General features: G+C 37.2%; 49 protein-coding genes and 1 pseudogene (1 of these 50 cut by a window edge). 13 read left to right on the plus strand and 37 right to left on the minus strand.

The window, feature by feature from the left end:
• The 6 genes from pilB to yacG form a co-directional block, all read left to right on the plus strand.
• On the plus strand, window positions 1-1,550 hold the 3' portion of the coding sequence (pilB, locus tag IE155_RS12890) for a type IV-A pilus assembly ATPase PilB (RefSeq protein ID WP_189378653.1). 157 nt of this gene lie to the left of the window's left edge; 1,550 of the gene's 1,707 nt are visible here — the last part of the coding sequence; the start codon falls outside the window, past its left edge; its stop codon occupies window positions 1,548-1,550.
• A 246-nt stretch (window positions 1,551-1,796) separates the two neighbouring features.
• On the plus strand, window positions 1,797-3,041 hold the full coding sequence (locus IE155_RS12895; RefSeq protein ID WP_189378654.1) for a type II secretion system F family protein: 1,245 nt from the start codon (window positions 1,797-1,799) through the stop codon (window positions 3,039-3,041).
• A gap of 137 nt (window positions 3,042-3,178) precedes the next feature.
• Window positions 3,179-4,063: a prepilin peptidase gene (locus IE155_RS12900; protein WP_189378655.1), complete on the plus strand. Its 885-nt coding sequence runs from the start codon at window positions 3,179-3,181 to the stop codon at window positions 4,061-4,063.
• Between the two features lie 16 nt (window positions 4,064-4,079).
• Window positions 4,080-4,694: a dephospho-CoA kinase gene (gene coaE / locus IE155_RS12905; protein WP_189378656.1), complete on the plus strand. Its 615-nt coding sequence runs from the start codon at window positions 4,080-4,082 to the stop codon at window positions 4,692-4,694.
• Between the two features lie 96 nt (window positions 4,695-4,790).
• A complete protein-coding gene (gene zapD / locus IE155_RS12910) occupies window positions 4,791-5,537 on the plus strand; it encodes a cell division protein ZapD (RefSeq protein ID WP_189378657.1) in 747 nt (248 codons plus the stop codon).
• A gap of 81 nt (window positions 5,538-5,618) precedes the next feature.
• The gene (gene yacG / locus IE155_RS12915) at window positions 5,619-5,855 is read left to right on the plus strand and encodes a DNA gyrase inhibitor YacG (RefSeq protein WP_189378658.1); all 237 of its coding nucleotides are present in this window, start codon (window positions 5,619-5,621) and stop codon (window positions 5,853-5,855) included.
• Window positions 5,856-6,021: 166 nt separating this feature from the next.
• On the opposite strand, the gene mutT is transcribed toward yacG, so the two are convergent.
• The 3 genes from mutT to IE155_RS12930 form a co-directional block, all read right to left on the minus strand.
• Window positions 6,022-6,420, minus strand: a complete 399-nt coding sequence (gene mutT / locus IE155_RS12920; RefSeq protein ID WP_189378659.1) for an 8-oxo-dGTP diphosphatase MutT — start codon at window positions 6,418-6,420, stop codon at window positions 6,022-6,024.
• Between the two features lie 74 nt (window positions 6,421-6,494).
• Window positions 6,495-9,176, minus strand: a complete 2,682-nt coding sequence (secA, locus tag IE155_RS12925) for a preprotein translocase subunit SecA (protein ID WP_189378660.1) — start codon at window positions 9,174-9,176, stop codon at window positions 6,495-6,497.
• A gap of 104 nt (window positions 9,177-9,280) precedes the next feature.
• Window positions 9,281-10,138 (minus strand): M23 family metallopeptidase, encoded by an 858-nt coding sequence (locus tag IE155_RS12930; protein ID WP_229817291.1) that lies wholly within the window; start codon window positions 10,136-10,138, stop codon window positions 9,281-9,283.
• An 85-nt stretch (window positions 10,139-10,223) separates the two neighbouring features.
• Here IE155_RS12930 and IE155_RS12935 point away from each other — a divergent pair, with 85 nt between their 5' ends.
• Window positions 10,224-10,697, plus strand: a complete 474-nt coding sequence (locus tag IE155_RS12935; protein ID WP_189378662.1) for a DciA family protein — start codon at window positions 10,224-10,226, stop codon at window positions 10,695-10,697.
• 59 nt (window positions 10,698-10,756) lie between these two features.
• On the opposite strand, the gene lpxC is transcribed toward IE155_RS12935, so the two are convergent.
• The 25 genes from lpxC to IE155_RS13060 all read right to left on the minus strand — a co-directional run bounded on the left by lpxC (window position 10,757) and on the right by IE155_RS13060 (window position 38,629).
• Window positions 10,757-11,674 carry a UDP-3-O-acyl-N-acetylglucosamine deacetylase gene (lpxC, locus tag IE155_RS12940; protein WP_189378663.1) on the minus strand — a complete coding sequence of 306 codons (918 nt, stop codon included), beginning with the start codon at window positions 11,672-11,674 and terminating at the stop codon, window positions 10,757-10,759.
• A gap of 147 nt (window positions 11,675-11,821) precedes the next feature.
• Window positions 11,822-12,979, minus strand: coding sequence for a cell division protein FtsZ (gene ftsZ, locus IE155_RS12945; RefSeq protein WP_189378664.1), 1,158 nt, complete (start codon window positions 12,977-12,979; stop codon window positions 11,822-11,824).
• A gap of 83 nt (window positions 12,980-13,062) precedes the next feature.
• Window positions 13,063-14,298, minus strand: a complete 1,236-nt coding sequence (gene ftsA, locus IE155_RS12950) for a cell division protein FtsA (protein ID WP_189378665.1) — start codon at window positions 14,296-14,298, stop codon at window positions 13,063-13,065.
• Between the two features lie 5 nt (window positions 14,299-14,303).
• Window positions 14,304-15,092, minus strand: coding sequence for a cell division protein FtsQ/DivIB (locus IE155_RS12955; protein ID WP_189378666.1), 789 nt, complete (start codon window positions 15,090-15,092; stop codon window positions 14,304-14,306).
• A gap of 2 nt (window positions 15,093-15,094) precedes the next feature.
• Window positions 15,095-16,066: a D-alanine--D-alanine ligase gene (locus IE155_RS12960; RefSeq protein ID WP_189378667.1), complete on the minus strand. Its 972-nt coding sequence runs from the start codon at window positions 16,064-16,066 to the stop codon at window positions 15,095-15,097.
• A complete protein-coding gene (murC, locus tag IE155_RS12965) occupies window positions 16,059-17,531 on the minus strand; it encodes a UDP-N-acetylmuramate--L-alanine ligase (RefSeq protein WP_189378668.1) in 1,473 nt (490 codons plus the stop codon). Before murC ends, IE155_RS12960 begins: the two co-directional genes overlap by 8 nt.
• Window positions 17,531-18,631 carry an undecaprenyldiphospho-muramoylpentapeptide beta-N-acetylglucosaminyltransferase gene (murG, locus tag IE155_RS12970; protein WP_189378669.1) on the minus strand — a complete coding sequence of 367 codons (1,101 nt, stop codon included), beginning with the start codon at window positions 18,629-18,631 and terminating at the stop codon, window positions 17,531-17,533. Before murG ends, murC begins: the two co-directional genes overlap by 1 nt.
• Entirely contained in the window at window positions 18,624-19,853 is a 1,230-nt protein-coding gene (gene ftsW / locus IE155_RS12975) for a cell division protein FtsW (protein WP_189378670.1), read from the minus strand. The genes murG and ftsW overlap by 8 nt, the downstream gene beginning before the upstream one ends.
• Window positions 19,853-21,229, minus strand: coding sequence for a UDP-N-acetylmuramoyl-L-alanine--D-glutamate ligase (murD, locus tag IE155_RS12980; RefSeq protein ID WP_229817293.1), 1,377 nt, complete (start codon window positions 21,227-21,229; stop codon window positions 19,853-19,855). The genes ftsW and murD overlap by 1 nt, the downstream gene beginning before the upstream one ends.
• A gap of 5 nt (window positions 21,230-21,234) precedes the next feature.
• Window positions 21,235-22,317 carry a phospho-N-acetylmuramoyl-pentapeptide-transferase gene (mraY, locus tag IE155_RS12985; RefSeq protein ID WP_189378671.1) on the minus strand — a complete coding sequence of 361 codons (1,083 nt, stop codon included), beginning with the start codon at window positions 22,315-22,317 and terminating at the stop codon, window positions 21,235-21,237.
• A complete protein-coding gene (gene murF, locus IE155_RS12990) occupies window positions 22,317-23,714 on the minus strand; it encodes a UDP-N-acetylmuramoyl-tripeptide--D-alanyl-D-alanine ligase (protein ID WP_189378672.1) in 1,398 nt (465 codons plus the stop codon). The genes mraY and murF overlap by 1 nt, the downstream gene beginning before the upstream one ends.
• Window positions 23,711-25,237 carry a UDP-N-acetylmuramoyl-L-alanyl-D-glutamate--2,6-diaminopimelate ligase gene (locus IE155_RS12995; RefSeq protein WP_189378673.1) on the minus strand — a complete coding sequence of 509 codons (1,527 nt, stop codon included), beginning with the start codon at window positions 25,235-25,237 and terminating at the stop codon, window positions 23,711-23,713. Before IE155_RS12995 ends, murF begins: the two co-directional genes overlap by 4 nt.
• A complete protein-coding gene (locus IE155_RS13000) occupies window positions 25,230-26,987 on the minus strand; it encodes a peptidoglycan D,D-transpeptidase FtsI family protein (RefSeq protein ID WP_229817295.1) in 1,758 nt (585 codons plus the stop codon). The genes IE155_RS12995 and IE155_RS13000 overlap by 8 nt, the downstream gene beginning before the upstream one ends.
• A gap of 8 nt (window positions 26,988-26,995) precedes the next feature.
• The gene (gene ftsL, locus IE155_RS13005) at window positions 26,996-27,310 is read right to left on the minus strand and encodes a cell division protein FtsL (RefSeq protein ID WP_189378674.1); all 315 of its coding nucleotides are present in this window, start codon (window positions 27,308-27,310) and stop codon (window positions 26,996-26,998) included.
• A 3-nt stretch (window positions 27,311-27,313) separates the two neighbouring features.
• Entirely contained in the window at window positions 27,314-28,255 is a 942-nt protein-coding gene (gene rsmH, locus IE155_RS13010; protein ID WP_189378675.1) for a 16S rRNA (cytosine(1402)-N(4))-methyltransferase RsmH, read from the minus strand.
• Window positions 28,256-28,289: 34 nt separating this feature from the next.
• Window positions 28,290-28,748 carry a division/cell wall cluster transcriptional repressor MraZ gene (gene mraZ / locus IE155_RS13015; RefSeq protein WP_189378676.1) on the minus strand — a complete coding sequence of 153 codons (459 nt, stop codon included), beginning with the start codon at window positions 28,746-28,748 and terminating at the stop codon, window positions 28,290-28,292.
• 223 nt (window positions 28,749-28,971) lie between these two features.
• Window positions 28,972-30,036: an ABC transporter ATP-binding protein gene (locus IE155_RS13020; RefSeq protein WP_189378677.1), complete on the minus strand. Its 1,065-nt coding sequence runs from the start codon at window positions 30,034-30,036 to the stop codon at window positions 28,972-28,974.
• Window positions 30,033-31,598, minus strand: a complete 1,566-nt coding sequence (locus tag IE155_RS13025) for an ABC transporter permease (RefSeq protein WP_189378678.1) — start codon at window positions 31,596-31,598, stop codon at window positions 30,033-30,035. The genes IE155_RS13020 and IE155_RS13025 overlap by 4 nt, the downstream gene beginning before the upstream one ends.
• Window positions 31,599-31,657: 59 nt before the next feature.
• On the minus strand, window positions 31,658-32,671 hold the full coding sequence (locus tag IE155_RS13030; protein ID WP_189378679.1) for a Fe(3+) ABC transporter substrate-binding protein: 1,014 nt from the start codon (window positions 32,669-32,671) through the stop codon (window positions 31,658-31,660).
• A 156-nt stretch (window positions 32,672-32,827) separates the two neighbouring features.
• On the minus strand, window positions 32,828-33,313 hold the full coding sequence (locus tag IE155_RS13035; RefSeq protein WP_189378680.1) for a YcxB family protein: 486 nt from the start codon (window positions 33,311-33,313) through the stop codon (window positions 32,828-32,830).
• Window positions 33,313-34,341 (minus strand): ferrochelatase, encoded by a 1,029-nt coding sequence (gene hemH / locus IE155_RS13040; RefSeq protein WP_189378681.1) that lies wholly within the window; start codon window positions 34,339-34,341, stop codon window positions 33,313-33,315. The genes IE155_RS13035 and hemH overlap by 1 nt, the downstream gene beginning before the upstream one ends.
• Before the next feature lie 42 nt (window positions 34,342-34,383).
• Window positions 34,384-35,634: a c-type cytochrome biogenesis protein CcmI gene (ccmI, locus tag IE155_RS13045; RefSeq protein WP_189378682.1), complete on the minus strand. Its 1,251-nt coding sequence runs from the start codon at window positions 35,632-35,634 to the stop codon at window positions 34,384-34,386.
• 3 nt (window positions 35,635-35,637) lie between these two features.
• Window positions 35,638-36,090 (minus strand): cytochrome c-type biogenesis protein, encoded by a 453-nt coding sequence (locus tag IE155_RS13050; protein ID WP_189378683.1) that lies wholly within the window; start codon window positions 36,088-36,090, stop codon window positions 35,638-35,640.
• A complete protein-coding gene (locus tag IE155_RS13055) occupies window positions 36,090-36,641 on the minus strand; it encodes a DsbE family thiol:disulfide interchange protein (RefSeq protein WP_189378684.1) in 552 nt (183 codons plus the stop codon). The genes IE155_RS13050 and IE155_RS13055 overlap by 1 nt, the downstream gene beginning before the upstream one ends.
• A complete protein-coding gene (locus IE155_RS13060; protein ID WP_189378685.1) occupies window positions 36,641-38,629 on the minus strand; it encodes a heme lyase CcmF/NrfE family subunit in 1,989 nt (662 codons plus the stop codon). The genes IE155_RS13055 and IE155_RS13060 overlap by 1 nt, the downstream gene beginning before the upstream one ends.
• A 600-nt stretch (window positions 38,630-39,229) precedes the next feature.
• Here IE155_RS13060 and ccmA point away from each other — a divergent pair.
• Genes ccmA through ccmE form a run of 5 tightly spaced genes read left to right on the plus strand, consistent with a single transcriptional unit; the run spans window position 39,230 to window position 42,092 of the window.
• A complete protein-coding gene (ccmA, locus tag IE155_RS13065; protein WP_189378686.1) occupies window positions 39,230-39,871 on the plus strand; it encodes a cytochrome c biogenesis heme-transporting ATPase CcmA in 642 nt (213 codons plus the stop codon).
• 23 nt (window positions 39,872-39,894) lie between these two features.
• Window positions 39,895-40,623: a heme exporter protein CcmB gene (ccmB, locus tag IE155_RS13070; protein ID WP_189378687.1), complete on the plus strand. Its 729-nt coding sequence runs from the start codon at window positions 39,895-39,897 to the stop codon at window positions 40,621-40,623.
• Between the two features lies 1 nt (window position 40,624).
• Window positions 40,625-41,371, plus strand: a complete 747-nt coding sequence (locus tag IE155_RS13075) for a heme ABC transporter permease (RefSeq protein ID WP_189378688.1) — start codon at window positions 40,625-40,627, stop codon at window positions 41,369-41,371.
• Complete coding sequence (ccmD, locus tag IE155_RS13080) at window positions 41,371-41,610, plus strand: heme exporter protein CcmD (RefSeq protein ID WP_189378689.1); 240 nt, start codon at window positions 41,371-41,373, stop codon at window positions 41,608-41,610. Before IE155_RS13075 ends, ccmD begins: the two co-directional genes overlap by 1 nt.
• Window positions 41,607-42,092 carry a cytochrome c maturation protein CcmE gene (gene ccmE, locus IE155_RS13085; protein WP_189378690.1) on the plus strand — a complete coding sequence of 162 codons (486 nt, stop codon included), beginning with the start codon at window positions 41,607-41,609 and terminating at the stop codon, window positions 42,090-42,092. Before ccmD ends, ccmE begins: the two co-directional genes overlap by 4 nt.
• Before the next feature lie 692 nt (window positions 42,093-42,784).
• On the opposite strand, the gene nagP is transcribed toward ccmE, so the two are convergent.
• The 5 genes from nagP to IE155_RS13110 form a co-directional block, all read right to left on the minus strand.
• A complete protein-coding gene (nagP, locus tag IE155_RS13090) occupies window positions 42,785-44,077 on the minus strand; it encodes an N-acetylglucosamine MFS transporter NagP (RefSeq protein WP_189378691.1) in 1,293 nt (430 codons plus the stop codon).
• Window positions 44,078-44,145: 68 nt separating this feature from the next.
• The gene (gene nagA, locus IE155_RS13095; protein ID WP_189378692.1) at window positions 44,146-45,282 is read right to left on the minus strand and encodes an N-acetylglucosamine-6-phosphate deacetylase; all 1,137 of its coding nucleotides are present in this window, start codon (window positions 45,280-45,282) and stop codon (window positions 44,146-44,148) included.
• Window positions 45,282-46,280, minus strand: coding sequence for a glucosamine-6-phosphate deaminase NagB-II (gene nagB-II, locus IE155_RS13100; RefSeq protein WP_189378693.1), 999 nt, complete (start codon window positions 46,278-46,280; stop codon window positions 45,282-45,284). Before nagB-II ends, nagA begins: the two co-directional genes overlap by 1 nt.
• 31 nt (window positions 46,281-46,311) lie before the next feature.
• Entirely contained in the window at window positions 46,312-47,205 is an 894-nt protein-coding gene (gene nagK / locus IE155_RS13105) for an N-acetylglucosamine kinase (protein ID WP_189378694.1), read from the minus strand.
• A 209-nt stretch (window positions 47,206-47,414) separates the two neighbouring features.
• A complete protein-coding gene (locus tag IE155_RS13110; RefSeq protein WP_189378695.1) occupies window positions 47,415-50,081 on the minus strand; it encodes a beta-N-acetylhexosaminidase in 2,667 nt (888 codons plus the stop codon).
• Between the two features lie 223 nt (window positions 50,082-50,304).
• Here IE155_RS13110 and IE155_RS13115 point away from each other — a divergent pair, with 223 nt between their 5' ends.
• The gene (locus IE155_RS13115) at window positions 50,305-51,405 is read left to right on the plus strand and encodes a sulfotransferase family 2 domain-containing protein (RefSeq protein WP_189378696.1); all 1,101 of its coding nucleotides are present in this window, start codon (window positions 50,305-50,307) and stop codon (window positions 51,403-51,405) included.
• Window positions 51,406-51,436: 31 nt separating this feature from the next.
• Here the strand turns inward: IE155_RS13115 and IE155_RS13120 are convergent.
• From IE155_RS13120 to IE155_RS13135, 4 genes and pseudogenes are all read right to left on the minus strand, one after another.
• Window positions 51,437-52,996, minus strand: a pseudogene (locus tag IE155_RS13120) (tryptophan halogenase family protein).
• 33 nt (window positions 52,997-53,029) lie between these two features.
• The gene (locus IE155_RS13125; protein ID WP_189378697.1) at window positions 53,030-54,049 is read right to left on the minus strand and encodes a cupin-like domain-containing protein; all 1,020 of its coding nucleotides are present in this window, start codon (window positions 54,047-54,049) and stop codon (window positions 53,030-53,032) included.
• 11 nt (window positions 54,050-54,060) lie between these two features.
• On the minus strand, window positions 54,061-54,780 hold the full coding sequence (locus IE155_RS13130) for a SapC family protein (protein WP_189378698.1): 720 nt from the start codon (window positions 54,778-54,780) through the stop codon (window positions 54,061-54,063).
• A gap of 147 nt (window positions 54,781-54,927) precedes the next feature.
• The gene (locus tag IE155_RS13135; RefSeq protein ID WP_189378699.1) at window positions 54,928-57,582 is read right to left on the minus strand and encodes a TonB-dependent receptor; all 2,655 of its coding nucleotides are present in this window, start codon (window positions 57,580-57,582) and stop codon (window positions 54,928-54,930) included.
• Window positions 57,583-57,671: the final 89 nt, after the last annotated feature.

Consider the following 57,671-nt stretch of genomic DNA (forward strand, 5'->3'; position numbering starts at 1 on the left):
GTATTGCCGCTATATTATCAAAAAGTTTTGGCTACCCTGTTATTGATCTCACCGAGTTTGACACCAGCTTAGTACCTGAAGGTATTCGTAACGAAAAGTTAGTACGTAAACACGGTGCTCTCCCCTTATTTTTACGTGGCAAAGTACTATTTGTTGCCATGTCAGACCCCACTAATTTAGATGCCTTAGAAGAAATACAATTTAATACCGGCTATACCACTGAATTAATACTGGCCAGTGAGCAAGAACTGCATAAGTGTATTGATAAAGTTTTAGAAGATGAAAGCAGTGCCCTTGACATTAGTGATATTGACACTGATGAGTTATCTGACATGGATGTACAAGAGGACACCACAGACGATAATGTAGGCGCCACAGGTGATAAAGACGACGCTCCAATTGTTGTTTACATTAATAAAATATTACTTGATGCCATTAAAAAAGGCGCCTCTGATTTACATTTTGAACCCTATGAAAAATCCTACCGCATTCGTTTTCGCGTAGATGGCATATTGGCTGAAGTGGCAAAACCCCCTATTGCATTAGCTTCAAGAATGGCGGCGCGCTTAAAGGTAATGTCGAAACTTGATATTGCCGAACGTCGCGTTCCCCAAGATGGCCGGATAAAACTCGCGTTATCGCGTAAAAAATCTATCGACTTTCGTGTTAGTACGCTACCCACCATGTGGGGCGAAAAAATTGTAATGCGGATATTAGATTCTTCTAGCGCTATGCTAGGGATCGATATGCTCGGTTATGAGCCAGAGCAAAAGAAAATTTACATGGACGCCCTTGCTCAACCCCAAGGCATGATATTAGTGACTGGGCCTACAGGTTCGGGGAAAACGGTATCGCTTTATACCGGCTTAAATATTCTTAATACCCAAGAGCGTAATATTTCTACCGCCGAAGATCCTGTGGAAATAAATTTAGAAGGCATTAACCAAGTACAAATTAATGCGCGCGCCGGGCTTACCTTTCCAAGTGCCTTACGTTCATTTTTACGACAAGATCCCGACATTGTCATGGTTGGGGAAATTCGAGATTTAGAAACAGCGGAAATCGCCATAAAAGCCGCACAAACCGGACACTTAGTATTATCAACGCTGCATACTAACTCAGCAGCAGAAACCTTAACTCGTTTATTAAACATGGGCGTTCCCTCGTATAACGTAGCAAGCTCTGTCAGTATCATTATTGCACAACGCTTAGCGCGAAGACTTTGCATGCAATGTAAAGAAGAAGAGAAAGTTCCCCCGCAAGAGCTCATTAATCAAGGTTTTCCTGCCGACAAAGTTAATGAAATAAAGCTTTTCAAAGCTGTTGGCTGTGAGCATTGTACTGGTGGCTATAAAGGCCGTGTTGGGATTTATGAAGTTATTAAAATTAGTAGTGAAGTCGCCAGTATAATTATGGAAGGTGGTAATTCGTTAGATATCGCGGCACAATGCCAAAAAGAAGGTTTTAATAACTTGCGACAATCCGGTATACAAAAAGCGATGCAAGGAGTAACAAGCTTAGAAGAAATTAATAGAGTTACTAGTGCTTAAATAGTAGGTAAGTTATTAAGTAAAAATTAACTATTGACTAAATAATCTTGTTTTAAGCAATATTTACCTAAATATGTTGGACTTAAACCCAACCTACAAAGCATAACATTCTCGTTGTAGGTTGGTCTTTAAACCGACAAAATAATAATAAAAATAATTGACTAAAAGGATAATAGGGCTTAAGTCCTACTTACACAATAAATATACATTCTATTAGATCAGAATAATAACAAACTAGGAAGTGTTATGGCAGTTTCCAAGAAAGTAAAAACACCCGCAGTAAAAGCGCTAGACGTTTTTGTTTGGCAAGGCGTTAACCGTAAAGGTAAAAAAGTCGGTGGCGAGCTTTCAGCTAACAGTATGTTAGAACTAAAAGCACAATTGCGTAAGCAAGGTGTTACCCCTGGTAAGGTTAAAAAGAAAGCTAAGCCTTTATTTGGATTAGGCGGCGATAAAGCCATTACCCCAATGGATATTGCCCTTATCACCCGACAAATAGCTACTATGCTTTCTGCTGGGGTTCCTTTAGTACAAACAATAGAAATGATTGGTTCAGGTCATAGCAATGGCAATGTCCAAAAGTTGATGGCAGACATAGGCAATAAGCTTTCATCGGGTATTCCATTATCGGATTGTTTACGTGAGCACCCACGATTTTTTGATGATTTATATTGTGACTTAGTCAGCTCTGGTGAGCAGTCAGGTTCATTGGAAACTATTTATGATCGTATCGCCATGTATAAAGAAAAAGCGGAAGTATTAAAAGCTAAAATTAAAAAAGCCATGACTTACCCTATCGCTGTTTTAGTAGTAGCGGCCATAGTAACCTCAGTATTACTTATTTTTGTGGTACCCGTATTTAAAGAAATTTTCGACAGTTTTGGAGCCGAATTACCCGTTTTTACCTTACTTGTACTGGCGATATCTGAATTTATGCAGGCCTATTGGTACTTAGGGTTAGGTGCAGTTTTCGTGGCGTTTTGGCTCTTTAAGCGTGCCCATCGCAATAGTTTAACGTTTAGAGACAGTGTTGATAAACAAATATTAAAATTACCTGTTATTGGTGACTTATTAGAAAAAGCTGCGGTTGCTCGCTATGCTCGCACCTTATCCACGACCTTTGCTGCCGGTGTACCATTGCCTGACGCTCTAGAATCAGCCGCTGGTGCTGCAGGTAATGCAGTATTTCGTGATGCTATTTTAGAAATTCGCTCTGAAGTAACCTCTGGTATGCAAATGAATTTAGCTATGCGTAATTGTGCTATTTTCCCAGATATGGTTATACAAATGGTGGCTATTGGTGAAGAGTCTGGTTCTGTGGATGATATGCTATCAAAAGTCGCTACTGTATATGAACAACAAGTAGACGATGCCGTAGATTCACTTACTAGTTTATTAGAACCCTTAATTATGGCAGTACTTGGTGTTGTCATTGGTGGACTAATTATTGCTATGTACTTGCCAATATTCCAAATTGGGATGGTAGTTTAGACTTTTAATATCGTTAGTTGTCGGCATAAATGCCGACAACTAACGATGTACATACGATAAAATAATTATTCGGCTATCATTGTTGAGCTAAAGCCCAACCAACAAAATTTACCTATATCTTAATTTAAGGCTTATTTGTGTTTGAACAATTAATTAGTACTTTTCATCAAAGTCCTGCTTACTTTTATAGTTTTATTGCTGTGCTGGCATTACTTATTGGTAGTTTTCTGAACGTTGTTATATTTCGTTTTCCTAAAATGCTAGAGCAAGGCTGGTACCTTGAATGTCGGGAATTTTTAGCCGATGAAGTCAAAGGTATTCCCGCTAAAGACATTAAGCCGCTAACATTATCTAAGCCCAACTCCACCTGCCCTAGTTGCGGCCATGAAATTAAGTTTTATGAAAACATACCAGTTATCAGTTGGTTATTTCTAAAAGGTAAATGTAGCCAATGTAAAAACTCTATCTCTATACGTTACCCAATAATTGAAGCAATAACTGCTGCGTTAAGCCTAGTTATTGCTTATCGCTATGGAGTAACAGAGCAAACTTTATTTTTATTAATACTTACTTGGGGCTTAATCGCCTTAACAATGATCGATTTTGATACCATGTTATTACCTGATCAAATTACATTACCATTAATGTGGTTAGGTTTATTGATTAATATAAACGGGCTATTTATCCCGCTAGAGCAAGCTGTTATAGGGGCCGCCGTTGGTTATATGAGTTTATTCACCATTTTTTGGCTGTTTAAACTGATCACAGGTAAAGAAGGAATGGGCTACGGAGACTTTAAACTAGTAGCTGTTTTTGGGGCTTGGATGGGCTGGCAATTATTACCCTTACTAATTTTAATGGCGTCTTTGGTTGGCGCAATTGTTGGACTATCGTTAATGGCTTTTAAAGGACATAAACGCGAACAAGCGATACCATTTGGCCCATATTTAGCGGTAGCTGGCTGGATCACTTTACTTTGGGGTGAAGGTATTTGGCAATGGTATCTAAGCGTTATTTTATAGGTGCATGTAGTCAACTATGTCAAATTTCATTGTAGGACTTAGCGGTGGTATTGGTAGCGGAAAAACTACAGTATCAGATTTATTTCAACGAAGCGGAATAAGTGTGGTTGATGCCGATATTATTGCTAGAAACGTTGTGAAGAAAGGCAGTGATGCGCTTACACTCATTGTGAATCATTTTGGACAAGAATATTTAACACAAGAAAGCGAGTTAGATCGCGCTAAGTTGCGCACGCGTATTTTTAGTAATGAAAGTGATAAAACATGGCTTAACAATTTACTCCACCCATTAATTAGGCAACAGATCATCGCTGCACTCAAACAAGCACCTAGTGAATATTGTTTGTTAGTTGCCCCGTTATTATTAGAGAATCAGTTAGAGAAATTAGTCGATCGCGTACTCATTGTTGATGTCAATGAAGCCACTCAAATACAACGTACTCTATTAAGAGATAGTAGTAATGAAAGTGAAATACAGGCGATAATTAATAGTCAAATTTCACGTAAATTACGTTTACAAGCCGCTGATGATATTATCAATAATGATAACGTCTCTTTCGATGAGCTTGCAGAAAGTGTGGCAAAGCTGCACCAGAAGTATTTAAAAATGAGTCAAAATGTAAATAAATAAGTAAATGTTCGCTATTATCGACTTTTTAGCAAAATTATTAGCCATTTAGATCAAGCCTCGTTAGTATATTAAAGATTTCTGTTAATACTGAGTACTATGCAACACGTTTTATATGAACACCCTCTCAATGAGCGGATACGAAGTTATCTTAAGCTAGAGCAAATGTTTGCTCAAGCAAGAGCAAGTGTCGCCGCTGATACCAATATTAGCTACCATATCTTTTTTAATGCCCTCTTCTCAATTATTGATACGTTAGAGCGAAATGATATTCGCGGTGATCTCATTAAAGACCTTGAGAAGCTCGAACAAAATTTAGTGATATGGTCAAAATCACCCGAGATAAATAATGATGCTCTACAAGAAAATTTAAGACAGGTAATTGAGCTGATTTGTCAGTTAAAAAGAAAAACACCACAGTGGTGCCAAATTAAGAATGACCAATTTTTGATGGGGCTAAAGCAACGCTATGCAATTCAAGGTGGCAGCTGTAGTTTTGATTTACCCCAATTACAATTTTGGTTAAAACAACCAGTTACCATCATTACAAATAATATGGCTGAGTGGCTGCAATTGTTTACTCAAATAGAACAAGCACTATCATTAATTTTAAAGTTTATCCGTCAACGTGTTTTATTTGAAAGCATTTCCACTGACAGCGGCTTCTATCAAGATAGTGGCGAAGGACTGTTAATGTTAAGAATCAAAGTTGCCCACGATGCACCTTATTATCCTACAGTCAGTGGCAATAAGTTACGCTATTCAATACGTTTTATGCTCGCAAATGATGAAATGGGTAAACGCTATCATAGCCTCCCTACTATATTCCAACTCGCTCGTTGCTAACCTAAATATCTAGATGAAGTTATAAAATTAAATGCTATAATTTGCCTAAGTAATAAAGTAATAGAGTAATAGAGTTAATTTATGACATCCCTAGTATCCTGCCCTACTTGTAAAAACCAAGTTGCTTGGCTTCCTGAAAATGAATATCGTCCTTTTTGTAGCAAACGTTGTCAGTTAATTGATTTAGGTGAGTGGGCTGATGAAGGCCATAAAATATCGCAACCTATTCAAGAAAATATCGACTTAAACGAAGAAATGCTTGATGCATTAGAAGAGCAGTTTTTACAACAAAATAAATTTTTTGTAGAGCCTGAGTAAAGATAGTACACAGGAGCTATATAGCTTGGGCTTGCCGCCACAATTGCCTGTAGTTAGGTAATAAAAACGCAAATACCGATAATGCTAACGATAATGTTTAAGCTTACTGTCAGCATAAATGCGCTACCTAGATAATTTAGATTATTTATTGGCCGTGAACACTATATTACAAAAGTAACGCTTCAAGTTTTTCAATGATGGCTTGATTAGCCTCAGGGAAATCAAGTGCCGATAGATCGTTAATATCAAACCAACTTTCTTGTTGTCCTTCTTGGGCACTCGGTTCCCCTAAATAATTATCAACAACAAATACCTCAAGTAATACACTCTTATCTGGATAATCATGAGCTATTTCAACAAGCGGTAAACAAGAAAGTACTTCTATTCCTATTTCCTCTTTTAGCTCTCTATAAAGCGCTTGTGCAACACTTTCGCCTGTTTCCACTTTACCACCTGGAAATTCCCACTTCCCTCCTTGGTGAACATGCTCAGCGCGCTTCGTTAAGAAAACTTGTTTATCCGATAATATAACGCCGACAGCAACATGAACGCGTTTTTTAGTCATTAATACTTCTCCAAAGATATAAAAATGCCAATCATAAGATTGGCATTAATAAGTGTTTAATAATCGCAATGGTATTAGGTTAATTTACCGTGACACTGCTTATATTTTTTACCTGAGCCACAAGGACATGGATCATTTCGACCTACACGTGGTACACCAGAATCTTGCGCAGGAGAACTCGCTGATTCATGCGTGTATTCTTTAGGTACTTCATCAGACTTTCTATGTTGTTCTTCTACTGCTTCAACATCAGATTCTGCTTTAATTTGTACTTTACTTAAAACACCAATAACATCAACTTTTAAGTTCTCTAATAACTCAGAAAATAATTCAAATGATTCACGTTTATATTCTTGTTTAGGATTTTTCTGAGCATAGCCTCGTAAATGAATACCTTGGCGTAAGTGATCCATCGCTGCTAAATGCTCTTTCCAATGGGAATCTAAACTTTGTAACATTACCGCTTTTTCAAAATGGCGTAATACTTCTGCGCCCACTTGCTCTTCTTTTTCACGGTAGGCTTGAGTAACCGTTTCAAGAATTTTTTCACGTAATGTTTCTTCGTGTAATTTAGTATCTTCTTCAAGCCATTTTGCAATAGGCATTTCAATAGCTAACTCACCTTTGATGCGTTCTTCAAGCCCTTGAATATCCCACATTTCATCTAATGACTGAGGAGGAATGTGTTGATTAATTATCCCTTCAACAACATCAACACGAATATTATCAATAATTTCACTAATATCCGCCTCTTCCATTAATTCGTTACGTTGCTCATATATCACTTTACGTTGATCGTTAGCAACATCATCAAATTCTAATAACTGTTTACGCACATCAAAGTTACGTCCTTCAACTTTACGTTGTGCATTTTCAATACTTTTAGTTACCCACGGATGTTCAATTGCTTCACCACGTTCCATCCCTAATTTACGCATCATGTTACTAATACGTTCAGAGGCGAATATACGCATTAAGCCATCTTCCATCGACAGATAGAAACGTGTTGACCCCGCATCCCCCTGACGACCAGAACGACCACGTAACTGGTTATCTATTCGACGCGATTCATGACGCTCTGTAGCAACTATGTGCAAACCACCTAACTCTAGAACTTTGTCGTGCTGTTCTTGCCACTCTTTTTTAACTTGTGCTATTTTTTCTTCTGTTGGGTTTTTAATCTGCGCAATCATCGCGTCTAAATTACCACCAAGCACGATATCCGTACCACGACCAGCCATGTTAGTCGCTATAGTTACTGCACCCACCTTACCAGCATCAGCAACAATCTCAGCTTCTTGTGCATGAAATTTAGCATTTAATACTTTGTGCTTAATTTTGGCTTTCTTTAAAAATGAAGAAAGAAATTCAGAGGTTTCAATACTAATAGTACCAACTAATACCGGTTGACCACGCTCTACACAATCTTGTATATCGGTTAAAATAGCATCGTATTTTTCTTCTGCTGTTAAGTAGATAAGGTCTGGCAAATCTTTACGAATCATAGGTTTGTTAGTTGGCATAACAACCGTTTCTAATCCGTAAATATGGTTAAATTCGAATGCTTCTGTATCAGCAGTACCAGTCATACCTGACAATTTATTGTATAAACGGAAAAAATTTTGAAAGGTAATAGACGCTAATGTTTGATTTTCATTTTGTATTTTCACACCTTCTTTAGCTTCAACAGCTTGATGTAAGCCTTCTGACCAACGACGGCCTTCCATAGTTCGGCCTGTATGCTCATCAACAATCACAATTTCATCATCTTTAACGATATAATCGACATCTTTTTGAAAGAGCTTATGTGCACGTAGTGCCGCCATTACATGGTGAAGCAAAGTAATATTAGAGGCAGAGAATAATGAATCACCGTCTTGAATCAGGCCCTTTTCGATCATTATTTCTTCAATACGGATTTGACCTCGTTCGGTTAAATATATTTGTTTTGACTTTTCATCTACAGTGAAATCACCGGTGCTTTCTTCACCTTCTTTATCTTCTTCAGCTTGTTGCTCAAGCGTTGGCACAACAATGTTAATTTGACGATATAACTCAGAACTATCTTCTGCTTGCCCAGAAATAATAAGAGGCGTTCTTGCTTCATCTATTAAGATAGAGTCAACCTCATCAACTACAGCAAAATTTAGTGGCTTTTGAACTCTTTCTTCTGGCGAAAAGGCCATATTGTCTCGTAAGTAATCAAAACCGAATTCATTATTAGTACCATAAGTAATATCAGCTTCATAAGCCGCTTGCTTATCAGCATGTGCCATACCAGCAATATTACAACCTACTGTCATTCCTAAAAATTCAAATAAAGGGCGACTCCAATCAGCATCACGAGAGGCTAAGTAGTCGTTAACCGTAATTACATGAACACCTTTACCTGTTAATGCATTTAAATACGAGGGTAATGTAGCAGTAAGAGTTTTACCTTCACCGGTACGCATTTCTGCAATTTTACCGTCATTTAGTACCATACCACCAACTAACTGTACATCGAAGTGGCGCATACCAAATACACGTTTACTTGCTTCACGTACAACCGCAAACGCTTCAGGCAAAATAGACTCTAAGCTTTCGTCATGGCTTAAACGCTCTTTAAATTCTGTGGTTTTTGCTTTTAGTTCTTCATCAGATAGAGCTTCAAATTCTGGCTCTAAGGCATTAATTTTTACTACTTCTTTGCGCATTTGTTTGAGCAATCTATCGTTACGACTACCAAACATTTTTGTTAAAAAATTTCCAAACATCTTGTTAAACCATTTTGAGAAGAATATCTTCCGTACTAAAATAAAAGTGCTCGAATATATCGAACACCAAAAACAGGGTTAATTTGCAGATTATATCAAGTGAATTACTTTGCTTTACGATAAACGTATTTCACGGGATCTATTTGCTTATTATTTCGCAATATTTCATAGTGAACATGTGGGCCAGTAGAACGTCCGGTACTACCCATTCTTGCAATCGCTTGACCTTTATTTACTACTTCACCAACATTAACTAATATTGTTTTGTTATGGCCGTATCGCGTTTTAATACCCTTGCCATGATCAATTTCAATTAAATTACCATAGCCGTAACGCTCACTAGCCCATGTTACAACACCAGCTGCCGTAGCAATAATTTCCGCATCCTCTTTACCTGCGAAGTCAACACCCTTGTGCATTGCTGGACGGCCATTAAAAGGATCTTTTCGTACTCCAAAGTAAGACGAAAGCCAACCTTTTAATATTGGGCGACCAGATAAATAGCTTGTATTTTCTATATGGTGTCCTAAGGTTACAGATTCAAGTAATTTAAGCTGTTTTTCTTTCAAGCTTAATTCGTCACCTAGTACTTCAACATCATTAAATAATTGAGTTAACGAAACTCTTTCTATTGGTTGCGATTGAATCATTGGCCCTCCACTAGGTGGAAGCTCAGAAAAATTAAATTCATTTTCAGGGATATTAGCCTCTTCAGCTAAACGATCCCCCAAGGCATTTAAACGTAAAACTTGGCTTTGTAATTCAGCTAATTTTATTGTTAACGCGGTAACTTGTTGGCTTTTTTCGCTTAAAGCTAAGTCTTTTTGAGATTCTGTATTGGTAAAGGTATAGAGAGGCTTTTCAGGCTGAGCTTCAGAAGAGAGTAATAAATGAACAATTACACCTGAAATAACGGCAAACGCCAGCGCTGCTGATATCCAATGAAGTTTATTTAACTTCATTTGAAATCTAACGTTCTTTCCTCGATATAGTAATGTTAAACTCATAAGTATTATCTATCGGCTTCACTTAATATAGGGTTAATCTATGGCTCAAAAATCAAAACTACCAATAGATATGTCAACCTTGTTTTCCGAAACGTCAGGCACTTTGGCACAAATTGCGAAAAAAACCAACTCTTTAAAAATATTAGCTGACATTGTACGACAAAGTTGCCCTGACCTGCCAGCAGAAGTATGGCAAATTGCCAATTTCACGCAAAATACTTTAGTTATTGAAGTAAATTCAGCTATCTGGGGTCAACGTTTACAATTTGAAAAAGTAAAAATTTGTCAGCAATTAGCCATTGCTACCGATAACTTATTTACACAAGTTTCAATAAAAGTTTCGCCATACCGCAGTAAAACATCATATACGGTTCCTATTTCAGATAAAAAAGCAAAAACTCAATATATCTCTAGTGCTACAGCACATCAATTAAATGAAGTAGCAAAGAATGCCCCTGAAAGCTTGAAGAAAAAACTCTTAAAGTTAGCGAGTCTAGCTGATAAAAGTAGTTAGCTTACTGTATTAACGCACACAAATAAAAAAAGACCTCTACGGTCTTTTTTATTTAATAATTAGTAAGCACCTGCACTCACTTCTTGATATTGAATTGGTGCTTGCGCTTCATCTTCATAGGTTACCCATTCCCAAGCATTAGTTTGCTTAAAAACTTCTCTGAGTAACATATTATTTAAAGCATGTCCTGATTTAAATGCGTTAAGCTCACCTAAGATACTGACACCACCCATGTATAAGTCACCAATAGCATCAAGTATTTTATGCTTAACAAATTCATCATCATAGCGAAGTTCATCTGGGTTAAGCATTCGGTAATCATCTAAAACAATCGCATTTTCTAAGCTTCCGCCTAGTGCTAAATTATGAGATCGGAGAAACTCAATATCTTTAACAAAGCCAAAAGTTCTCGCGCGGCTAATTTCTTTAATAAAAGAACAGCTTGATAAGTCCATACTCATGACTTGCCCTGTTTTAGCAATAACAGGGTGATCAAAATCAATGGCAAAATTAACCCTAAAACCTTCATAAGGTTTTAATTCAGCCCATTTATCACCCTCTTCAACACGTATGGTTTTATTTATACGAATAAAGCGTTTAGCAACATTAGAGGTTTCAATACCAACCGATTGTAATAAATAAACAAACGGTAATGAACTGCCGTCCATAATTGGAATTTCTGGAGAATCAACATCAATAACTAAGTTATCAATGCCCATTCCTGCTACAGCTGCAAGCAAGTGTTCGACGGTGGAAATCTTCACTCCTTGCTCGTTGACCAAACACGTACACATAGTCGTTTCACCAACAGATTCTGGCGTCGCTTTAATATCGACAACAGGTGTTAAATCTACACGGCGAAATACGATACCCGTATTTGCAGGCGCAGGACGGAGAGTAAGCTGCACCTTTTCACCTTTGTGTAAACCTACACCGATAGCGGAAACGCTTTCTTTAATTGTACGTTGTTTAATCATAATTAGCCTTAATAAGCCTTATAGTTACTTTACATCCACCAACTGAATTCAGCGGGCGCATAATATAGCAAAAAAGCTTTATAAAATCAAAACCTCAGTCATATTGCTCATCGCAATATTCTTAATTCCAAATAACTTTATTGATAATTAATCAGCTTGTTTACGTAAAAATGCTGGAATATCTAAATAATTATCTAAGTCCGCTGCTTGTACTTTTTGTACTTGTGCATTTGCTTCTGGCATAGTTGCTGTCATCGGCTCTGCTTGCGGTGAAGAAATAAACTCCTGTCCAACCGCAATAGGCTCTGCTGTAGGTGTTGGATTTACCAACGTAATATCTGGTTTACGTTCAGCACCGATACCCGTTGCTACCACAGTTACTCGCAAGTCTTCTGTCATTTCTGGGTCGATTACCGCTCCTACAACTACGGTTGCATTTTCAGACGCAAAAGCTTTAACGGCATTACCTACTTTCTCAAATTCATCAATACTAATATCCATGCCTGCAGTGATATTAACTAAAATCCCACGAGCACCAGCTAAATCAACATCTTCAAGTAATGGACTTGAAATAGCGGCTTCAGCAGCTTCTTCAGCACGATCTTCACCTGATGAAATACCAGACCCCATCATTGCAGTTCCCATTTCAGACATAACGGTACGAACGTCAGCAAAGTCAACATTTATGAGTCCAGGACGAGTAATAAGTTCCGCAATTCCTTGTACTGCCCCTAATAAAACATTGTTAGCGGCTTTAAATGCATCTAACAAGCTCGTGCCAGGGCCTAATACTTTTAATAATTTTTCATTTGGAATAGTAATGAGTGAATCAACATTTTTTGATAAAAATTCAATACCTTGATCTGCATAATTCATGCGTTTTTTACCTTCAAATGGGAAAGGCTTCGTTACAACAGCAACAGTTAATATTCCCATTTCCTTGGCAATTTCAGCCACAACAGGTGCAGCACCTGTACCTGTGCCACCACCCATTCCGGCAGCAATAAATACCATATCAGCACCTTCAAGTGCTTCTTTAATGGTTTCGCGATCTTCTTCGGCACTACGACGTCCAATTTCAGGATTCGCACCAGCCCCTAAACCTTTAGTAACATCGCTTCCTAATTGTAACGTAACATTAGCAGATGAATTGCGTAATGCTTGTGAGTCGGTATTGGCTGTTATAAATTCAACACCTTCAATGGTTTGTAGCACCATATGTTCAACAGCATTTCCGCCGCCACCGCCAACACCAATTACTTTAATTACCGCTTCTTGATTGTGATCTTCCATTAGTTCAAACATTTTTCTCTCTCCGATTTTTATGTTTTGTTCCACCAAAACTACTTTTACACTTAAAAAACTTTGTGATTACTCGCAAAGTCAAATTAAAACTCGCCTTTAAACCAAGCTAAGACTCGGGCGCCGATACTCGCAACACCATCACTTGCTTTAGTTTCTTTTACCTGTGATTCTGAAGCTTGCATACCGTAGTGCAATAACCCTACTACCGTTGCGTATGCAGGATCATTAACATACTCTTTTAATCCACATACATCTTTTGGCTGAGCAACTCTTACTGGCATTTGAAAAACTTCTTCAGCAAACTCAACGACCCCTTCCATTTTTGCTGTACCGCCAGTTAACACATAGCCTGCCGCTATTTGATCTTCTAAACCACTTTCGCGTAATTCTTCTTGAATTAATTCAAATAACTCATGATATCTAGGCTCTACTACCTCAGCTAATGTGTGACGTGACATAGAACGTGCTGGTCGTCCGCCAACACTTGGCACTTCAATATTTTCTTCCATACTCACCATTTGACGTAAAGCACAGGCATATTTCACTTTAATGTCTTCAGCATGACTTAATGGTGTTCTAAATATTTTCGCGATATCACTAGTCACCTGATTACCTGCAACAGGGATCACTGCTGTATGCCTTAATGCACCGCCAGTAAATACCGATATATCCATAGTGCCTGCACCGATATCAATCACACAGATGCCTAATTCTTTTTCATCTTCTGTCACTACCGCATAACTGGAAGCTAATGCTGAAAAAATAAGTTGATCGGCTTTTAAATCGCATCGCTCAACACATTTAACAATATTTTTTGCCATATCATTTGCACAGGTAACAATATGTACTTTGGCTTCCATACGAACGCCAGACATACCAATTGGACTTTTAATACCATCTTGGCAATCAATACTAAATTCTTGTGGTAAAACGTGTAGCATTCTTCGTTCGGCTGAAATAGGCACAGAACGAGCAGTATGAATGACGTTATCAACATCTTCTTGTACTACTTCTTTGTCATTAATTGGCACCATGCCATTTTCATTCTGACAACTAATATGTTTACCTGAGATACCTAAATAAACTGACGTTATATGACAATCTGCCATAAGTTCAGCTTCATTAATTGCACGCTGTATAGACTGAATAACTAAATTCAAGTCGTTAACACCACCTTTATCCATGCCTCTTGCCGGTTGGTTACCAACGCCAACAATGCTCAGCTTGTTATCAGCAGTAATTTCACCCACTGCTACTGAGATCTTCGATGTGCCGATATCTAAACCTACAATAAGGTTTCTTTCATTAGCTTTTGCCATTAATGTTAAGCTCTTTTATCTTCTGTTGTATTTGCTAAAAAAGGTTTCCAGCCAACCGCTAAACCTGTGTCATAACGTAAGTCGACATAATCAACTTGCTTATTTTCTTTGCTCTGCGCTTTTATCTGCGGATATACATCGATAAAACGTTGTATACGCTCATTACGCTTCTCTCTACCTAAATTCAGCATCACGCCATCATTTAAAGTTAATTGCCAAGAATAGCGCTCTGATAACACCAACTCGTCAATACTTAAGTCACTAAAATCAAGCAGCTGATTTAAATTATTAAAATTATCTAATGCAATTAATTCACTACCTTCAGGTCCAAAAAATGCTGGCAGGTTCACTTTTAATCTACTAATATCGGCTTGGAATGCATGCCCATACTGATTAATTAAAAAGTCACCATTCCATAATGCAATTGGCGTTTGATCAACCACATAAATTTTCAACTCATTAGGCCATTTCTTTCTTACTGAAACGGAATACACCCAAGGTAATGCTGTTACTTGTTGCTGAACCTGATTAACATCTACCTTAAAAAAATTACCTAAATTAATATTCTCTATCGCTTTTTCAATATCTTTTGTCACCGTATACGACATTTCACCGCTAATACTGACAGAAGTCACTGGCGCTGATTCATCAGCCGATAAACGCTCAGTAACCAACCATGAAAAAGATAGTAACGACACGATAACCACCACAAAAAAAACAACCCCTAGCCAAAACGACCAGTGCAGTTGTGTTTTTTGTACTTCAGTTACTGAAGCTTGTGGTTGTTTAGCCATAGTTAAAGAGCATCCTCTTCACTTAGTTCGTTATTGGGCTTTTTATATGTTTCTTTACTCAGCTCAACAATACGAGTAACTAATTCAACAAAATTTAATCCAAATACTTTAGCCGCTTTGGGTACTAATGAAGTTTCTGTCATTCCTGGTACTGTGTTCACTTCTAATAATTGCCATTGCCCTTCTAAAGTCCGCATGACATCAACTCTTCCCCAGCCACTTGCACCTGTTGCTTTAAAGGCAGCTAAGGCGAGTGACTGTAATTCATTTTCTTCATCAGCTGATAGGCCACTAGGGCAATGATATTGCGTTGTAGTTGATTGATACTTCGCTTGATAATCATAAAATTCATTAGGAGTTTCCATACGAATAGCGGGTAATGCTTGCTCGCCTAAAATGCTGACAGTGTACTCAGGCCCATCAATCCAAGACTCAACTAAAATTTCGTTGTCAAATTCAAAAGCGGCATTTAATGCGCTATCTAGTAGTTCTTCACTATCAGCTTTTGCCATGCCAATACTTGAGCCTTCATTGGCAGGTTTTACCATAACAACACCACCTAAACGTGCCAGCACACCTTTAGCTTTTGAAGATTGATAATTATTGCGACTCACAATTTCAAATCCGGCTGTAGGCAACTTCAATGCTTGCCAAATTTGTTTTGACCGTATTTTATCCATTGATAATGCAGAACCTAATACTGAAGAGCCGGTATAAGGTATTTGCATATACTCTAATGCCCCTTGAACACAACCATCTTCACCACCTCTACCATGTAAAGCAATAAATACGCGATCAATACTTTGTTGTGATAAATCACTTAAGCAATAGTCTTTGGTGTCGATTAATTCAACTTTAAAACCCGCTTGTTCTAATGCCTTAGCGACAGCTGCACCCGATCTTAATGACACTTCACGCTCCGCAGAATTACCTCCATAAAGCACCGCAATTTTTTCATTAAACACATTAGTCATGCGAGTTCTCCTTCTTATCAACTGGAGAAGCATTCACTAATAAGGGGTGTTCAATTAACGCACGAGAGATTGCACCAATATTACCCGCGCCCTGAGTGATCACCATATCGCCATCTTGCAATTGGGCATGAAGTAACTCAGCAAGTTTGTTTGGGTCACTGACATAAATAGGTTCAAGTTGCCCACGCTGTCTAATACTACGTGCTAAGCTTTTACTATCAGCCCCTGCTACTGGGGTTTCACCTGCACTATAAACATCAAGTAATAATAAGCAGTCAACCTCAGATAACACTTCAACAAAATCTTCATATAAGTCACGCGTTCGAGAATAACGATGAGGTTGAAATATCATTACTAAGCGTTTTTCAGGCCATCCATTTCGCATCGCCTTGATAGTCGCTTGAACTTCTCTAGGGTGATGACCATAATCGTCAACTAAAACCATTTCTCCTTTTTCAGTTGATAAGTTAGCAAGCTGTTCAAAACGACGTCCAATACCGGCAAATTTTCCTAACGCATTGACAATGCTTTCATCGCTTATATTTTCATCTGTTGCCACAGCTATACTGGCTAATGCATTTAATACATTATGTTGTCCTGGTAAATTAACACTTAGCTCTAAGGTTGGATGTCCCTCTCTACTTACGGTGAAATAGCTCATACCACCATCTTGATAATAATGTGTCGCCATCACGTCAGCATCTTCTGAAAAACCATAAGTAATCACTTGACGAGCGATACGAGGTAGTATTTCACGCACCACTGGATTATCAATACATACAACCGCTAAACCGTAAAAAGGTAAGTTATGGAGAAAGTCAATATAGGTATCTTTAAGCTTTTCAAAATCACCTTGATAAGTTTCCATATGATCTTCATCAATATTGGTGATTACGGCAACCATAGGATGTAGATGTAAAAACGATGCATCACTTTCATCAGCTTCTGCAATTAAATAACGACTTGTTCCTAAACGAGCATTCGTTCCTGCACTATTTAATAAACCACCAATAACAAAAGTAGGGTCTAATTGCCCCTCAGCAAATACACTCGCGATTAGACTTGTTGTGGTAGTTTTTCCATGTGTACCAGCAATGGCGACACCGTGACGAAAACGCATTAATTCTGCTAACATTTCAGCGCGTCTAACTACTGGTATTCTCAATTCTGCGGCGTAAGCTATTTCAGGATTACTCTTATCTATAGCAGTTGAAACAACGATAACACTTGCACCCTCAATATTATCTTGATGATGCCCTAGTGTAATTTTAGCTCCTAACGACCGTAAACGTTTTACTACCGCATTTTCACCGATATCAGAACCGGTGATCGTATAACCTTCATTAAGCAATACTTCAGCAATTCCTCCCATTCCTGCGCCACCAATTCCCACGAAATGTATGGTCGATATACGACGCATTTCAGGTGTTTTCATCGGTTGCATATTTCGGTTTATATTGCTCATTAACTTACTCTTCGTTGTACTAATTCTGCGCACGCTTGTGCTACTTTGATGGTTGCGTCAGCATGAGCTGCGTTGTGCGCTGCTTTTGACATTGACTGCAATACCTTGTCTGAGATAAACAAACTATTAAGCATTTGCGCTAAACTTGTGCCATTAAAATCGGCTTGAGGGATCAACTTAGCCGCGCCTTTTGCCACTAAATAAGTCGCATTTTTAGTTTGATGGTCATCAACTGCATGTGGCAGAGGAATAAAAATAGCCGGTTTCGCTGCCATAGCTAATTCAGATACGGTTAATGCACCTGAACGACAAATAACAACATCTGCCCAACGATACGCCTCAGCCATGTCTTCAATAAACTCTGTAACTTTTATTTGATTATCTTCTAAACCATATTGCTGGTAGCTGGCTAAAACACTTGCTTGATTACCTTTACCTGTTTGATGCCACACATTTAAATGTTGAATTTTTATCTGGTTGACCGTCTGCGGGACAACAGTATTTAATATTTGTGCTCCTAAACTTCCGCCTACAACCAATACTTTCTTGCTGGTACTCGGTTCTGCTGGTATCACATTTTCAATGGCAATAATTTCACTTCGTAGTGGGTTGCCTACCACTTGAAATTTAGCACTATCTTTAAAAGCACCAGGAAAAGCACTCAATACTTTATTTGCTAAAAACGATAAAAAGCGATTACTTAAACCAGCAACAGCATTCTGTTCATGCAACACTAAAGGTTTACCCAATAACCACGCAGCAAAACCACCTGGAGCGCTTGCATAGCCCCCCATTCCTAGTACAACATCAGGTTGAACTTGACGGATAATACGCATCGACTGAATAACTGATTGCATTAATTTAAAAGGCGTTTTTATCCATTCTTTCCAATTCTTATTGCGTAAACCGGCAATATTGATAAATGAAATATCAAAACCATGCTCTGGTACTAATGTCGCTTCCATACGCTTTGCTGTGCCTAACCAATGAATATTCCAACCTTGTTGTTGTAAATATTGAGCAACCGCAATACCCGGAAAAATATGACCACCTGTGCCACCGGCCATCACTAACAAGGTTGGCGCTTTTACATTATTCATTGACGCCTACCTTTTTTCTTTTATTTTTACTATGGCTAGAAGTTGCCTGAATACTTTGCAAACGTATTTCATGATCAATTCTAATGAGTACAACAACCGCTAAGGTCATAATGATCATCGAACTACCACCGTAGCTTATTAATGGCATTGTTAAGCCTTTTGTAGGAACAATACCTGCGCTAGCTCCTACGTTAACTGCCGCTTGAAAGCTGATCCAAATAGCAATTGAATAGGCAAAAAATCCTTCAAAATATTTTTCTTTATTGATGGCTTTCCTACCCAATAATAAGGCTTTAATCACCAACGTCATACTTAACACTAATACTAAAATAATTCCTGCAAAACCTAATTCCTCAGCAACTACCGCCATTACAAAGTCAGTATGAGCTTCGGGTAAGTATTCTAATTTTTGAATACTATTACCTAAACCTTGGCCTAAAAATTCACCTCGGCCATAAGCCATTAGAGATTGCGTTAACTGATAGCCAGTACCAAAAGGATCTTTCCATGGATCTAAAAAGCTAGTCACACGAGCCCAACGATAAGGTGAGAAATATGCCAACGCTGAAATAGCTGTAAGCCCTACTGCGGCAACACTAATAAATTGCCAAAGTTTTGCACCAGCTAAAAACAATAAACCAAAAGTCGTAACGAACATTACAATAACAGTGCCTAAATCAGGCTGTAATAACAGCAAGCCAGCTAAAACACCAAAAACAATAAGAGGTTTAATAAAACCTTTTACATTTTCCATGACTTCATCGCGACGTCTAACCATGTATGCGGATAAATAACAAAATAAAAACAATTTGGCAGGCTCAGCCGCTTGTATAGTAATAGGACCAATCACAATCCAGCGAGTGGAACCATTAACCGTTCGACCGATTAATAAAACAATTAACAACAGCAACATAGCTAAGAATAACAACTTAAAGCTATGTTTATGCCAAAAAGCCATAGGTATTTGTAAAGTTAAAGCGGCAATAATAATACTTAAACAAATATAAATTAAATGACGAACAACAAAATGAAATGGGTTATCAAATAAACGCTCTGCTATTGGCATTGATGAGCTAGCAACCATTACCAACCCCATCATGTACATACATATTGCCAAAACAATATAAGTACGATCAAAGGTGGATACTGAGTGATGGCTAGGACTTATCCATTGAGATAATTTAAGCGTTGGCCATGTAAAGTTGCTAGCAACACTGATCATTAGCTAGCCTCCTGCATATTATTATGAATAGCATTAACAAATACTTGGCCACGTTCTTCATAATTGCGGAACATATCTAAACTTGCACATGCAGGAGACAGTAAAACGATATCACCCTTAGATGCGATTAGTTTTGCTTTTTCTACGGCACTTTCTAATGAGTCAACACGCTGTGATTCATCACTAAGTTCAGCGATTTTGTCACCGTCTTTACCTAATACAAATAAAGTTGAAATGTGCTGTTGAAATAAAGCTTTAAGTGGTGAGAAGTCTGCGCCTTTGCCTTCTCCTCCTGCTATCAAAATAAACTTTTTCCCCATAAGCGTTGGCGCTAAACCGGTAATAGCGGCAACAGTTGCACCAACATTGGTCGCTTTTGAATCGTTAATCCAATGAATACCATCATTAGTTTCTATACGTTGACATCTATGTGCCAGCCCAGTGAAGCTAACTAAATGAGGTAACATTTCTGTAATTGACCAAGATAAGCTTTGCCCCAACGCTAAAACAGCCAGATAATTCACTGCATTATGTAAGCCCGCTAATGGTAATTTAGCTAACGGTATTAAAACCTGCTCACCTTGCATTAGGTGATATTCGCCATTAACCGTTTGTAAGCCAAAGTCCTTGGCTGTAGCGGTATCTATTCCAAAGCTGACTTGTTTATTCACATAATATTGGCTGGGTACTTGCGTTAAGCTATCTTGTCGATTAAATACTGCTGTTTCACAATGATTATAAATACGCGATTTTATTTCGGCATAATTTTCAAGGGTTTTATGTCTATCAAGGTGATCATCACTGACATTAAGTACACATGCACCTTTTGCTGTTAGGCTTGATACACGCTCCAACTGAAAACTCGATAACTCTAAAACAAAGCATTCAACATCGCTCGCTAATTGGTTTAAAACCGGCACTCCAATATTACCACCTAAACCAATATTTTTACCTAATGCTTTACCCACATGTGCCAATAATGACACCACGGTAGATTTACCATTTGAACCAGTGACAGCAACAACTGGTTTGGTGTTTATCTGACAAAATAATTCAATATCACCTATGACTTGGCAATCTTTATTAATATTTTTAGCAATACCCTGTGCTTCAATATCGATTCCTGGACTAAGTAAAATGACATCTGCTTGTTTAATCAGATCAAAATACCAATCACCTTGGTATAACTGACACTGTGGATAATCATTATTGAATTCAAGTGTATCTAAAATATCATTTCGGCTATCAATCACGGCACAGGTAAGCCCATGCGTGTGTAAAAAACGCAGGCAAGACATACCGGTTAGGCCTGCACCTAACACAATAATGTTCTTGTTATTTAACGTTGCAATTACTTGCTCAAGCCTTGTCATCATGTTTATTAACGCAATTTAAGCGTTGCTAATCCTATTAATACTAAAACTAATGAAATAATCCAAAAGCGCACAATTACTCGCGGCTCTGGCCAACCTTTTAATTCATAATGATGGTGTATTGGTGCCATTCTAAAGATACGTTGTCCACGTAATTTATAAGAGCCTACTTGCAGAATAACGGAGACGGTTTCCATAACGAATACACCTCCCATAATAAACAGCACTAACTCCTGACGAACTAATACCGCAATAACTCCTAAAGAAGCGCCTAGCGCTAACGAGCCAACATCCCCCATAAATACTTGTGCTGGATAAGTATTGAACCAAAGAAAGCCTAATCCAGCTCCAACAATCGCGGTACACACCACAACAAGTTCACTTGTTAATGCAATATAAGGAATATTTAGATAACCTGAAAAATTGACATTGCCTGTTACATAAGCAAATACCGCAAAAGCTCCAGCGACCATAATTGTAGGAACAATCGCTAAACCATCTAAACCATCTGTTAAATTAACTGCGTTACTTGTACCGACAATGACGAAGTAAGCTAATAAAATATAAAGTACGCCTAATTGTGGCATTACCTCTTTAACAAAAGGCACAATTAGAGCCGTTTCTTGAGGTGATTGAGCACTTACATACAAGAAAAATGCAACGCCCAAACCAATAATGGTTTGCCAAAAATACTTCCAACGTGCAATTAACCCATTTGAATCTTTACGAATAACTTTTCGATAATCATCTACAAACCCTATAATACCGAAGCTCGATACGACAAAAAGTACCGCCCACACATAGCGATTGGTTAAATCTGCCCAAAGCAATACACTAATGATAATGGCGGCTAATATTAATAATCCGCCCATTGTGGGTGTACCAGATTTAGATAAGTGACTTTCCGGGCCATCATCCCGTACTGTTTGACCTATTTGCATTCTTTGTAACGCACGAATTAACTTTGGTCCAAAAAATAAAGCAATGCCCAATGCCGTTAATGTCGACACAATGGCTCGAAATGTTAAATAAGAAAATACATTAAAAAAACTATAATATTGCGTTAAATATTCGCCTAACCAAAGTAACATTAGACTTGCTCCTCTGTTACTTGGCTTTCACACCATTGAATTATATCTTGAACTACGTATTCCATGCGGGCACTACGTGAGCCTTTAACTAGAATAGATATTTGTTGTTCTTCATCTGTTAGGAGTGCTTTTAAGCGTGTAATTAATGCCGAACGCTCACTAAAATGACTCGAGTCTTTCCCTGTTTTATTATTGTATGCATCTGAGGTACTTTGACTTAAGACACCTAATGTAAGTAAATCATCAATTTTACATGCCGCGGCATGCTCACCTACTTCTTGGTGATAACTACGTGCGTCTGCACCTAACTCCCCCATATCACCAATAATTAATATGCGGCGTCCAGGGTAACTTGCCAACAATTCAGTTGCCGCTTTAATTGATTCAACATTTGCGTTGTAAGTATCATCAATTAACTTAATATTATTTGATAGTTGATGAAGGTTTAAACGCCCCTTAACAGGCGCCATTTCAGCTAAACCAAGGCGTAGGTCGTCTAAAGTTGCGCCAAACTCTATAGCAATAGCGGCCGCAGCTACAGCATTGCATACATTGTGTTTACCTGGCACGGTCAATTCAATATAAGTATTACCAATGTAGGTATTTAATTTAAAGGTGGCACAACCATCTTCATTTAAAATCACATCTGAGCTAAAGCAATCAGATTCATTTTTACACGAAAAACCACGTACTTTTTTATCAACCAAACGCCATTGCCATTTACTTGCTAGACTACAATCTTTGTTATAAATGGCCACTCCGCCTGATTTCAGGCCTTCAAATATTTCACCTTTTGCTCGGGCAACCCCACATAAATCTCCAAAACCTTCCAAATGTGCGGCCGCTATATTATTAATAATGGCTACATCCGGTTGAACAAGTCCTGAAGTGTAGGCGATTTCCCCCATATGATTTGCGCCTAACTCAACTACTGCATAATCATGTGTTTTTTCTAAACGTAATAATGTTAATGGCACACCAATTTCATTGTTAAAATTACCTTGCGTAGCTAACACATTGCCTAAGCGGGATAATATTGCAGCAACCATTTCCTTAACGGTAGTTTTCCCACTACTGCCAGTGATACCTACAACCTTTGGAGATACCTTTTCTCTGACAAAAGCCCCAAATTTTCCTAAAGCTTTATGTGTGTCAGCAACAATAATTTGGGGAACAATAACATCGCACTGATGATCAACAATCAATGCACTACAACCTTTGTCAATAACTTGGTCAATAAAACGATGGCCATCAAAATTCGCACCTTTTAATGCTAAAAACAATTCATTGGCAACTAATGATCTGCTATCTGTATTTACTTGTTCAACGGTGATATCTTCACCTATGAGTTGACCGTCTAATGCTTGCGCGATTTCAGATAATCGTAATGTGATCATAATACTGTCTCGCTCATATAAATTTGTTTCACTATTGCTCTTTCATCGTAAGCGACTTTTTCTTTACCCATTACGATATAATTCTCATGGCCTTTTCCAGCAAGTAAGACTACATCATCTGGTTTTGCTAACTGGATAGTCTGTTTAACCGCTTGTTGGCGTTCCAATTCAACCGTTATAAAATCCGTTTTATCGCAACCTGCTAATATATCTTTCACTATATTTTTTGGCATTTCAGTACGTGGGTTATCATTGGTAATAACAACGTGATCAGCCCAATGTTGAGCAATCTCTCCCATTAATGGACGCTTGCCTTTATCACGATCACCACCACATCCAAAGACTACCCATAACTGTCCTTGGCAATGTTGTCGGCATGCTTGTAATGCATTTTTTAAAGCATCTGGTGTATGTGCATAATCAACAACCGTTGTTGGAAAATTGTCTTGATAATAAGCTTCCATACGACCAGTAATCGGCATTAATGTTGAAACAGCAGCAGAGATATCCTTTAAAGAGATTGAGTTAGCCAATAGTACTGCAATAGCGGCAAGCAAATTATCAATATTAAAATCACCCAATAGCGGGCTATTGATGGCTATATCACCAAGGTGTGTTTTTAAGGTGAAATGAGCGCCTTGTTTACTATGACTAATATCACATGCTTGTACATATGCTTGATATTGTGAAATGACCTCGCTACGACCATAAATAATGACAGGTTGCACAGTTGGCCAGTTGTTTAACCAGTTTTTTGCTTGTTGATCATCTCCATTAATAATGGCTATTTGATCCGCTTGAAGACTAAATATTTGATACTTAGTCTTAGCATAATTTTCCATCGTTCCATGATAATCAAGGTGATCTCGTGATAAGTTAGAGAACACTGAAATATTAAATAGTTCTGCTTTAACACGTTTTTGTGCCAAGGCGTGAGATGATACTTCCATAGCGACATGGCTAACTTGTTGTTCTGAAAATTTATGTAACCAAGCCATAAGTTCTGTTGCACCTGGCGTGGTATTTTCAATTTCAGTTAATGAATCGACCACGCCAGCACCATTGGTTCCAATAACAGCACATAACTTATTAACTGAAGTTAATAATTTTGCAGTAAGTTGACTAATACTGGTTTTACCGTTAGTGCCAGTAATACCAATAAGCTGCAATTTATTTTGTGGGTTATTGTAAAATTGGCTAGCAAAGTTAAATAAATGCTCATTGAACTGATAAAAATTAATTTTTAAAATGGACGTACCATTAGCTGTAATCAAAGGTTCAAATAAACCATGCTCAGCTTCGCTTTCACACTCAGCAATAATTAAGGCGACGTTATGAGTTAAAGCCTGAGAAATAAATTGACGTCCATCACTTTGAGACCCTATTACAGCACAGAAAACATCACCTGCCTGTGTATGACGACTGTCATTAACTATCTGACTTTTTGTATCAAGTACTATGTTGCTATCAAGCTTAATATCAAACTGCATCAATGCTGTATTTATCGGGTGAACGCTAGGCATTTGTTCGTTCCCCCTTACTTGCTAATACAACAGTTTCACTATTAGCATCAGGTGCAATATTCAGTAACCGTAGCGCACCTTTCATTACGCGAGAGAATACAGGAGCTGCAACTTCGCCACCATGATATAAATCGCCGCCAGGTTCATTGATCACAACGACAACCACTATTTCAGGATGTGAAATAGGTGCCATTCCTGCAAACATGCCTACATAATCATTACCGTAACCACCAGCTAACGCTTTGAATGCTGTACCTGTTTTTCCACCGACACGATAACCATCAACTTTTGCTTTTGACACATGCTCATTTACGACGGTTTCCAGCATTTTTACTACAGCCATGCTATTGCTATTTGAAAATACACGCTCACTTTCTTCAAAATAATTGCTATTATCGAGCTCATTTGAATTATTATCTTTTTTCAATATTGTTAGTGTTTTTTTCACACCACCATTTGCCAGTGTTGAATAAAAACGGGCGAGTTGTAACGGTGTTGCAGCCACCCCCATACCGTAGGACAACGCTGCAAGTTCAAATTCTGACCAACGCTCACGTTGATGCATAATGCCACTACTTTCACCCACTAACTCAAGTCCCGTTTGTTCTCCAAACCCTGCTTCAAAAAATTTATTAAGAAAAAAATCTTTAGGCAATGACAAGGCTAATTTTGATGTCCCCATATTTGAGCTATTAACTAAAATATCTGCAGGCGACATTTTTCCACGATTGATAGGATCACTAACGCGTCGGCCACCTAATCGCATCCAGCCGGGGCTAGTGTCAATAATGCTGTTTGCTTTAATTTCACCGAACTCTAAAGCAGACATAACGGTCAACGGTTTCAGCGTAGAACCAGGCTCATAGAAATCCGTGATTGCTCTGTTACGTAAGCGATGTACAGCGACACCAGTACGGTTATTAGGGTTATAAGAAGGGCTGTTAACTAATGCTAATACTTCACCCGTGTGGACATTAGTCACAATTACCGAACCTGAAGTTGCCTTAAATGCACGTACTGCGCCTTTTAATTCCTTGTATGCAAGTGCTTGTATACGCTGGTCGATACTAAGAATAAGATCTTTGGGTGGTGTTGACTCAATATCTTCAATCACCTCAATAGTATTACCCTTAGCATCTTTTCGATAACGCTTCTTACCACTTTCTCCTGTAAGGAGTTTATCGTAAACATTTTCAATGCCTTCTATGCCTTTATCATCGATGTCTGTAAAACCTACAACGTGTGCACTGATTTCCCCCGTAGGATAAAAACGTTTCGACTCCTTACGAAGATAAATACCAGGTATTTTAAGTTGTTTTATATAATTAGCCATCGCAGGAGATAATTGACGCTCTACATAGACAAACCGACGGCGTGGATTTTTAGTAATTCGGTTTTTTAAATCAATAACATTTTGATCTAATACATCAGCCAATGCTTGCCAATGTTCAACCATAGCTAAACCATTTTTTTCAATAATGGTTTTTGGATCCGCCCAAACCGTTTGTACGGGGACGCTCACAGCAAGTTCATCACCATTACGATCAACAATGGCACCTCTATGCACTTCATTTTCTGATGTTCTTAATGAACGTAAATCACCCTGATGCTTAAGCATATCAGGCTCAATCACTTGAATATAAGCCGAACGAGCTGCCAAACTAACATAAATTAACACCACGACAGAAAGCACAACGTAAAAACGCCATGCTACTGTTTTTGGTTTGTAATTTACTGCTTTTGTACTCACGTTAGTTCTCAGTTAATTTTAATGATAACTTCAGAGTCGACGTTTGGGCGTTTCATCTGTAGTCGTTTTTTTGCCTTACTTTCAATCGTGCTATGCTCTGCTAAACTGTTCTGTTCTAATAATAAGTTTCGCCATTCCACATCTAACTCATCACGATCGGTTAATAAATTTTCTAGTTCTATCGTCGTTTGACGATTTAAATGCGTTAAATAAATCACTGAAAATGCTGAAGCTACAACCATCAGCAATAATATATAAACTAAAAAGTGACGTTGAATGTCCTGCCAGATATCAAACGCTAGCACGACCTTTTTTGCCGCCATTAGTTAGTCAGCCAACCTTTCTGCAACTCGCATAACAGAACTACGAGAACGCACATTTTCTTCAACTTCTTGTTGAGAAGGTTTAAGCTTTCGCCCAATTAGGTTTAATTTTTTACCTTTATTTAATTCAGCTTCGCTAATTGGCATTCCTCTCGGTACTTGCTTACCTTGGGAGTGCTTTTTCATAAACTGTTTAACCATACGATCTTCCAGCGAATGAAAACTTATAACCACAAGACGACCACTTGCTTTAAGTACATTTAATGATGCAACAAGGGCATTTTCTATTTGTTCTAACTCACTATTGATATAAATTCGAATTGCTTGAAAAGAGCGTGTAGCTGGGTGTTTCTTTATTTCTCTTTGTGGCGCTGTTTTTTTAATAAGTGCAGCAAGCTCGCCAGTACGCGTTAAAGGAAATTCTTCTCGAGTATCGACAATGGCATTAGCAATACGCCATGCATGTTTTTCTTCACCAAAAGTTCTTAATACCCAACTAATGTCTTCAACATCAGCAGTTGCTAGCCACTGTGCTGCCGTTTGACCTTTCGTGGTATCCATACGCATATCAAGCGGACCATCATTCATAAAACTAAAACCACGTTCAGCTTCATCAAGTTGAGGAGACGAAACGCCTAAATCCATTAATACCCCATCAACTTTTCCTTGTAAGCCTAATTTTTCAGCTATGGTATCTAAATCGGCAAAACCTTGGTGTTCAATTGTAAATCGTGCATCATCAGCAAATTTTTCAGCTGCTTTTATGGCACTTGGATCCCTGTCTATAGCAATAAGTTTTCCATGTTCAGAGAGTTGAGAGAGAATAAGTCCCGAGTGGCCGCCGCGACCAAAAGTACAGTCGATATAAATACCGTCTGGTTTGATAGCGAGTCCAGCAATTGCTTCGTCAAGCAACACCGAAATGTGGGACTTATCTTTTTGCATTTTAATAAACGCCGTTTTATATAAATTTTGTTTGTTATAAAGACAAATCAAGTAATCGTTCTGTAAGTTCTATTTCGCCTGACTGGATTTTAGCAATGCCTTGTTGCATTTGCCCTTGCCATGCGTTTTCACTCCAGATTTCAAACTTTTTCAATTGCCCTACTAGCATTATATTTTTTTCTAAACTGGCATGCTGTCTCAACGGTCCATTGATTAATAAGCGGCCACTCTTATCAATTTCACAGTCTGAGGCATTGCCAAGTAATACTTGTTGCAGTATTCGCTCTTGTGGATTCATACTGGACAACCCACAAAGTTTTAATTCAATTTCTTCCCACTCAGGAAGAGGATAAAGGAGTAAACAAGGGTGTTGAATGTCAACAGTGCACACCATTTTTCCTTGGCAATCAGCAAATAGCTCTTCGCGATACCTTGTTGGTATCGTTATTCTATTTTTTGTATCGAGCGTAATTGCGCTGGTGCCTCTAAACATAAACCTTATTTTTTATTATTGAATCACGAAGATCCACAATTTCCCACTTTTCTCCACATTGATACAGTTTAGTGAGTAAAGGGAAGTTATGTCAAGCAATGTTTCACTAATTTCAATACCATGATCACTACTAAAATTAAGGCTTATAAGGAAGTTTATGAAATTGTGGGATTTTGTGGTTTTCTCACCCAAATATTTACTTAATATTGAATAAAAAAAGAGACTAAGTACTAAAACTGTGTGTTTGATGTGCAAATAGTTGATAGGAGTGTGGGATTAACTGTAATCGCACCTCTTGTTCAAGCGACAGCAATGATTGGCTATAAAAGCTTAAGTCTTCAAAGGCTAGTGGATCCGATGAGTCAATGCTTGATAAGAGATAATGATATCCATGCTCAGTAAAGGAGATATGTTTAACTACGCTGTTGGCATTTCCAGGAATAAGCGAAATGTATTGTGGTTTTACTAGTAATACAAAATGCTCGCCATTGTTTAATATTAAGTCTTCCACGGTAAAATCACCTAATACAGTGGATACTTGTTTTTCACGTACGTTAACTGGTAACCAACTTCCTATTTGTAAAAAGTCAGCTACTTGCCAACAATTTGGATGATCAAACACTTCGCGTGGTGTGCCAGCTTGAATAATTTTCCCATGATGCATTAAGGCAATTTTATCGGCAAAAGAAAATACTTCATCTTTGTTATGCGTAACAAAGATAGCACTAATGTTGAGTGATTTAAGTAAGTGTCTCAGTTCTATCATTAAGCCGTTTCGTAGCCTAGCATCTATATTTGAAAAAGGTTCATCAAGCAGTAGAATTTTTGGTCTTACGGCTAAAGAGCGCGCTATTGCAACACGTTGTTGTTGTCCTCCTGATAACTGATGCGGAAATTTTTGTGCCTGAGGCATTAAGCCCAATAATATTAATAGCTTTTCAATGCGAAGTTTTTGCTCTTCTTTGGTTTCTTTACTTAGACCAAAAGCAATATTTTGCCAAACAGTTAAATGAGGGAATAACGCATAATCTTGAAAAATAACGCCGACATTACGTTTCTCAGCAGGTACGGGATTAGTATTATTGATACAAAGTTTGTCAATAATAATTGACCCCGAATTAAGCTGGTTAAAACCGGCTATAGTATTAAGTAAGGTTGTTTTACCACAACCGCTTGGCCCAACTAAACCAAGAATCTCACCAGAGGTTAATGACAAGTTAATATCAGCAAGTATCGTATTTTTTTGTAACGAAACAGACAACTGGTTGATAGTTAAAATATCGCTCAATGTATTTTCTCTTTTTTATTTAGCACTATAATCGGTAGTAAGCCGAATAATACTATGAATAAAGCACCAATAGCACCTTGTTCTAACCTTTCATCAGAAATCATTTGGTATACTTGCGTACTTAACGTATCAAAATTAAAAGGTCTTAACACTAATACCGCAGGTAACTCTTTCATTGCTTCAACAAATACTAATAACCAAGCCACAATAAATGAAGATTTTAATAACGGTAAATGTACCTTAAGTACGGTGTGTAACTTACCCACGCCAAGACTTTCAGGTGCAATATCTAAAGACTGAGGAATTTTGGTGATACCACTTGTTATGGTTCCATTAGCAATAGCAGAAAACCGTGTAATTAGCGCAAAAATAACGGCAAATAAACTACCTGATAACACTAGGCCTGGTTTAGATAAATTCAGCCAAACGGCTAAATCGTTTATCCAATGGTCTAGTGGACCAAATGTAGCAAGTAAAGCCATCGCTAATACTGTACCGGGAATTGCATAGCCGTAACCTGATAATAACAAGGGTACTTCGCTTCTTTTAACACCGCTTAACCGACGATATAAAACCAAAAACAGTGCAAGTATACTAGCAATAGTAGCCGCATAAATAGATACTTTTAAGCTATTCATACCAGCTTGTATTAGCTGTTCAAATTCAGTTGAATCAAGATATTGAATTGTCATATCTAACAATAAAACAAAAGGGAAAATAAAACCTGCCAAGACCAGTAACCAACAATATATATTTCCTATAATTTGCTGAATTGGCGTAAGAATAATCATAGTCAGCGGCTCTTTCGATGCACTCAATTGATGTCGTTGATGTGCTCTAGCACGATACTCAGCTGCAACACTTAATAACACCATAATCATTAATAAGCTAGCAATAGCATTGGCTGTAGACAGCTCGCCATACTCTAGCCACGTATCATAAACTGCCGTTGTGAGAGTATTAACAGCAAAATATTGAACCGTCGCAAAATCAGCCAATGTTTCCATTAACACTAAACTTGCAGACACGGCAATCGCAGGCCGAGCAAGTGGTAAACTAATACGCAAGAAACATTGTTTATCGCTAAGGCCTAAAGACTTTCCTGCTTTTATGAGTTGTGGATCTTGATGCTCAAATGCTGTTCTGACTAACATATAAACATAAGGAAATAATACTAGAGCAATCATAACTGCTGCCCCTGTTAAGGTTCTTAGATCAAAAAACCAATAATCATTAGGTGATTGCCAAGAAAATAGCGCTCGTAATTGCCGCTGTATTGGACCTGCATAATCAAAAAGATCAGTATATAAATATGCAATAACATAAGCTGGCATTGCTAATGGTAATAACAGTGCCCAACGTAGTACGTTTCGTGTTTTTAAATTAGTAAGACTCACTATAGCAGCAGTTGGCACACCAAATAGAATAACAAGCACAACAACATAAAGCGCTAATAAAAGGGTATTTACTACATAGTGAGGTAAAACAGTTTGCCAGAGATGCGTTAAGGTATCACTATTTGCAGTGAGGCCAGAAAAGACCATAACAGCAACTGGCGCCATAAGCGCCAGTGCAATTAGCCAACTTGTGATTGACCATATAGGGTAATTAACGCGCGAGATCACAAATCAAATTTAGCCTGATCTATCAGCTTGATTGCATTTTTGTGGTGTTTAGCAATAGTCACTAACGATAAATTATCCGCTTTAAAAGCTCCCCAAGAAGCCACTAATTGTGATAATGGAACTCCTTCTCTCACTGGGTATTCCATATTCGTTTCTGCATATAATTGCTGGGCTTTTTCAGAAATTAAAAATTCCATTAACGCTAAAGCATGTGCACGATTTGGAGCATACTTTGCCATCGCAACGCCTGATATATTGATATGGGCGCCACGATTACCTTGATTAGGAAAATTAATATTAACCTCATCTGCCCATACTTTCTGCTCAGGGTTTGTCAAAATTTTACCAAAATAGTAGCTATTCCCTAAGCTTAGATCACATAGATTCTGATGGATTGCCTGCACTTGACCACGATCATTACCTTGAGGTTTTCTTGCTAAATTAGCTTTAAAGCCTTTTAACCATTCTAATGTTTTTACTTCACCATGTTCAGCGATCATTGATGACACTAGGGCAACAGTGTATGGATGCTTTCCACTACGAGTACATACTCTGCCTTGCCATTTTGGGTCAGATAAATCTTCATAGTTTATTGATATATTTCCAAGGCGTTTAGCCGAGTATATATTTCGTACACGAGTAGTAAGGGCAAACCAAGTATCATCAGATGATTGTAAATGCGCTGGAACATGGGTTTCTAATACAATTGATTTTACGGGCTGCAATAACTGCTTATCTTGTAATTCAACTAAACGACTAATATCTGTAGTAAGCAAAATATCAGCAGGGCTATGCTCCCCTTCTCGTGCCAATCTTTCAGCCATCCCATTTTTAGCAAAAACCACATTAACCTTAATGCCTGTTTGTTTGGTAAAAACATCAAAAAGTGGTTTAACCAAATTTGCTTGACGATAGGAATAGACATTTACTTCATCAGCCGCATACGCAAACGATAGAGGTATAATGGCGCAAGTCAGTAGCGTAAACTTGGTTAACAATGTTTTAAACATAGCTTTTCTCAGTAGGTATTTTAAGGGATAAATATATGCTGCAAGACTACCCATATAATGGAAATGAGTCAAGGTTTATGAGAATTATTCTCATTTGGTTTTAGTGCGACCAAATTCGGTATAAAAGCGAGTCTCAAAACACTCAAACTACATTAATTATTCGCTCGTTTTAAGACGTGACATATTTGTTAATTGTTGCTGAACCTCTGCATTTAAATGCTGTTTCGATAAATAGCTTCGACCTTGTGGATGAACAATAATCCAGCCATTCTCAGTTTCATTTAATGCTTGAATTTCTGACCATTTAATTATTTTTTCACTGTAAAATGATGTTGTGGAAATACTAATCTCATCAATAACTAACTCAACTTCTGCCTTAGATGCTCGGCTGAGCATTTGTCGCATAACCCACCACGGTTTACGATAATATTGTGCTACCGCTTCCAATACTCCTAATGAAAACACAAACCATGCTGCGTATTGATTAATTTCAGTAAAAAGTACAAAACAACCACCCAATAACAATAGTATACCGGCTTTAAAATAAGCTTGATGAAAAGGGATTTTAGCTACTGATTCTTCATAGCATTCTTGGTAATAGGCTTTATCTAAAATAAATGTGGTTTTATATACTGACATCATTAATTTTCATTTCCGCCAATGTATTTTTCAACAATATCTAACACCATTTGGCTATGATCATCACGATCATTCAATGCATCGATATAATAATATTTTTCACCACCAGCATTAAGAAACGTTTCTTTATTCTCATGAGCTAATTCCTCAAGAGTTTCTAAACAGTCTGCACTAAAAGCTGGACTAATGATGGCTATATGCTTATCTCCTTGCTGTGCAAGTCTAACTAAAGTTTCATCCGTATAAGGTTTTAACCATTCTGCTTTTCCGAAGCGAGATTGGAAACTCATTACATAATCATCTTCCTGCCACTCTAGCTCAGTCATTAATAAACGGGTTGTTTTATGACAAAAACAATAATAAGGGTCTCCGCTGTCTAAAAATAATTTCGGCATACCATGGTAAGACAAAACAAACTTATCAGGTTTACCAAATTTGGCAACATGCTCGTTGACACTATTAGCAAGCGCTTTGATATACATTGGATGATCATGATAACTACTCACAAAATGCAATGAAGGGATCCAACGCCAACGTTGTATCACCTTAACTACGGCATCAAAAGTTGAGCCCGTAGTTGGGCCTGCATATTGAGGGTACAGTGGTAAAACAATGATATTTTGCACGCCTTGCTTTTGAAAATGATTTAGAGCAGATTCAATACTAGGTTCACCGTAACGCATGGCTAAATCCACGATTACTCTCTCTTGATACTTTTCAGCAATCAATCGTGATACCTTAGCCATTAATGCCTGACTTATAACCATCAAAGGAGAACCTTGTTCCGTCCATATACTTTGATAAAGCTTTGCTGATTTTTTCGGCCTTATACGTAAAATAATACCATGCAAAATAATGAGCCAAACCAATCTCGGTATTTCAACAACGCGAGGATCAGACAAAAACTCTTTCAAATAAGTTCTTAATGCACTAGCGGTAGGCGCGACTGGCGTACCTAAATTAGTCAGCAATATTGCTGTTTTTACGTTTGACTTATGTACACTTTTATTACGACCTAAATATCGTGACATATAATGTTTTACCTAATTTTTACTATTATTGTTAAATAATACTTATTCAACCACTTGATCGATCACTAATTGATGTGTTTTATCGTTACTAAGGTCAACATTATTAATTTCAGCTTTAAAGTCACCTGACTTAATGCCAACACCACCATCTGCAGAAACAATAGCAAAAAGATGAACACTTGTTACATCACTTAATTTAGCTTGTGGGGTCATAGCATTAGCATCAGTTAAACTAATTTCTAAAGGCAAATCACTTGCTTTAACTTTAACCGCTGCAAGTGGCATACGAGCACCGTCAGTTGGTATAGCATATATAAATACGATCTTATCTTCACCTTTGGATAATTTTTCAATAATGTCATCGGACAAGCTCACCACAATGTCAAGCTTAACATCATTTGATACAGACTCACTATTAGGGTTTTGACTTAACATTAAGCGATTTTTAGCTTCGTTTATTGCTTGTTGAAGTGCGGCTATATTAACGTTTGTGCGGTTGTCATCGACAACCAATTGCCAAAATCTAATCGCCTCTTCAAATCGCTCTGCTAAGAAGTGATCCATACCCAATAAAATATTTGTTGACGGTTCATTGGGGTCTATCGATAGTGCTTTATCGATAAAAGCTTGTACTTGTGCTGTGATCTGTTGTTGGTTTTGATAGTAACTTGCTTGTGCTTTTGCCCCATAGACATCTGCTTTTTCACCTTCAAGTTCTATCACTTTATCAAAGGCACTTTGGGCTTGTTCAAATTGGCGGGTTCCTACCAGCCCTTGCCCATAACTGTACCATAAGTCAGAATTATCTGGATTTTTATCTAATTCAGCTTTTACTTTTTGTAGCTCTGCAAAAGCAGCTTGTTCAGCATTTATCTGCTCACTATCAGCATTTGATTTAGGCGTGCTAGAAACTAATTGATAAGCACCATGTTGATGATAGTAATAACCACTAAAGACAATAATAAAAAGCGATAACATTACCGGCCAAAGAATAGATAAACGCTTAGCTTGAGCAGCAGATTTTTTAGTTTCAGCTTGATTTTCTTCAATATCTTGTAACAAACTTTGATCTAATTCAGTGATTAAATAACTGTAGCTTTCTTGGTCAATATTTCCTTTTTCAAGATCTTTCTCTATTTCAGCTTTATGTTCATGATAAAGCCTAATATTAGTTTCATCACGTAGACTATTATCGACAACATTTTGTTGCTGGCCTTGCTTGAGGAAGTGTAACCATACAACGACTAATGTCAGAGCAATAAAAATAAGTGTTATTATAAAAAATTCAGGCATGAGTTATTTGTCTTTTAGTATTTGTTCAAGTTTATCTTTTTGAGCCGCTGATAACTGTTTTGGCTGTTTTTTGTTAGCACTATTTTTTAAAACAAATACGACAATAACTACACCAATGAGTAATAAAATAGCAGGCCCAAACCAAAGAATATATGTAAGGCTAGACACTTTAGGACGATACAGTACAAATTCACCATAGCGTTGCACCATGAAATTAACTATTTCACCATCTGATTTATTTTGCTTTAACAGTTCATACACTTCTCTACGTAAGTCTGCGGCAATGGGTGAATTAGAATCAGCTAAATTTTGGTTTTGACATTTAGGACAGCGAAGCTCTTTAACTAATGAATTATAACGTAATTGCATCACCTCATCGTCAAAGGTATAAACAATAGAAGCCGCACTATTAAAAGTAATAAATACCATAGCAACAAAAGTTAAAAAGCGTTTCATTAACTTCTCTCTCCCTGATTTTCTTTTTCAAGAGTTTCGATTAATGGTAAGAATTTGTCTTGCCATACTTTGGTATCTATAGGGCCTACATGCTTCATTCGAATAATTCCCTTAGCATCAATTACAAAAGTTTCAGGTGCTGCAGTTACGCCTAATTCAATACCGAACCTTCCTTGCTCATCAAATATTGAAAGAATGTATGGGTTTTCATAATCTATTAGCCATTGTTTGGCATCTGCCCTAATGTCTTTATAATTTAATCCGTACAATGACACTCGACCACTTTTAGCAATATCAACTAAATAAGGGTGTTCATATTTACAATACACACACCAAGTTCCCCATACGTTGAGTAAAACAATATCACCCTTAAGATCTTTTTCAGTTAACATGACTTCTGGCTTTAATAGCTGTGGTAATTGAAAGCTAGGCAATTTCTTATCCACTAAGGCAGAAGGGATTTCTTGCGGATTTAATGATAACCCTCGATACAATATTGCACCAAGGGCAATAAATAGCACTAAAGGTATGAAACGGATAATTTTGTTCATTAACTTAACTCTCCAACTTCAGTATCAGTCGATAATCTAGCCTTACCCGACGAATTTTCAGGTTTTTTACGGCGATAGCGTTTATCTGCCATAGCACATAAGCCACCAATAGCCATAAATATTGCACCTAACCAGATCCAGCGCACAAAAGGTTTATAATGAACACGTATTGCCCATGCATTTTCAGGTAAGGGATCGCCTAATGCGACATACAGATCTCTAAATAACCCTGGATCAATGCCTGCCTCAGTCATTCCCATCGTTTGCACTAAATAAGTACGTCGCTCGGGTTTAAGTAAACTCACAAATTTATCATCAAGATATACTTCTATTTGTCCTTGCTGTGCTGAATAGTTTGGCCCTTTTACTTGTTTTATTCCTTTAAAAACAAAATCATAACCAGAGACATTAACCGTATCACCAGTGAACATTTTAACATTCACTTCTTTTTCATACACTGACACTAAAGTAACACCTACTATTGTGACCGCGATCCCCATATGCGCAATAGTCATCCCCCATTGGCTTAAGCTTATATTACCGAAACTATAACCTTTAGCTTTTTTAGCTTGGTTGCGTAAGTCTTTCAATACCACTAATGCCACCCAAAATGCTAACGTCATTCCCATAGCAACAAGCCAGTTAAACTCTCCGCCATAGGCAAAAGGAAACACTAAGCCGAGAATGATACTAATCACTGATGGTTTACTTATTTGCTTTCTAAGCTCACCTTGTTTAGCTTTTTTCCAACGAATTAACGGCCCTATTCCCATGATAAGAAATAAACAACTCATAATTGGAATAAATACCGCATTAAAATAAGGAGGACCTACAGATATTTTTCCTAAACCAAACGCATCAACTATCAATGGGTAAATGGTGCCAAGTAAGACAGTTACCGCAGCAACAATAAGAATAATATTAGAAGCTAATATTGCTGTTTCTCGCGAATATAATGCGAATCGACTAAAACTAGAAACATTGCTCGCTCGAAAAGCATAAAGTATGAGTGAGCCACCAACAGCAATGGCAAGCAGCATTAAAATAAATGAACCTCGTGTTGGGTCTGAGGCAAACGAATGGACAGAGGTAATAACCCCAGAACGCACTAAAAAGGTTCCTAATAAACTTAAACTAAAGGCAAAAATAGCCAGTAATACGGTCCAGTTTCTAAATGCACCTCGTTTTTCTGTAACGGCTAATGAATGCAATAATGCAGTACCGACTAACCAAGGCATAAATGAGGCGTTTTCTACGGGATCCCAGAACCACCAGCCACCCCAGCCAAGTTCGTAATATGCCCACCAGCTGCCTAATGCAATACCTAATGTTAAAAATATCCAAGCAGCAGTTACCCAAGGACGCGCCCAACGTGCCCAAGCAGAATCTAACTTTCCTGCCATTAACGCGGCAATAGCAAAAGCAAATGAAACTGAAAAACCAACGTAACCAAGATATAGCATTGGCGGGTGAATAATTAAGCCTACATCTTGTAATAACGGATTTAAATCTCGACCTTCAGTTGGAACTAGAGGCCATAATCGATCAAACGGGTTCGAAGTTAATAGCGTAAATAACATGAAACCCACTGATACCATGCCTAATACCGCTAATACTCTAGCAATAAAGGCATCATCAATTCCTTTACTAAACTTAGCAACGGCAGCCGTCCAAGCGGTTAATGAAAAAACCCAAAGCAATAATGAACCTTCATGCCCGCCCCACACAGCACTTATTTTGAAATAATAAGGTAAATGAGAATTGGAGTGACCAGCGATATAGCGAACCGAAAAGTCATCAATAACAAAACTATACGCCAAAATTAATATACTAATTCCTGTGAACACAAACATACCAAATGTTAACGGTTTAGCATAACGTGCTAGTTGCGAGTGATTGGTTTGCACACCAATAAGAGGAATAACGCTTAAACAAATTGCAAAAGCTAATCCAATAACTAAGGCTAGGTGCCCTAACTCAGGTATCATGAAGGTCTCCGAATTCTATATTCCAATCGCATAGAAAACTTTATTAGTAATATAAGCCTTAAACAAAAAGTTACAGGGCCGCAAAGTTGAGCAATACTAGCATTATTTTCTTAACTTTTAATCAAAGTTAATCATTTCTTACATAAAAAAATAATTAATACTAGAGTCCGTTGAACTTTCCATTTGTAGCTCTGCTGTACTTGAAAAAGATGATTATCTAAGCGCTAAATGTAATGTTTGTTTTAGCAAATGCACTTTAAGCACAAATTCTAAGTTCCATACACAATCTAAGTACCGACATCCGTATAAGCAACAAATAATGACGTCTTTTAAAGGCTCCACAAGGGGCTATAATTAACATTTAATAATCCCTAATTAGTCTATCTACATCAAATTATCTCAATACTTATCAACGCGTTTCATTATAAAAAGCATAGAAAATTGTATTGAAGTAAATTGTTGATAAGCGAATGATAGGATATTTTGTTTTTCTATAGTAGGATCGAGATCAATAAAATGAAGCTTAAGTACTTGTAGACTACCTCAAAAAATAAGCTTTAATTAATTTCAACCTAATGTTGGACAATATATTTAATATTCATGCCAAATATGCCATCAGCACTTATAGCCGCAAAAAATCTCACTTGTATTAGAGAAGAACGCATTTTGTTTGAAGATTTATCTTTTACAATCAGTGCGGGCGACATAGTGCAACTAGAAGGGCCGAATGGTTCAGGAAAAACAAGTTTATTACGAATACTTGCAGGACTTTCGACTCCGTATGAAGGAAAAGTTCTCTTTAATAATACAAACATTAATGATATTAAAGAAGACTTTCATCAAAGCCTTTTATATTTAGGGCATTTACCTGGTGTTAAAGGTGAAATGACCGCAGAAGAAAATTTAGCCTTTAATCTCGCGCTAAGTGGGCTTGATGCCTCTCATGCAGAAGACACTTTAGCTCAAGTTAATTTATTAGGTTTTGAAGACGCACTTGCCAGTCACTTAAGTGCTGGACAGCATAGAAGAATAGCTTTAGCTAAACTTTGGCAAAGCAACGCTCCCATTTGGATTTTAGACGAACCCTTTACAGCGATTGATAAAGCGGGAGTGGAAAAACTAGAACAATTGTTTGTTGAACATACTAAACGTGGGGGCTGTGTAATCATAACCACGCATCAAGATTTATCACTAGCACCTTCGTTATATCAAAAGATAACGCTTGAATATCGTTTTTTCTAATTAAGGTACAAACGTATAACATTATGAGTGATTTAATCGATACAACAAACACAACTCAAACAGCGAGTACAAGGGTATTGCCTTATCATAGAGCGTTTTACTTAGTGTTTAAACGTGATGTCACCCTTGCGTTACGCCACAAAGACGACATTATTAATCCTTTACTGTTTTTTATTATTGTTATTACCTTATTTCCATTAGGTATAGGCCCAGAACCCAACACTTTAGCGCGAATAGCACCAGGTATAATATGGGTTGCAGCATTACTTGCCACGTTATTATCTCTTGATCGATTATTTAAATCAGATTACAACGATGGTTCCTTAGAGCAATTATTACTAAGTCCTAACCCAATTTTTATTTTAGTACTGGGAAAAATTGCGGCTCATTGGTTATTAACTGGTGTTCCATTAATAATTGTAGCTCCACTACTCGCTGTATTGCTTCATTTAAATGAAAACAGTTATCTAGCCTTATTTTTAACGTTATTAATTGGCACACCAATATTAAGCTTTATTGGTGCTATTGGCGTTGCTTTAACGGTAGGCATAAAAAAAGGGGGCGTGTTATTAAGTTTATTAATACTTCCTTTATATATTCCAGTATTAATTTTTGCCACTAGTGCAATTGATACCGCTGCAATGAACTTACCCTATAGCGGACAACTTGCTATAATCGGTGCATTACTTATTGGTTCATTGACTTTAACTCCATTGGCAGTTTCTGCCGCATTAAAAGTGAGTACAAACTAACATGTGGAAATGGCTACACCCTTACGCAAACCCTGAAGTGTCATATCACTTTGCAGGTAAGTTAATCCCTTGGTTTAAATACTTAACCATTTTACTCTTAAGTATTGGCTTAGTTTGGGTATTATTATTTGTTCCTGCTGACTACCAACAAGGCAATAGTTTCAGGATTTTTTATATTCATGTACCTACTGCTATTTTATCATTAAGTATTTATTCAACAATGGCGGTTATCGCATTTTGTGGTTTAGTGTGGCAGTTAAAATTAGCTGATGCCTCTGTTGCAGCTATAGCACCAGTTGGCGCTGTTTTCACTGCCATTGCACTAATTACAGGTGCCGCTTGGGGCAGACCTACATGGGGCGTTTGGTGGATTTGGGATGCGAGATTAACATCTGAACTCATATTATTATTTTTATACTTAGGCGTTATTGCCCTTCATAGTTCTTTTAGTGATAAATCCCAAGGCGGTAAAGCTGCCAGTATATTAACACTTGTTGGAGTTATTAATATTCCCATTATTAAGTATTCTGTTGAATGGTGGAATACACTACATCAAGGCCAAACCGTCACTAAGCTTGGCGCTCCATCTATGGCTTCTGAAATGTACTGGCCTTTTTTAGTTTGTTTTTTTGGTTTTGTCTGTTTTCTTGGCTGGATAATCTCACTTCGCTTTCGTACTGAGGTATTATCTCGAAATGCAATGCGCCCATGGGTTAAATCTGTGGCAGAATTAAGTGAGAAAAAATAATGCAATTTACTAATTTAAATGACTTTCTTGCTATGGGCACCCATGGCTTTTATGTTTGGTTATCATTTGGTATTACCTTCGCCTTATTATTTGCTTTAATATATTCGAGTAAACGCAAGAATAAACAAGTCAAAAATGCCATTATTAAACGCCAGCTACGTGAAAAAAAATTAAAAAAAGCAGCTCAATTACAGAAAGAATCCATATCTACCAGTAAATCTAAAGAGGTTAGCTCATGAATCCACGTCGTAAGAAGCGACTAACTATCATTGTATCTATTATCACCGCAATAGGGGTGATTACAGGTTTAGTTCTTTATGCACTAAGTCAAAATATAGATCTGTTTTATACGCCTAGTGAAATTATTAACGGTAAAGATGATTCAGGCATTAAACCTATTATAGGACAACGTATCCGTGTAGGAGGCCTAGTTGTACCCGGCAGTGTTAAACGAGATCCTGATAACTTAAAAGTACAATTTGATCTCACTAATAAAGGCGAAATGATAAGAGTAAAATATGATGGTATTCTTCCTGACTTATTTCGTGAAGGACAAGGTATTATTGCTAATGGTATTTTAACAGAATCGCGATTACTCACTGCGAGTGAGGTACTTGCCAAGCATGACGAAAACTATATGCCAAAAGAAATTGCTGAATCTTTAGGTGAAGGTCATAAAATTCCAGAATATTCCGAAGAGCAACTTAATAACAAATATTAACCTGTAAAATAGTTATATTAAGAAAACATAATAGGGCTGTTAACAACAATACTGCATGAGATTACAGGTTAATTATCTATACAAAGTTATTGGTTTATTCATAGCTATAGAAACTAGCTATGAATTACCACCCTATTTTATTTTTCAAACATCACATCAACTTAATTAGTATTGATCAGGAAATTGCTCTTATGGTGAGTTTTAAAGCAACAACATCAAAATAAAATTTATCTAATATCCGCGCTTCTTCTATCAACATTTCAATCAATAACTACTAAACTTTACTTTTATCAAAAGGGAATGGCTTAATATTATAATAGTGTAAAATGACACGTTGATATGTTGCGGAAAACGATGATATAGAGGTTGAAATGCCATTTAGTATTGTTCAGTGACTTCACTAAAAAGGACCGCTAACGATTAAAGTGATTATAACCAATGTCTAAAAATATAATTGCCTGGAAACACTGATGTGCAAATAATTTTACCCAACTTTAAACGTTATTTCAGCTAATTTTCGCTGTTATATCCTGAAGAATAGACAAAAAAAAACCCTAGATACTAGATCTAGGGTCGATCAAATAAGATCGTTTAACGCACCCTCAACAAGTGAGACTTTTTACTTTTCAGTAATTTTGTGTAGCTAGAGTCTTACAGTTTATAACCAAAGACACCTAGCAAAATATTTTAAATTATTTCCATGATTTCATTTTATGCCCTTTAATGGCATAAAATAGAATAAAAAGATAACAAGGTAACATAACAATATAAGCTCCCTGCTGACCTAAAGAAGTGCCACTAGCGATACCCCAAAATAAAGGACCAAAAGCTCCACCAGCAATTCCCATAATTAACAAGGCAGACCCCGTACTGGTTAAGTGACCAAGACCTGATAATGCCAATGGCCAAACAGCCGGCCACACTATGGCATTCGCTAGCCCTAAAAGAGCAATCAATAATAAAGTATCAGGCAATTGTGCACCGCCAAAAGGTACTAATAAGGTGTTAGCAATCACAAATGAGCTGCTATCACCAAAAATAATTAATAATGTGAGCAATGTTCCTAAAACGGCAGAAATCATTAACGCCGTTGGTTGAGAAACAAATCGAGGTATAGTAATAATGCCTAAGGTATAACCTAGCACCATACAAATCATAGTATATGATGTCATTACCGCATAATTTTCAACACCTAACGACAAAGCAAAAGTCCCTATTGTATCACCTGCTATAACTTCTACAGCAACATAAACAAATAGCGCTACCACACCTAATGCTAAACTTGGAGTTGCTAATGCCTCTTTAAGTTGCCCTTCGCTACTTGCCTGTTCTTTCTCTTTTTCAAGCTCAGGTAGAGGAGACATTTTCACAGCAAGACCAAGCAAACCAATAAATAACGCCATTCCTAAATAAGGAAGAACCAAACTATCAGCCATTTCATCTATTTTAGCTTGCGTTAATTCTGTACCAACAGTGCCAGTAAAATTACTTAAAATAAGTGCGGTAAATACCATAGGAGCAACAACACCTGCGCCTTTATTTAGAATACCCATAACACTAACACGAGCGGCAGCAGACTCTTCTGGCCCAATACGAACAACATAAGGGTTAACAGCTGTTTGAAGTAACGTTTGCCCTGTCCCCATCACTAACTGTGCAAATAAAAATAATGCAAATACTTGAGTTTCAGCAGCAGGAATAAATAATAATCCCGCGACCATCATCACCCCCATACCTAATGCCATACCATTTTTATAACCGACTTTACGAATAACCCAAGCCGAGGGTAATGCTGTAAATGTCACCGCAATATAAAATGAAAAAATAATTAACGATGCTTGAAAGGGAGAGAGTTGCAGTATTTGTTGAAGGTAAGGCATCAAAGAGCCATTTAGCCAAGTTGCAAACCCTAAAATAAAAAAGAGTATCGCAACTATTGCCATAGGCAACAAGCTACTTTGCTGCTTTTCATCTGTAATAGTCATATCCATAGTTTCCTCATAAATCGCTTTATAGTTATAGTTTTTTTAATAGTAAATTGATTTAACTTAACTCAATTTTTTGAATAAACAGCTTGTCCGGCTATCCAAGTTGACTGTACCTTTAACTGCTCGTCAAGCACAACGAAATCAGCCTGCATTCCTACACTTAACGTTCCACGTAAATGTTCTTGATTAATATATCTGGCCGGATATAAGCTTGCCATTCTTATTGCTTCATCTAGGCTAAGATTTAAACCAATATGCGTATTAGCAACCGCAGTAGCCATATCTAATGCCGAACCTGCCAATTCACCCGTAGTAGATGTTAATTTACCGTCGTTTAAATAAACGGTGCGATCAAAAAAGGCAAACTGCGTTTCTGATGTACCAACAGGAGGCATTGCATCAGTGACTAAAAAAACACGACCAGCCGGCTTGGTTTTTAATGCCAGCTTACAACTGGCATAATCGACATGATGGCCATCAATGATAATACCGCAACTAGCATTATCGTTGAGTAAAGCACATCCAGTTACACCAGGTTCTCTACCTTGAATAGGCGACATGGCATTAAATAAATGGGTAAAACCATCAGCACCAGCATCAATAGCAGCTTGCGCAGTCTTGTAATCCGCATTTGTGTGTCCTAAACAAACTTTTATTCCTAACGATACCATTCGCTGTACATCACTAGCAGAAACAGTCTCAGGGGCTAATGTTACTAATATTTGCCCAATGTCTTTTCTCGATAATATTTGCCATTCTTCCTCAGAAATCGGACGAATAAAACCTGCTGTATGTGCACCTTTTTTAGCGACAGATAAATGAGGCCCTTCAAAATGAATACCCAAAATACCTGGCACATTTTCTTTAATTGCTTGAGCCATGGCATCAGCAGCTTGCGACATCACCTCAATTTTATCTGTAATTAAGGTTGGTAACATGGCTGTTGTGCCAAATTGAGAATGGGCAGTGATGATACGTTTAATTTTATCTAAAGAGGGAGAGTCATTAAATAAAGCACCACCACCACCATTAACCTGTAAATCGATATAACCTGGAGCAGTTAAACCTACTAACACCTGATCAACATCAGCAGTATTATTATCAATAGCAGTAATTTTGCCATCTTCAACAGTTAATACTTGGTCATCACTATAATTATGTCCATCAAATAACCGCGTGGCATGTAGGCGTAACTTATTCATTATACTGTCCGTGTCACTTTTTTAAGGCCTTTAGGCTCATCAGGGTTAAAGCCGCGCGTTACTGCAACTTCTGCCACATCTAAGTAAAAACGTTGTAAAACTACTAATGGCGCTAGACGAGGATGAACATTTTTATCTGTTTGTCTAAGGTGAACAAGGTCAGCACCACGTTGCCCTACTTCATCAATTTGAGCTTGATGAGAAGCCGCACTTTCATCTTCAACAGCACAATTTAAAATAGCTAAGCCTTGCTCAACTAAAGTGACAGGACCATGTAAAAATTCAGCACTACTAAAAGCTTCAGCATGAATACTGCTCACTTCTTTTAATTTAAGTGCCATTTCTTTCGATACAGCGTAGCCTAAGCCTCGTCCTAAAATAACCATATTTTTAACGCCAGTAATTGCTGCCGACGTTAACTGAGGCTCAGAGTCGATAATAGTTTGTAAAGCCGTTGGCAAGGTATCTAATGCAGAAATTAAATCTGAATTCTCTGTCCAATAGGCAGTTAATTGTAATAATGCTGATAATGTTGCTAAATAACTTTTCGTTGCGGCAACAGAAACCTCTTCACCTGCTTTAAGTGGTAAAACATCATCAACAATATCTTTTAAAGGTGATGTTTCATCATTAACTAACGCAATACAGTAAGCACCTGCTTTTTTAGCCATTTCTGCTTGAGCTATAATATCAGGGCTTCGACCTGATTGTGAGATAACAATAACTAAAGCTTGCTCAAGTTTAAGCTGCTTACCATACACACTAGAAACAGAAGGAGCAGCAGCAAATGTAGGTACCCCAGCTTCAATCTCAATTAAATATTTACCAAAAACACCTGCGTGATCAGATGAACCTCGACCTATAATCATCACCATTTTAGGGTCAAATTGACGTAATTTTTCGCCAATAGATTGAACAAGATCTTTGTTAGCAGCAAGCTGCCCCTTAATTACCGAAGGTGCTTGTTTAGCTTCTTGTTCCATAATTGTTTGTGACATATTTAACCTACTTAATTCAATTCTAAATTTATTACAGCAAAGCGAGTTGTTGCTGGGCGAATAATATAGAGCCTATTTCTGGTGGGCTAATAGGCTCTTCTAACTTATCTTGTATTTCTTGATCTAACCAAGGTTTTAATCGAGGCGTCAGCCCGCCAATTAGCGATATACGTGGTGGATTTTGCAAAAGCAATTGTCGCGCAACATTACTAATATAACCAGCACCTTCTTCAACTATTTTCTTGGCAACTACATCACCTTCTTCTGCAGCATCAAACACTATATTAGCCATTTTTGCATAAAACGCGGCTGGTTTTCCTGCAATAATTTCTACGAGGTCAATCCCTTCTTTTACATTATGTAGTGTTAATAATTTATCATTAATACTTGAAGGTTCAACTAAACCATCTAACGACATTAAAACATGGTTAGCCGCTTGAAAACCAAACCAAGCGCCACTCCCTTTATCGCCATGTGGAAATCCATGCCCACCTAACGTATATGGATGGCCAGCAACATAAGAAAAACCGCAAGAACCGGTACCCGAAATAATAACAGCACCATCACTCCCTTCGTGAGCTCCTAAACAAGCAATAAGTAAATCAGTTGTGAGAAACATTTGCTTAAATGGATGCTCCCATTGAGACATTTTTGCAAATAATACGGGTAAATTAACTCCAGCTAAGCCAACTCCAGCATAAATATTTTCAAGACCAATTCCAGTTAACCCTGCATCGGCTAATGCCAATTGGGCTGATTCAGTAATAGAGTTAATTGCTTGTTCATATCCATGTAAAGGGTTTGCAGGACCAGAAATACCCGTGCCTAGTATTACATTATCGCTAGACACAATAATGGCTTTACACTTACTACCACCACCATCAATTCCTAAAAAGTACTCTTTCTTGTCACTGCTACTTGACATGCTAACCTCATGTTCACATTCATTCAGTGATAACTAAAATTAAGTTATCAAATTTAATCTGTTTTCATCTTAACGATAAATGACAGCGTTGTCATTTGTTTTTTTATGTTTATTCTGAATTTTTATCTAATATTAAAGAATTTAAATTCAAACGGCTGATTTAATTAAGTAAATTAATTAAATCAGCCTTGCGATCTTTTGACTTATTCTTAACGTAATATTGTTGTTCGGCCTTTTCGCTTACCATCAACACTTATTGTACGTAGTTGTATCTCTCCATCTACAGAGACCGGTTGAGAATATAGTGTCCACTTACCGTCCTTTTCTTTATATTCAATTGCTGTTCCTGGGAATGCGGTATTTGCGTGCAATTTACCCTCTTTTATTACCGCACCGACTGTAGGCAATCGGTAAAAAATATTCGCCAAAGATAATTTAGGAAACTCTTTTTGCCCTATAGCATTAGCAAATAAAGTCCACTGCTTATCTCGTTGAGTTTGCATCTCTTTAGTGAATACTTCTGTTTCTTGACTATATTTGAAGCCATCATAATTATAAGGTACGGCCCAATCAGCTAGATGCCAAGCCCGTTCTGCTAAAGCAATTATTCTAGGAAAAATTTTATAATCAGCCATAGTATCCAACCTAAGATTTTCGCCCCATAACTGCCCTTGTAGCCCGAAAAACTTTCTTCCCTGCTCTAGTGGTGTACTAATGACATTACCTTGTTCATCAACCTGTTTAGTATCATCTGCCACATACGGATTATCTTCTCTATCTAACCAAAACTCTGCATGTACAGGTAGGTTTTCAGGCATAAATTGAAAGACTTTTTCTGTATTTGTTTTACGTGATGCCCAATAATAGCCATGTTCTTTAGGATCGGCCTCATAAGGAAAATCAAAATAGGTAACATCTGGAGTCGAATTCACCACTTGCCAATTACGATTAGCTAACTCATTCACTTTTGTGTGTGCACCCCAAGGCAAATGATCCCATGCATTTGCTTGCACAACAGCAGGCATATTATCTTTATTGGTATGCTCTAACCCGTCACTCCAACCCGCCGTTTCTATTCCCATATCAGCTAGCATGTTCGCTACACGTTCAATAAAGTAAGCGCCTATCTGTTTCATATCTGTAATACCTTTATCATTATTCGCGATAAAAGCTTTACATACATCTGATTCTAACCAAGCACCTGCGGTTTCATCCGCGCCAATATGATAACGAGTTAATGGTTGTCCTGCATTAATATGTATTTGTTGCACTTCTTTCATTACTTTTTCAACAAATGCATACGAGGATTCTTGGCAAGCGTTAATCGTATTATCATTATAAAATTGTACAGAAGAGTATTTAGTCAAGTCATTAGGATCATGTAATAAATATTGTTCCGCTTTTTCTTGGTCTTCCTGTTCACTATATTTATTATATCGAGCTTCCATTGCTTTAATTGCTGCACGGGAATGTCCTGGCATATCCAATGAAGGTAAAACTTGAATATGTCGTGCTGTTGCCGCTTTCAATATTTCACTGTAATCAGCTACACTATAGTAGCCATTGACACTACTATTTGGATCAACCCCCGCACCTAATTGTGGCATTAAGCAATGCTGTTCGGTTAAATCGAAACAACGTTTACTACCAACGTCTGTCAACTCAGGTAAACCAGGTATTTCTAATCGCCATGCTTCATCTTCAGCCATATGTAGATGAAGTTTATTTAGTTTGTAAGCAGCCATTTGATCTAATAGCTTAAAAATAAAATCTTTACTTCGAAAATTTCTAGCGGTGTCAACTAACATGCCACGAAATTCATATAATGGTTCATCTATCACTGTCATATATGAAACAAGCTGATGATCTAAAGACACTAAGCTTGCTAATGACTGCAAGCCATAAAAGACACCACTCATATCAGCGCCTTTAATGTTAATTCCCTGTTCATTTATAATTAACTGGTAGTGACCATTAACTAATGTTTTATCTTTAAAGAGAGAAAGGGATATAGGTATCCCTTGTTTTGATTGCTTAATGCCAAAGCTTTCAAGTCTTGCTAAAGCAACATGAACTGAGGACGGCTCGACATTATTAAACGTTATATTTAAACCCTTTGCTAAATTTAGCTGAGCTGAAGCGTTATCAATAACCATTGATTTAGGGGTTGGAATAATAACATTGCTAACATCGAGTAGCTCTTTACCTAACTTACTATTATCTTTATAAAAATCACGTGGAGATTTCCAAGGTGTGCTGTCTGCTGAACTTCTTTGAAAGTGTTTTTGATAATCACTATAACTTTCAACGTAAGGTACTATTTCTAATCCAGTATCTTGGTCAATTTCGGCTCGAGTACTTTCAATGACCTTAGCTGTTAGACTTTCACTGGTTATAATATAGTTTGGCATGATGTCTGATTCAGCAAGAGACCAATAACCAGCTCTAAAAACAATGACTTTAGTTTCACCCTTGCTAAACCCTGAAAATTTTTCACTTGGTGAAATAGTGTGTAAATCACCATTAATATGTTTCAGTACAAATTCATCACTATCAAAGTTATGCAAAGGTGCTATTTGGCTGTAAAATATTTTCCAATTGGCAACATCAATTTTCGTTTTAGCAGTGAGTGATAGTTGTGCTTCAAAGCATAAACCACCTTGTTGGTTTTTATCACATTTCTCTTTTTGCTGATTACTAATAAGTTCATATTTAACTATTAAATTTTCAGCAATATTATCAATACTTTTCTGAGTAATGGGTTGAATAATAACACCTTCACTTTTCTTTGAAGCTGAACTATTTTTTGCTACTTCACTACAACCCCATAATGTACTTAAACTCGCTAAGATCAATATTTTTATATGTTTATTCATTTGTCATTACTCAGTAATTTAAACCAAATTTATTATTTCAATCGATAAAGTTCATGATAACCTTAGCAGATTTGACAGCGCTGTCAAAATAAATATACTACAAGGCTAGCAGTCAGTGAATTTAGGGATAGTTTTATCATCAAATTTATACGATATACTCAAAAATAAAGCTATTATTCTAATAACTAAATTACACCCATAATTTTTCATAGGGATTTATTCTATGGTTAAACAACAACCAATATTTATTCACATTCCCAAAACGGGTGGTACAAGTATAAATTGCGTTATGAAAGGTACAGAGTGGCAAACGCCACTAGATCATTACTACCGTCACCTAGACTTTGAAACGAAGACATCTACTTGTGGTGATATATTCGATAAAAATAATATTGAACAATATAAAAATGAATTTATTTTCATGATGCTTCGACATCCTGTAGATAGGCTTATTTCTGAATATTATTACATTAGAAAAAATATTGAATTTATGGGATTCCTTACAAGCCAACCCAAAGACTTTTCTGAGTATATTGATAACCCTCAAACTGCAAATTATATGCTTAAATTTTTAAATGGAGAACGTATCTACTCAGAAAAAACTTTAACCGAGCAACGTGCTGACGAAATTATTAGTTTAATTGATGAGTTAGATATTCATGTTGGGATATTCGAAGAATTCGATCGTTCTTTAAGTTATTTTAGTTCTGTTGGTGATTTTAAATGGCCAGAAACAATTGAGGTAAAGCGCGCAACAATTAATCGCCCCAGTACTAATCAAATCCCCACAGAATTACATGATAGAATACTAAAACATAACCACTTAGACCTTAAGTTGTATCAACATTGTCATACTAAATTAATTAATCGTACGCAAAAGCTAGCGATTAATAAAATAAAATATCAAGGTGGCCGTTTAGATTTTATTATTCCTTACACAATGTGGAATTGTATTTTAGATATCGAACTAAATGATAGAACCTTTATTGAAGAAAACTTAACTTTCTTCATGACTCTCAATACATATCTTCACAAAACGACGGCCTCTGGTCGTGAATACGCAAAAAATTGGATGAAATTATTTAAAAACTCTGTTGGAATTTACTTTAAAGGAACAAAATTTGCCAAACAAATTAAGCAGGTGAAAAAGAACTCTCCCATTGATGAAATCATAGCTGTTGCTCGAATAATAGATGAAGCTACACTTAAACCATCAATGGGCTTAGCCATTGGACAGCCTCGAATTAAACTATCACTGACATCAGTAATGGCTCAAGCATTACAACAAGACGATATGATAAAAAAGGGGGTGATCAAGTGGTGATCACCCTATTCTATCAATATTTTTCAAATCACTAGATTTTTTGCAAGCCGTACTTTTTAATACTTTCAATTAAATCACGATGGTTAGGTAGACTACTTTTTATTTTTTCTAACATTTTCAAGTTATTTTGAAAATGTTTCTGAGCTAACATATCACTTTGATAAAGGTGGCTTTGTGAACTTATATCACTTTTAAAATTTAAGCCATATAAAACATATTGAATACTCGCTAGCGGAAAAACATCAAATTGCGAATCAGTATCATTAAAGTGGGGGGGATGGTACTTCCATAACTCAAGTAAGTCTTGTAATCGATCAGACATTGTCTCTTTTTGAATATTATCAAGCCAATATGCTTCATCTGTACGTTCAGAAAATACATAATGTAGCTTTAAAAAATCAATAATTGCTTCCCATTTTTTAATAAACCCACGATTAAATTGTTTTGATATTATTTCCATCCGTTTAAAATCAGAAGGTAAACGTTCACTTACCCATTCAACTGAATTGTCTACCAAAATTAACGCAGATGCTTCTAGTGGCTCAAGAAATCCTGCCGACAAACCAATAGCTAAACAGTTTTTATGCCAGAATTTTTCGCGATAACCAGATTTAAAAGGAATATTTCTAAAACTTAAACCTTCTGCTTTAGGCCCAATATGTTCAGCAAATGTTTTAATAGCATCTTCATGACTAGTGTGAGCACTAGAATATACATAGCCCATTCCTTTACGAGAGCTTAATCCAATATCCCAAGTCCATCCTGCTTTTTGACCCGTTGCGATAGTATGGCAGGCTATATTCTCATTTTCGTCATACGGTATCTGAGCTGCGATGGCAAAATCATTAAACAAATATTTTTTAGCCGAAATGAATGGAATCTTATAAGTTTTATCAATCAATATACCTGCAAAGCCTGAACAATCGATAAAAAAGTCCCCTTTGATTACGCCCGACTTTTCGCAGTGTACAGCTTCAATGTATCCACCTTTATTAAGTTGAGCATCCATTACTTTATCAATAACATGATTCACACCTAGTGAAATTGCTTTTTCTTTAATTAAGTTAGCCACTTTCACTGCGTCAAAGTGGTATGCATAATTCAGTACGGATTGATATTCTGGGGTAGTTATTTTTTTTGGAGCAAGTCCTGCTTCACAAATCTGATCTTGAAAATCGACTGCTTCAGCAAAGCGTCCGTACTTTTCATGATTTTCAGTTTTTTGCCAATAAGCTGTTAGATCAAAATTCCCGTAACCACTAGGCACATTAAACGGGTGATAATAGAACTCATTTCGGTCATTGAGCCGCCAACTTACAAATTTAGCACCTTGCTTAAAAGTAGCATCACAATGTCTTATCAAATCAGTTTCTGAAATACCAATTGAACTAAGGGTTTTACGCATTGTAGGAAATGTACCTTCTCATACGCCTATGGTTGGTATTTGATCAGATTCAATTAAGGTGACAGTTATCTTAGAGTTTTTGTTCCCACAATGTTTTTTTGCTAACATTGCTGCTGAAATCCAGCCAGCAGTACCACCACCCACAACTACTATATTATGAATTGCTTTATTCATTATAATCTCCATAAAAATTTGGCCTTACGTGCTTATCAACAGTCACTATTTAAGTTGACTGATCAGCCACTTTTTCAATGCTTTTTGCGTTTCTTCATCTAAGGGGGCTAATATCCCTTTAACTTCATCAGGAACATGATGATGTTTATCGATTTGGTCTGAAAAAATATAATAATCAAAAAAGGCTTTCCAACCTTGCCTTTGTGCTAAAGGTAACTCTCTTATTGATAACATTGCCATAAGCAACGTATCAGCCGGCACAGGTTTTTTATGACCATTAATTGATCCGCCTTGCCAATAATTAACTAATACATTAACACCACCAACAGCTTGTACATGGTGCCACCACAATGACGGTATATATATAGCATCACCAGGTTCAAGCTCAGCTGTAAAAGCCTGTTCAAGCGCTTGCTTAAACTTAGGGTATTTATTAAAGTCTGGCTTGTTAAAATCGACTAAACTTAGTGGAGCTCCTGCGGGAGTGAAATCCATAGGTCCAATATACAAATTATCGATTTGCTCAGGAGGAAATAAAGTAAAAACTCGTTTGCCTGCTACTACACAAGCAATATTTTCAGCATCATCATAATGAGCGGAAACTACCGCATTATTGCCAATCCAAATGCGTGGAGGCACATTTTTATCAAAAAGCTCAAAAGAGTTTTCATCTGCAAACTTAGGGAAATAATCATCAATTGGAGCACTTTGTAAAGCAAGTACATCAGCATGCTGTTGTAAACTATTGCTCAGTACCTCTAGAAAGAATTTATCTAAAGGAGCTATTTCTCGCTTAAAATTAAAACCAGACATTGTTTTATTATAAAAAAAACGCCCCTGTTCATTAGCGGGTATACGAGCAAAACGAACATCGCCCCCCACATACAGCTCACTAAAATATTGATATAAATTTTCGTTATTCTTTTTAGCCTTTTCAACCGCAGGCCAGTGACTAACAAGCCCTTTAAGAATTGCAGGTTGATTTAATGGCAAAATTTCTTGGTTAAAAATGTCTTCTGTAACATTTGACCAGCTATTAATACTATTGAGGGCCATAACACTCATAAATAATTCGCTTATTGAGGCTTAAAACCAGCTTTTATTTGCAATAAGCGATTGAATTGATTCAATGACGCTAAATGAGAATAAATAGCCGCAAAATATTGACGTTGATATAAGGTCAACACTATCTCATCAGGAAGATCATTTAAGGCCTCCTCATTAACTTTATAAAGCCCATTTATTTTTAGATCATCCTCTTGTCCTAGCTGAAACTTAACTTCTGCTGCTTGCAATAAATCATGCTCAAGTAAAAACTCAATAAAAATATCTGTCGCTGCATCTTTTGCTAAAATGTCAGCTAAAAAATCGCTTACTTCTTGCGTTGCTTTAGAAGGTTTTCCGTCTCCTTCAAAAATTTTAACACCTTCAGATTTATTTAATAACGCGCTATTTTCATCGATACACAAAACCATTTCACTTTCTTGTGCATTTTTTCCTGCGGCAGCAAACGGATAACGGCGTACATTTACAGGAATGTAATTACTGTGTATTTTACCTTCAGAAAAAATTAAATTCTCTTCCCCTGTTAATCCTAATAATGCGACACTTTTAAACTTTCCCGTTTCTTGCTGCTTTACAAACACAATTGGAAAATTAGTGGATGCTTGTAAAAACTCAAATGCTAATAGAGGCACCATATTTTGTTTGCTTACATGTCCGTAACTCTGATCAACATTCACATGTAAGTCTTTATGTTTAACTGAATCTAATGGCACCATATTTACCGCTGTCATAATAAAACCTCTAAAATTTTACTGATACCTATTGGTATAAATAATACCTTGCTTTACGGAATTTTTTATACCAATAGATATTCTTTATTGGAAAAAAAAGCCGAGCCTAAGCCCGACTTTTTATAAATAATACAATCAACTTCTTAACTAAAAGTTAACACGTACACCTGCAACGAAACGGCGACCGTTAGCATATATTGACATAACACGTACTTTATCAATGTTATATTCAACAATTTCTTCATCGCTAAGATTTACAGCTTCAAGTGTGAAAGTTACGTTTTCATTGTAATTCCAATTTGCGCTAGCATCCCATTGACCGAAATCATCATTATAAAGCTCATCACCGTTGAAATGTTGACCTTTATACCATTCACTACGGTAGTTATACATGATGCGAGCACCAAATGTATCGTTTTCATAGTAAGCAGAAAGGTTAAGCATATCTTGTGAAGTACCTTCAATTAAGCCAGAACCCACTTTCGCTGGGTCACGCTCTTCATCTGTGCTGGTATTCGTATATGTGTAGTTAGCTGTAATACCATATCCACCAAAGTCATGCTGAATACTAAATTCTAAACCATCAATTAGACCGCCGTAACCGTTACCAGGCTGAGTAAATTCAACTGGAACCCACGCTTGTTCTTGCTCATAGTAACGATCTTGAATATCAACCGAACTTGTTCTTAGTGTATTAATATCTTTAACAAAGTATGTCGCAGCAAACATAGATGCATCACTGTAATACCACTCATAAGACATATCAAATTGATTTGCAATTGTCGGTCTTAACTGTGGGTTACCCCGTGTTCCAGTATTCTTTTGCGTTGTCGATAATGACCCCATTGATTCGTTACCTGAAATATCTTGCCAATTTTGACGAGACATCACACGAGCAGCACCAATACGGAAAATTTGGTCTTCAGCAATATCTAAAGCAATGTTAAAGCTAGGTAAAAACTCAGAATAATCATTTTCTTGAGAAACCCACTCTAATTCACTTGGATTTAACCAGTTACCATTTAATGTTTTTAAGCCTGAAGAGTCTTGAGAATAGTTATAACCTGAAGATGTTTGTTCTGTAGAAACATAACGTACACCAACATTACCACGGAAACCATCACCAGAAAAATCACCTTGAACGTATAACGAAAGGATATCTTCTTCTACAGCCCAAATCTCACCTAAGTTATCGTGAATCGCGTAAGCAGAACCTGGACCAAATGCCATTTCTTCCATTACAGCACGGTTATGAGCTAATTGACTTGTAATATTACCACCAGCAGCAACATCAACATTTACAGCACCTAATGCGTCTAAGCCACAGTCAGCTAATGTTGGGCAGTTTTCGAAAATAGTCCACATTGTGCCATTCCAATCTGAATTTGGATCAACATCTTGTGACGCATGCCAGCTATAAGCATGACGACCTTGGGTACGTTCTGCTGAACGAGATTTAATACCTGTTTTAATTTCAGTGAATACACCAAAATCAACTGGTAAAGTTAGGTCTAATTGAACAAAGTCTTCTTCATCTGTTCCTGGTTTAGAACCACCCCAGATCCAACCAGCTGTAAAGTTTTCACCATCTGATGGTTCAACACCAAAATCAACTGTAGGAGTCCCCGTAAGATCATAATCATATCCCGCGGTCATAGCGTTATATTCCCATGATGTTTCACGTAATGTGCCACCTTCAGCTTTAGTCGTACCTATTTCAAAATTCAACGTATAGCTATCAGTAGTATAATCAACATCTAAATGAAATTGTTTCGTTTCAGTGCTTGAAACACGGTTGATAAAGTTATACGCCGCACGACCATCATCATCTGATGTTGCTAAAATAGCCCCATTTACAACATTTGTCGCATTTGCAATAGCTTCAGCTCTGTTTGCTGTAGGGAAATTTAATAAGTTAGCATTTTGGTTATCAACATCCATTTTTGAAGAAAGGGCATTGAAAGTCATTACCAAATCATCAGTAGGCGCATATTGTAAAGTTGCAAAGTAAGTTGAACGTTCACGATCTTGTAAGAAACGTGGAGCACCGATGTTACGAGGGATACTATAACCATCATCACCTTCATCCCATGCTAAAATCTCTAAACCTTGACGTTCAAGTGTACGATCTTGTTGTACAGCAGAAACCATAAAGCCAAAATTTTCATCTTCATTTTTCCAAGAATACATTCCAGCAAGCTGAGGATCTGTTTCTCCAGACTGGTCTGAATATTGTGCTTCAGCAGATAAACTAACGGTGTTCGCATCCATATCTAAAGGACGACGAGTTTGTAAAATCACAGTACCACCTAATGAACCCTCTTCAAGACTGGCAGTGGGTGATTTATGTACTTCTAATCCTTTAACGATTACAGAAGGTAACATCGTATAGTTAAAGCTTCGGTTCGCTTCATCTAAAATAAACCAATCTGCTGTGCCAACCGTTTGACCATTCAATAGAGTTCTATTGTATTTTGGCCCAGCACCACGAATAGAGATTTTCTCTCCTTCACCGAACTCACGACTTACCGCAACACCAGTGATACGAGATAATGTTTCAGCAACGTTCTTATCTGGAAACTTACCAATATCTTCTGCTGTAATAATATCAACAACACTATCAGCAAATCGTTTTGCATTAATGTTTTCTTTTAAAGAACCACGGATTCCACGAACTTCAATAACTTCTGTTTTTTGATCCGCAGCTTCTTCTGCTGCAATTGCAAATGGTGTTGCCCCACCTGCAAGGACCATAGCGATAGTGCTCGCTAAAACGCCTTTTTTAAATGTTATAGATGACATCGACTTTCCCTTACACACGTTTTGTAAAATATAGTTATAGTTTAACAACCTAAATAAGACAGCGCTGTCTTTATAAGTAATGACAGCGT

The organism is Thalassotalea profundi, from assembly GCF_014653195.1.
Classification (GTDB): domain Bacteria; phylum Pseudomonadota; class Gammaproteobacteria; order Enterobacterales; family Alteromonadaceae; genus Thalassotalea_B; species Thalassotalea_B profundi.

Coding starts and splice junctions, on each gene's coding strand:
- ftsZ (WP_189378664.1), bottom strand. CDS start 12,979: ATGTTTGAACTAATGGAAGATCACAATCAAGAAGCGGTAATTAAAGTA.
- hemH (WP_189378681.1), bottom strand. CDS start 34,341: ATGTCACGATATTTAGGTCGTAATAAAAGTGTACATAAGTCAAACGTA.
- coaE (WP_189378656.1), top strand. CDS start 4,080: ATGTCAAATTTCATTGTAGGACTTAGCGGTGGTATTGGTAGCGGAAAA.
- ccmB (WP_189378687.1), top strand. CDS start 39,895: ATGAGTGATTTAATCGATACAACAAACACAACTCAAACAGCGAGTACA.
- IE155_RS13110 (WP_189378695.1), bottom strand. CDS start 50,081: ATGAATAAACATATAAAAATATTGATCTTAGCGAGTTTAAGTACATTA.
- nagB-II (WP_189378693.1), bottom strand. CDS start 46,280: ATGTCACAAACAATTATGGAACAAGAAGCTAAACAAGCACCTTCGGTA.
- murC (WP_189378668.1), bottom strand. CDS start 17,531: ATGAGCAATATAAACCGAAATATGCAACCGATGAAAACACCTGAAATG.
- murG (WP_189378669.1), bottom strand. CDS start 18,631: ATGAATAATGTAAAAGCGCCAACCTTGTTAGTGATGGCCGGTGGCACA.
- rsmH (WP_189378675.1), bottom strand. CDS start 28,255: ATGCAAAAAGATAAGTCCCACATTTCGGTGTTGCTTGACGAAGCAATT.
- IE155_RS13075 (WP_189378688.1), top strand. CDS start 40,625: ATGTGGAAATGGCTACACCCTTACGCAAACCCTGAAGTGTCATATCAC.
- IE155_RS13025 (WP_189378678.1), bottom strand. CDS start 31,598: ATGGCGCCAGTTGCTGTTATGGTCTTTTCTGGCCTCACTGCAAATAGT.
- IE155_RS13035 (WP_189378680.1), bottom strand. CDS start 33,313: ATGATGTCAGTATATAAAACCACATTTATTTTAGATAAAGCCTATTAC.
- mutT (WP_189378659.1), bottom strand. CDS start 6,420: ATGACTAAAAAACGCGTTCATGTTGCTGTCGGCGTTATATTATCGGAT.
- IE155_RS13115 (WP_189378696.1), top strand. CDS start 50,305: ATGGTTAAACAACAACCAATATTTATTCACATTCCCAAAACGGGTGGT.
- IE155_RS13130 (WP_189378698.1), bottom strand. CDS start 54,780: ATGACAGCGGTAAATATGGTGCCATTAGATTCAGTTAAACATAAAGAC.
- ftsL (WP_189378674.1), bottom strand. CDS start 27,310: ATGGCGGCAAAAAAGGTCGTGCTAGCGTTTGATATCTGGCAGGACATT.
- murF (WP_189378672.1), bottom strand. CDS start 23,714: ATGATCACATTACGATTATCTGAAATCGCGCAAGCATTAGACGGTCAA.
- IE155_RS13135 (WP_189378699.1), bottom strand. CDS start 57,582: ATGTCATCTATAACATTTAAAAAAGGCGTTTTAGCGAGCACTATCGCT.
- mraY (WP_189378671.1), bottom strand. CDS start 22,317: ATGTTACTTTGGTTAGGCGAATATTTAACGCAATATTATAGTTTTTTT.
- ccmE (WP_189378690.1), top strand. CDS start 41,607: ATGAATCCACGTCGTAAGAAGCGACTAACTATCATTGTATCTATTATC.
- IE155_RS13060 (WP_189378685.1), bottom strand. CDS start 38,629: ATGATACCTGAGTTAGGGCACCTAGCCTTAGTTATTGGATTAGCTTTT.
- ccmI (WP_189378682.1), bottom strand. CDS start 35,634: ATGCCTGAATTTTTTATAATAACACTTATTTTTATTGCTCTGACATTA.
- IE155_RS13055 (WP_189378684.1), bottom strand. CDS start 36,641: ATGAACAAAATTATCCGTTTCATACCTTTAGTGCTATTTATTGCCCTT.
- zapD (WP_189378657.1), top strand. CDS start 4,791: ATGCAACACGTTTTATATGAACACCCTCTCAATGAGCGGATACGAAGT.
- secA (WP_189378660.1), bottom strand. CDS start 9,176: ATGTTTGGAAATTTTTTAACAAAAATGTTTGGTAGTCGTAACGATAGA.
- yacG (WP_189378658.1), top strand. CDS start 5,619: ATGACATCCCTAGTATCCTGCCCTACTTGTAAAAACCAAGTTGCTTGG.
- IE155_RS12960 (WP_189378667.1), bottom strand. CDS start 16,066: ATGACTAATGTGTTTAATGAAAAAATTGCGGTGCTTTATGGAGGTAAT.
- lpxC (WP_189378663.1), bottom strand. CDS start 11,674: ATGATTAAACAACGTACAATTAAAGAAAGCGTTTCCGCTATCGGTGTA.
- ccmA (WP_189378686.1), top strand. CDS start 39,230: ATGCCAAATATGCCATCAGCACTTATAGCCGCAAAAAATCTCACTTGT.
- ftsA (WP_189378665.1), bottom strand. CDS start 14,298: ATGGCAAAAGCTAATGAAAGAAACCTTATTGTAGGTTTAGATATCGGC.
- IE155_RS12955 (WP_189378666.1), bottom strand. CDS start 15,092: ATGGCTAAACAACCACAAGCTTCAGTAACTGAAGTACAAAAAACACAA.
- nagK (WP_189378694.1), bottom strand. CDS start 47,205: ATGTCAAGTAGCAGTGACAAGAAAGAGTACTTTTTAGGAATTGATGGT.
- ccmD (WP_189378689.1), top strand. CDS start 41,371: ATGCAATTTACTAATTTAAATGACTTTCTTGCTATGGGCACCCATGGC.
- nagP (WP_189378691.1), bottom strand. CDS start 44,077: ATGACTATTACAGATGAAAAGCAGCAAAGTAGCTTGTTGCCTATGGCA.
- IE155_RS13125 (WP_189378697.1), bottom strand. CDS start 54,049: ATGAGTGTTATGGCCCTCAATAGTATTAATAGCTGGTCAAATGTTACA.
- mraZ (WP_189378676.1), bottom strand. CDS start 28,748: ATGTTTAGAGGCACCAGCGCAATTACGCTCGATACAAAAAATAGAATA.
- IE155_RS13030 (WP_189378679.1), bottom strand. CDS start 32,671: ATGTTTAAAACATTGTTAACCAAGTTTACGCTACTGACTTGCGCCATT.
- murD (WP_229817293.1), bottom strand. CDS start 21,229: ATGATGACAAGGCTTGAGCAAGTAATTGCAACGTTAAATAACAAGAAC.
- nagA (WP_189378692.1), bottom strand. CDS start 45,282: ATGAATAAGTTACGCCTACATGCCACGCGGTTATTTGATGGACATAAT.
- ftsW (WP_189378670.1), bottom strand. CDS start 19,853: ATGATCAGTGTTGCTAGCAACTTTACATGGCCAACGCTTAAATTATCT.
- IE155_RS12895 (WP_189378654.1), top strand. CDS start 1,797: ATGGCAGTTTCCAAGAAAGTAAAAACACCCGCAGTAAAAGCGCTAGAC.
- IE155_RS12935 (WP_189378662.1), top strand. CDS start 10,224: ATGGCTCAAAAATCAAAACTACCAATAGATATGTCAACCTTGTTTTCC.
- IE155_RS13050 (WP_189378683.1), bottom strand. CDS start 36,090: ATGAAACGCTTTTTAACTTTTGTTGCTATGGTATTTATTACTTTTAAT.
- IE155_RS12995 (WP_189378673.1), bottom strand. CDS start 25,237: ATGCCTAGCGTTCACCCGATAAATACAGCATTGATGCAGTTTGATATT.
- IE155_RS12930 (WP_229817291.1), bottom strand. CDS start 10,138: ATGAAGTTAAATAAACTTCATTGGATATCAGCAGCGCTGGCGTTTGCC.